The sequence below is a fragment of the Pseudomonas sp. AL10 genome (genome assembly GCF_029960685.1).
Lineage (GTDB): Bacteria > Pseudomonadota > Gammaproteobacteria > Pseudomonadales > Pseudomonadaceae > Aquipseudomonas > Aquipseudomonas lactis.
In genome coordinates, this window is record NZ_JASBQZ010000046.1 from 1 (window position 1) to 41,471 (window position 41,471).

Sequence of the window (41,471 nt, forward strand, 5' to 3'; positions counted from 1 at the left end):
TGAGATCAAAAGCAGATCAAGATCAAGAGCGGCTCGCTTCGCATCGTGGTTACCGGGGGCATGCCTGCCCCCACATATCTCACCGAGTTCACCTTCAAAAACCGGTCGGCTATAAGGCCGCCGCGCTCTGCTTTTGATCTGCAATCGCCCCGTTAAACCACGCTGGCCGAACGCAGGTTTTTCAGCGTGGGTAACCCGGCAGGACGCCGGGTTAGCCGCACTGGGCCATGGATGGCCCATTGCGGCGGCCCACGCTGCAAAACCTGCGTTCGGGCACACCGAGCCTAGGCGAGGTGCCGAGTGGTGGGGCGAAGGCCTTTTGGTTACTTTTGGGCCTTTCCAAAAGTGACCCGCTGTCAGAGCGGAACCATAAGTGGCCGTTACCGCAGGAATGGATATGTACACAGACAACCCCCTATTGCCCCCACATTTGGATCGGTGCCCCCCCCTCAAGACACCACCTCCCCAACCCTGACATCTTCCAACCACCACCTGGCCAATCCCAAAACATTCGGCGCCTTGAGCAACGTAAAGTGATTCCCCAAGCCATACCAAACCTGCAACCCACCCCCCTGCCCTCGCCACCCCTCAACCATCAACCCCTGCTCACGCTGGTTCCCCGCCGCATCCAGCGCCGGGTCCTGCGCCAACACCAGCCGCACCACCCCGTCATACCGCCCCTGCGGCTGATACACCGTGCGCAACGCCGCCGCGTAAGTACGCGCCGGCCCATTCATCGCCTCCACCGCCGCACGCCCTGGCAACAACCCCACACTCACCATCCCCCCATGCAACGCTTGCCGCTGCGCCACCTCATCGCGCCCGGCAAAGTCCACAGCATCAATCCCCAGCGACTTCCCAGCCGCCAACTGCATCGCCTCGATCAACCGCAACAACGCCGCCGTCGAGGTATAAGCCTTGCTCGCACGCCCCGGCGCCTCGCTGTCGATCACCGTCAAAGAGCCCACCTCACGCCCCATCGCCTGCAAGCGCAACGCCATTTCCAGCGCCACCCAGCCGCCGAACGAATGCCCCACCAGATGCACCGGCCCCTCGGGGCATTCCTGTTCCAGCGCGGCCAGGTAACACTGGGCCGCCGCTTCCACCTGGCTATGGGGCACCGCTTCGCCATCCAGCCCGCGTGGCTGCAAGCCATACAGCGGCCAGTCGCGCCCCAAAGCTTCGCTCAAGCCGACAAAGCCGGTGACGCTGTCTCCCGCGCCCGGCACGCAGAACACCGGTGCATAACCGGCGCGCCCGCTCTGGATGCGCAGCAAGGGTGAGTGCGCCGCGCAACTCACCGGGGTGCTCGCCGCCAGCGCTTGGCTCATGGCCTGGCCAAGGCTCTGGATATGCGGCGCCTGCATCATGCTCTGGTGATCCCCCGGCACCTGCACCTGGCGCAGTTGCCCAGGCGCCAGGGCGGTGTCCCAACCCAGCGCGGCACTGCGCCGCGACAGTTCGGTGGGCCGCTGCTCGGCGCTGAACAGGTGCACCGGGATCGGCAGCGGGAACAGGCTGTAGTGGGCCAGGGCATGCCCATGCCCGACTTCCCGTTGCAAAAAGCTCAACAGGTCGGCGTCCGTCGCCGCTGCCATTTGCGCGTATAGCAAACCTTGATCGCGACAGCGTTGCAGCAAAGCCGCAATGTCCAGCTGTCCAAGGCCTGCCTCCAGTTGGTCCAGGCTCGCCAGCTCATCCACACCTCCCTGTGCCTTCCAATAGGCCGTGCACTGCAACAACAAATGCCGCTTGAGGGCATCCGGCCCGCTCCAGCGCGCTTTGCCCTGGTCGGTCATGCGCGGCACGTAGCTGTCGATCAAGCCGAGAAACGCCACGGCCTCATCCTGCCCCAGCAACTGCATGGCAACTTCATAGGCCAGCACGCCACCAAAAGACCACCCCGCCAGCCGGTAAGGGCCGTGGGGCTGGATCTGGCGAATCAGCCCGACCATGCGCGCAGCCAGGCCTTCCATGCTGTCCAAGTGCGCCTCGCCCAGCGCCACGCCCGGCAGGCCATAAATCGGGTAATCGCCCGGCAGGTGCTGGCCAAGCGCCGGGAAGTACACGTCCATGCCGCTGAACTCATGCACCAGAAATAACGGTGCCTGCGACCCACGGCTGCGCACCGTGATCACCGCCGTCTCAGGCAGCACGTCGTCACCGCGCAGGCGCAGCAGCGCCGCGACCGAGGCCACGCTGGCATGCTCGAACAGCTCGGCCAGCGACACCGGCAACCCGGCCTCTTCCAGCCGATTGATCAGGCGAATCGCCAACAAGGAGTGCCCGCCCAGTTCGAAGAAACTGTCATGGCGCCCCACCTGCTCAAGCTTCAGTACCTCGGCCCACAGCTGGGCCAAGGTCTGCTCCAGTGCATCGACCGGTGCTTCAAATGTGCCGCTGGCCGCAGCGTCCCACGGGGGCACCGGCAAGGCTTTGCGATCGACCTTGCCATTGGCCGTCAACGGCAAATGCTCCAGTGCCACAAAGGCCGAGGGCACCATGTAGGCCGGCAAGTGCGCCTGCAGGTAAGCGCGCACCGACTCGATGCCGACCGGCTCGCCCGCCCAGGTGAAATAGGCCACCAGACGTTTGTCCCCCGGCACGTCTTCGCGGGCCAGCACCACCCCTTCGCGAATGCCGGCGAATGTCGCCATGCGTGCTTCGATCTCACCCAGCTCAATGCGAAATCCACGGATCTTCACTTGGTCATCATTGCGCCCGATGCACTCCAGCAGGCCGTCCGCGCTCCAGCGCCCGAGGTCGCCGGTGCGGTACAGCAAGGCGCCTGGGTTGAACGGGTTCTGCACGAACTTTTCCGCCGTCAATTCAGGGCGGTTCAGGTAGCCCTGGGCGACACCGTCGCCGCCGATGCAGATTTCACCGGTCGCCCCCACAGGCAGCAACTGCAACTGCGTATCCAGCACGTAGACCTGCGTGTTGGAAATGGGTCGTCCTACCGGCACGCTGTCGGCATCAGCGGTAAGCGCGTGCACCTCATAAGTGGTGGCGTAGGTGGTGGTTTCGGTCGGCCCGTAGCAATGCACCAGGCGCAGCCCCGGAGCCAATGCCAGCAGGTTGCGAAACGCCGCCGGGTCGGCACGTTCGCCGCCGCACAGCAAAATACGCAAGCCGGCCAGGGCCTGGGGAATCAGTTGCACATATTGGTTGAATAGCGCCGTGGTGACGAACAGCACCGTCACGCCCTGAAGTGCCGCGCCAAACGCCAGCGGGTCGAGCAAGGTGGCGTGGTCGATCACCTGCACCTGACCGCCGTTGAGCAATGCCCCCCACACATCCATGGTGCTGGCATCGAACGCCGGGTTCGAAGCGAAGGCCACGCGGTCATGGGGATTGAAATCGGCGTAGCCGTTGTTGAGCACCAGGCGCGTGATGCCACGGTGCGGCACCAATACGCCTTTAGGCATGCCGGTGGAGCCGGAGGTGTACATGATGTACGCCACGCTGTGCGAGGGCTGCGGCAGGCCCGGGTTGTGCTCGGGGTATGAGTCGAGGGCCAGGGTGTCCAGGTCCAGGCGTTGCACCGCGCTCTCCACGCTGCAGTCGCTGCCGGTCAACAGCCAGGCGGCGCCGCTGTCTTGCAGCATGAAGGCCTGGCGTTCGGCCGGCGCGTTGATGTCCAGCGGCACATAGGCGGCGGCGCATTTGAGAATCGCCAGTTGGCTGATCAACAACGCCACCGAGCGTGGCAGCAGGATCGCCACGTTATCGCCGGGGCACACACCCAGGCCGAGCAGGTGATGGGCCAGGCGGTTGGCGCGGCGGTTGAGTTCGCCATAGCTTATCCGTTGTTCGCCATGCAGCACCGCCACCGCATCGGGGCGCGCCTGGGCCTGGGCTTCGAACAGCTGTTGCACGCTGTGTTCACGGGGGAACGCGCGGGCCGTGACGTTGAAGCCCTCAAGCAGTTGCTGGCGTTCGGCCTGGGGCAGGATCGACAAGCCATTGAGCGCGATGTCGCTGCGCTCTTCCAACGCCTGCACCACCTGCGCCAAGGCGTTATGCAGGTAGTCGCCCAAGCGTCGGGCCCCCTGCCCCATGGCCGTGAGGCTGAAACCTTCACCCAGGTCATCCACGCTCACCGACACGCCGTAGTGGGTGTGCTCCTCGGTCTGGAGCACTTCGACCCCCTGCCACGCCTCGGCCACGCCCCCGGCCTGGGGCGCGCTGTGGCGGTAGTTGAACAGCACGCTGAACAACGGCGTAGCCATCGGTACGCCGCTGCAACGCTGGGCCAGCGCCAAAGGCGCGTGTTCATGGCTGAGCAGTTGGGTCAGGCGCCCATGGGTGGCACGCAGCGCGGTCAGTACCGAGTGTTCACCCAGGTCGACTCGCAACGGCAAGGTATTGATAAACACGCCCATGGCACGCTCGGCGCCTTCGCCACCTTGCAGGCGGCCGAGCATCACCGTGCCGAACACCACCTGTTCACGGGCGCAGACCGTGCCCAGCACATGGGCCCAGGCCAGGTGCATAAGGCTGGCGGCGCTGACGCCGGCTTGACGCGCCTGAGTGCGCAGGCGCCGACTCAACCCCAGGTCGAGACTCACCTTCACGCGCTCATCGGCGCCCAGGTGCGGTAGGTCGGTGGGTTCGTCGACCTCAGCGAGCATCTCGCAGAAAAACGTCTCGTGGTCCTCAGCGCCCAGACGAGTCTGGGCCACGTAGTTGCGGTACGGCACGGGCGCGGCCAAGGTGTCTTGGGTGCCCAACAGGAAGGCCTGCATTTCGTGTTGCAGGATGTCCAACGCGATGTGGTCCATCACCAGATGGTGGAACAGCAACGTCGCCACCACCCGTTGCGACTCCTCGGCATACACCAGGCGCATCAAGGGTGCCTTGGCGAGGTCCAGGCGTGGCGGCACCGGGCCGTTTTCAACCCGTAATGAGGCGGTGCGCCACACCACCTGCACCGGCTCCTCCAGCCCGTCCCAGTGGAAGGATGAACGCAGGATGTCATGGCGCTGGATCACCGCCTGCAAGGCGTGGGCGAAGGCGTCCAGGCGCAGGCGGCTGTCGAAGGCAAACTGCGCCTGCAGCACATAGGCGTCGTCTCCCTGCACGGCGCGATGCTGATACAGGATGCCGGCCTGCAAGGGTGCCAGCGGGTAGATGTCCTGCACATTGGCCGCGCCGCCGGGGATGCAGGCGACGATGCGCTCGATGGCAGCGGGGTCCAGGGTGATCAGCGTAAGCATGTCCGGCGTAATCCGGGTGCAATCGGCCGCGATACGATTGGCCGGCACCGCCACTTCACGCCCACCGCCCAAGGCCGCGGCCAGGGCGGACAAGGTCGGTTGGCCAAACAGTACTTTTACATCTGCCGACAAGCCCAGGCGGCGCATGCGCCCCATCAGGCTGACTGCCAGCAATGAGTGGCCACCCAATTCAAAGAAATTGTCATGCCGGCCCACGCGCTCCACGTTGAGCAATTCGGCCCACAGTGCGGCCATGGTGATTTCCGTATCACCCACGGGCGCTTCATAGTCGCGCACACTCAACGCGTCCAGGCCCGGCGCCGGCAGCGCCTTGCGGTCGAGCTTGCCGTTGGGGCTCAGCGGCAGCACCTGAAGATGCACAAAGCTCGCCGGCAGCATGAATTCCGGCAGGTGTTGCAGCAGGTGGGCGCGCAGGCTTTCGACCTCGCTCGGCACGCCGGTGTAATAGGCGATCAGGCGCTGCTCGCGGGCAATCACGGCAGCTTCCTGCACCGCTGGATGCTCGGTCAGGCGCGCCTGGATTTCCCCCAGTTCGATGCGCAGGCCACGAATCTTCACCTGGTCATCATTGCGCCCCAGGTACTCGAGAGTGCCGTCAGGCAAGTAGCGGCCCACGTCACCGGTGCGGTACATGCGCCCCGGGGTGAACGGGTCGTCGAGGAAGCGTTCGGCGGTCAGCTCGGGGCGGTTGAGGTAACCCCGCGCCACCTGCACGCCTGCGATGAACAATTCACCGACCACCCCCAATGGCACCGGCTGCAACTGCCCGTCCAGTACATACAGGCGCGTGTTGGCAATCGGCTTGCCGATGGGCGTGTTATCCGGCACCAAGGCACCCGCGCAGTCCCATGCGGTGACATCCACCGCCGCTTCGGTGGGGCCATACAGGTTGTACAAGCCAACCTCCGGCAATTGCTGCTTGAAGCGCCGCACCAGGCTGCCCGGCAGGGCTTCGCCGCTGCACATCACCCGCACCAGCCCGGCGGCCTGGCTGACATCGCCGTGGGCAAGGAACACGTCGAGCATCGACGGCACAAAATGCAGCGTTGTGACCCGCTCGGCCTCGATCACCTGGCACAAGTAGTCAGGGTCTTTATGCCCGCCAGCGCGCGCCATGACCAAGCGTGCGCCAGTGAACAGCGGCCAGAAGAACTCCCACACCGACACGTCGAAGCTGAACGGGGTTTTCTGCAAGACCGTATCGCTGGCGGTCAGCCCGTATTCGTCCTGCATCCACAGCAGGCGGTTGACCACCCCAGGGTGTTCGTTGATCACGCCCTTGGGCTGGCCGGTGGAACCGGAGGTGTAGATCACATAGGCCGCCACGCTGGCCGCCTGCGGGTTATGGGTGGGCTGGTGCTGCCAGGTGGGTGAATCGAGGTTGACCACCGGGACCTCGCCCAGCAACCCAAGGGTGCTGGCCTGGGCCAGCACCACCGTCGGCGCGCTGTCGTGCAGCATGTAGGTGATGCGTTCCAGCGGGTAGGCCGGGTCCAGCGGCACATAGGCGGCGCCGGCTTTGAGGATCGCGTACAGGCCAATGACCATGTCCAGGCCACGCTCCACGCAGATCGCCACCCGCGCCTGGGGCTGCACACCCTGGGCTTGGAGGTGATGGGCCAATTGGTTGGCACGCGTGTTCAGTTCGGCATAGCTCAGTTGCTGCGCGCCCGCCTTCAGGGCAATGGCCTGGGGCGTGCGCAGCACCTGGGCTTCAAACAGGCCGTGCAGGGTCTGGTCGAGGTTGTAGCTAACGGCAGTGGCGTTGAAATCCACCAGCAGTTGCCGACGCTCGCGCGCATCCACCAGCGGCACGTGCGCCAGCACTGCCTGGTCGTTATCGACCATGGCCTGCAACACGCGGGTGAAGTAGCCGACGTAACGCTGCATCGTCGATTCGTCAAACAGGGCCACGGCATATTCCAGCGCACCGAGGATGCTGCCCTGCACTTCGCCCAGGTTCAACGACAGGTCGAACTTGGCGAAATGGCTGTGCTCGACAATGCTCTCCAGGGCCAGGTCGCCCAGGGCCAGGGTCGGCGCGCTGCTGTCCTGCCAGCTCAGCAGGGTCTGGAACAGTGGGCTGTGGGCCAGGCTGCGCGGCGGCCGGGTAATTTCCACCACCTGCTCGAAGGGCAAGTCCTGATGGGCCTGGGCTTGCAGGATCAGCGCCTTGACCCGCGCCAGCAATGCCTCGGTGCTCAGCTCGCCCGAGGTGTCGATACGCAGCGCCAGGGTGTTGACGAACAGGCCAATCAGCCCTTCGACTTCGGTGCGCATGCGGTTGGCCACCGGCGTGCCGATCACCAACTCGGGCTGCCCGGACAAGCGTGCCAACAGCGAAGCCCAAGCGCTCATCAAGGTCATGTACAAGGTGGTGCCATGGCGTTGGCTCAAGGCCTTGAGCCCGGCGGTGAGGCGCTCATCCAGGCGCACTTCGACACTGCTGCCAGCGTAGTCCTGCTGCGCCGGGCGCGGGCGGTCGGTGGGCAAGGTCAGCAACGCCGGCGCACCGGCCAACGCCTGTTGCCAGTAGCTGCTTTGGCGCTGCAGCACCTCGCCGCTCAGCCACAGGCGTTGCCACACGGCAAAGTCGGCGTACTGGATCGGCAAGGGCGGCAGCGGGTCGGCGTGGCCGTGGCTGAAAGCCTGGTACAGCGCCATCAGCTCGCGGGTCAGCACGCCCATGGACCAGCCGTCGGAGACGATATGGTGCAGGGTCAGCAACAGCACATGGTGATCATCGGCCATCACCACCAGGCGCCCGCGCAGCAACGGGCCGCGCTCAAGGTCGAACGGTGCCGAGGCTTCGCCGTGGATCAGCGCGTCCAGGGCCTGTTGCGGCTGCGGGTGGCGACGCAGGTCCTGCACTTGCAGCGCCAACACCTCTTCGGCCGGCACGACCAGCACCTGGGCCTGGTCACCCTGCTGGGCGAAGCGGCTGCGCAGGGTTTCATGCCGCGCCACAATGCGCGCCAGGGCCCGTTGCAGCGCCTGTACATGCAACTGCCCGCGCAACCGCAGGCCGATGGGAATGTTGTAGGCGGTGTTGGCCCCTTCCATCAACGCCAGGAACCACAGGCGTTGCTGGGCGAAGGACAGCGGCACATCGTCATCACGGTTGGCCGGCAAGATATCCGGCAAGGTGCTGCGACCGGCCTGGGCCAGCACCTCGGCGACCGCCGCCAGTTCAGCGTTGGCAAACAGGTCGCCCAGCGCCAATTCGACGCCCAGCCGCTGGCGCACCTGAGACACCATGCGCATGGCCAGCAGCGAATGCCCGCCCAGCTCAAAGAAATGTTCGTAACGCCCCACGCGTGGCACCTGCAACACGTCGGCCCAGATCTGCGCCAGCACGGTTTCGATTTCGCCCTGGGGCACGGCGTACTCGCGGGTAAATACCGCGGCCATGTCCGGCGCCGGCAGGGCCTTGCGGTCGAGCTTGCCATTGGCCGTCAGTGGCAGTGCGTCGAGCTTCATGAACGCGACAGGCATCATGTAGTCGGGCAGATGCGCCACCAGGTGGGCGCGAATCTCGGCCAGCGTCAGCGGGTCCAGTTGTGGGTTTTCGGTGAAGTAGGCCACCAGCCGTTCCTCACGCACCACCGCCACTGCTTCCAGGATGCCGGGCAATTGGTTGAGCTGGGTTTCGATTTCGCCCAGTTCGATGCGCACGCCACGGTTTTTCACTTGGTCATCGTTGCGCCCCAGGTAGTCGAGCGTGCCGTCCGGCAACCAGCGCACCAGGTCACCGGTGCGGTACATGCGCCCTGCATTGAACGGGTCGCGCACAAAACGCTCGGCGGTCAGTTCCGGGCGGTTGAGGTAACCGCGTGCCACGCCTTTGCCGCCCACGTACAACTCCCCCGCCACCCCCAGCGGCACCGGGCGCTGGTGTGGGTCGAGCACGTAGACCTTGGCATTGGCGATCGGCTTGCCGATATGCAACGGCTGGCCCGCCTCGACCTTGCCGGAAGTGGCCACCACCGTGGCTTCGGTGGGCCCGTAGTTGTTGATCAGCTCAAAGCGCTGCGCCCGCCCGAACTGGCGCAGGCGGTCGCCACCGACCAGCAAGGTGCGCAAGGTCGGGTGCTCGATGTTCTGGCTGAAGGCGTATTCCGCCACCGGCGTCGGCAGAAAGCTCACGTCCAATGGCTGCGCGCACCACCAGGCCAGCAGTGCGTCGATATCTTCGCCGCCCTCATGGGCCGGTGGCAGGTGCAAGGTGGCGCCCACACACAGCGCCGGCCACACTTCCCAGGCCATCGCGTCAAAGCCGAAACCGGCAACACTGGCGGTGTGCCGGCCGGCGCGCAGGTCGAAGGCGCTGCAATGCCAGTCCACCAGGTTGGCGACAGTGTGGTGTTCCACCATCACCCCTTTGGGCAAGCCGGTGGAGCCGGAGGTGTAGATCACATAGGCCAGGTTCGTCGGGCCGACGGCGATTGTGGGGTTGCTCGCCGAATGGTGCTGCCAGGTGAAGCGGTCGAGGTTGATCACCGGCACATCCAGCGCCGGCAAGCGCTCCAGCAACGCGTGTTGGGTGAGTACGGCTACCGGCGCACTGTCGCTGAGCAGATAGTGGAGACGCTCGGCCGGGTGGGACGGGTCCACCGGCACATAACCGGCACCGGCCTTGAGAATCGCCAGCAACCCGGCCAGGGTATCGAGGCCGCGCCGCGCCACAATCGCCACGCGGTCGTCGGGCTTGACCCCCAGTGCCAACAGATGATGGGCCAGCAGGTTGGCTTGCTGGTTCAGTTCGGCATAGGTCAGTTGCCGGCCCTGATGCACCGCGGCGATGGCGTGCGGCGTGAGCGCGGCCTGGGCTTCGACCCTGCCGTGCAGGGTGGTGCCTTGGGGGAAGACGGTCTGGGTGGTGTTGAACTGTTCCAGCAGCAAACGCTGTTCGGCAGCGGGCACCACCGACAGTTGGTCAAGCGCGGTATGGGGGGCCTGTTCCAGTGCGCTCACCAGGTTTTCCAGCGCGGTGTGCAGGTAGGCGCAGACGCGTTGAGGGTCGACCAGGGTGCTGGCCAGCAAACTCAGGCCGAAGCCCTCGCCCAGGTCGTCCACGCTCAGGGTCAGCGGGTAGTTGGTGCGTTCCTCGGCGCGCAGTGCGGTGATGCCGTGCCACGCCGACACGGCCTCGGCGCTGGCGGCGGACGCGCTGTGGCGATAGTTGAGCAGCGCGCTGAACAGCGGCGTCGGCGCGAGCACGCCACTGCAACGCTGGGCCAGGGCCAACGCCGCGTGTTCATGGCGCAGCAACGTGGTCAGCCGTGAGTGGGTGGCCTTGACGGCGGTGCGCACGTCCTGGGCGTCCACGTCCACGCGAAACGGCAAGGTATTGATGAAAATGCCCAGGGCGCGGTCGATGGCATGGCTGCCCTGCATGCGCCCCATCAATACGGTGCCGAACACCACCTGGGCCTTGCCGGCCAACACCGCCAGCACTTGAGCCCAGCCCAGATGAAACAGGCTGGCAGCGCTCACGCCCTGTTGGCGCGCCTGTACGCGCAAACGCTGGGCCAATGCCGGCGCCAATGGCAGGCTGACTTCAGCGATACCGCGCGCATCGCCTTGCACATCCTGCAAACCGAACGGCAAGGTAGGCTCGCTGATATCGCCGAGCATCTGCCGGAAGAAACGTTCATGCTCTTGCTCACTGATCCCCAGCCGCGCCTGCGCCACATAGTTGCGAAACGGCACGGCCTGGCCCAGGGCCGCGCCTTGCCCCAACAGGCACGCCTGCATCTCGTGGCACACCACGTCCAGGGCGCTGTGGTCGAGCGCCATGTGATGGAACAACAGGGTGGCGACGATGCGCTGGTTGGCCGGGTCTTCAGCGCGCACCAGGCGCAGCAACGGCGCCTGGGTGACGTCGAGGCGATAGTGGCGGGCATCAAACAGGTCATGCAGTTGCGCGGCGATATCGCCGTCGGCCGGGTCCAGCATCAAGGCTTGCACCGGCAGGCGCGCCTGGCGCCACACCACTTGCGAGGGTTGCGCCAGGCCATCCCAGACCATCCCGGTACGCAAGATGTCGTGACGGTCCATCACCCGTTGCAGCGCCTGGGCAAAGGCATCGAAACGCGCAAGGCTGTCAAAGGCGAACTGCGACTGCATCACATAGGGGTCGCCCTGCTCGGCACTCACATGGTGGAACAGGATGCCTTCCTGCAACGGCGCCAGCGGGTAGATGTCCTGGATGTTCGCCACGCCGCCCTGCACCGTGGCGACAATGCGCTCAATCTCGTCCTGGCTCAGGGTCGACAGGGTCAGCATCGCGGGGGTGATGCGCTCGGCAGTGGCCGGGATGCCATTGGCCGGCACCTGTACCTCACCGGCCTTGGTCGCGGTGTATTCACCGGCCTTGATCAGTTCGATCAGCGCCGGCTTGTGTTCACGCAAGGCGGCCAATATCGCCGGGTCGCTCAAGGCGTGCTTGTTGCCGTTCACCGACAACTGCTCGCCCTTGAGCGCCAGTTGCACATCCTTGGTTTTCAGGGTTGCCAGCAGCTCGAGGATGTTCACAGGACGATCTCCATTCGTTCGGTCATTGCGGCGTAGCCGGCCAGGGTCGGTTGTTCGAACAACCCGCGCACATCGGCTTCCATGCCTTCCTGGCGCAGGCGCCCGATCAAGCTCACGGCCAGCAGCGAGTGCCCGCCCAGTTCAAAGAAGTTGTCGTGGCGCCCTACCCGCTCCACCTTGAGCAGCTCGGCCCAGAGCTGGGCCAGGAGGACCTCGGTGTCGCCTTCAGGCGCCGCGTACTCACGTACCTGCAAGGCGTCCATACTCGGTGCGGGCAGGGCCTTGCGGTCGAGCTTGCCGTTGGGGCTCAGGGGCCAGGCGTCCAGGTGCATGAACAGCGCCGGCACCATAAAGTCCGGCAGGTGCTGCAACAGCTGGGCGCGCAGGCTGTCGATGTCGGCGGGTGCGCCGGTGTAATACGCGACCAGGCGCTGATCACGGGCGACGACCACGGCGTCCTTGACCGCCGGATGCTCGATCAGCCGCGCCTGGATTTCGCCCAGCTCGATGCGCAGGCCACGGATCTTGACCTGATCATCATTGCGGCCCAGGTACTCAAGCGTGCCATCGGGCAAGTAGCGGCCCAGGTCACCGGTGCGGTACATGCGCCCCGGGGTGAACGGGTCGTCGAGGAAGCGTTCGGCGGTCAGCTCAGGGCGGTTCAGATAACCCCGCGCCACTTGCACGCCCGCGATGAACAGCTCACCGGCCACGCCCAACGGCACCGGCTGTAACTGCCCATCGAGGACATACAGGCGGGTGTTGGCAATCGGCTTGCCGATCGGGGTGTTGTCCGGCACCTCAGGGCGGGCGCAGTTCCAGGCCGTCACGTCCACTGCCGCTTCGGTGGGCCCGTACAGGTTGTACAAGCCAATCCCCGGCAACTGGTGCTTGAAACGCCGCACCAGGCTGCCCGGCAGCGCTTCGCCGCTGCACATTACCCGCACCAATCCCACCGCTTGGCTGATATCGCCGTGGGCCAGGAACACATCGAGCATCGACGGCACAAAGTGCAGGGTCGTGATGTGCTCCGCGGCGATCACCTCGCACAGGTACGCCGGGTCTTTGTGCCCTTCAGGGCGCGCCATCACCAGGCGTGCGCCGGTGAACAGCGGCCAGAAGAACTCCCACACCGACACATCGAAGCTGAACGGGGTTTTCTGCAACACCGCATCGTGGGCCTTGAGGCCATAGGCGTCCTGCATCCACAACAGGCGGTTGACCACCCCGGCATGTTCGTTGATCACGCCCTTGGGTTGGCCGGTGGAACCGGAGGTGTAGATCACATAGGCCGCGTGCCGGGCAGTGAGGCCCGGTACTGGCGGGTTGGTGACGGGTTGCTGCTGCCAGGTGCTGTGGTCGAGGTCGATCACCACCGCGTCACCCAGCAAAGCGCGGGTGGCGCTTTGGGCCAGCACCACCACCGGCGCGCTGTCGTGCAGCATGTAGGCGATGCGCTCTGGCGGGTACGCCGGGTCCAGCGGCACATAGGCACCGCCGGCCTTGAGGATGGCGAACAGGCCGATGACCATGTCCAGGCCGCGCTCGACGCAGATGCCCACCCGTGCATCCGGGCGCACACCGCTGTCACGCAGGTGATGGGCCAGGCAGTTGGCGCGTTCATTGAGTTGCTGGTAGCTCAAGGTGTGCTCGCCGGCCTTCACCGCCACGGCCTGCGGGGTGCGCATAACCTGGGCTTCAAACAGCCCGTGCAGGGTCTGGTCGAGGTTGTAGTTCACCTCGGTGGCGTTGAACTGCACCAGCAGTTGTTGCCGCTCTTGCAGTCCCAGCACCGGCAGGCGGTTCAGCGCCTGGTGCGGCGCCTGCTCAAGAGCCTCGACCAGGCCGCTCAACGCGTTATGCATATAGCCGCACACCCGCTGCGCATCCACCTGGGCCAGGGCAGTGAACGCGTAGCCGTCGCCCAGGTCGTCCACGTTCAGGGTCAGGGGGTAATTGGTGCGCCCGTCATTGACCAAAGTCTGCATGCCTTCCCACGCCAATTGCGCATCCGCCGAGCGGGTGGCGGCGCCGCGATGGCGATAGTTGAGCATCGAGCTGAACAACGGCGCCGGGGCCGCTACACCACTGCAACGCTGGGCCAAGGCCAGGGAGGCGTGTTCATGGCCGAGCAATTCGGTGAGACGCGCATGGGTGGCCCGCACGGCGGCGCGGGCGCCCTGGTCGTCGATATCCAGGCGCAGCGGCAAGGTGTTGATAAACACGCCCAGGGCGCGGTCGGCGCCCTCGCCGCCTTGCAAACGGCCCACCAGCACCGTGCCGAACACCACCGTATGGCGCGCCGATACTGCGGCCAGCACCTGTGCCCAGGCCAGGTGGAACAGGCTGGCAGCGCTGACCCCCAGCAACCGCGCCTGGCTGCGCAGGCGGCGGTTGAGCGGGCTGTCCAGTTGCAGGGTATGTTCGTCGATGGCATTGCCGTCGCCGCGCACGTCCTGCCAGCCGAACGGCAGCGTTGGCTCATCGACATCGTCCAGCATCTGGCGGAAGAATTGTTCATGCTCCTGTTCGCTGACACCCAGGCGCGCCTGGGCCACATAGTTGCGATACGGCATTGGCGCGGCGGTGGGCGCGGCGTGGCCCAACAGGTGGCCCTGCATTTCGCGCAACACCACGTCGAAGGCGGTGTGGTCCAACACGATATGGTGATAGAGCAACACCGCCACCACGCGCTGGTTGACCGGGTCCTGGGCGTACATCAGGCGGATCAGCGGCGCCTGGCTGATCTCCAGGCGATAGCGCCGCGCATCAAAGCGCTCGTGCAGGCCGGCGAGTACGTCGCCTTGCAGGTGCAGTTCCTGTACGCACAACTGCGCCTGGCGCCACACCACTTGCAGCGGTTGTGCCAGGCCCTCCCACACCACCCCGGTGCGCAGAATGTCGTGGCGGTCGATCACCTGTTGCAGGGCGCGCACAAAGGCGTGCAGGCGCTCGATGCTGTCAAACGCCAGATGCGATTGCAGCAGGTAAGGATCGCCCTGCGCCGCCGTGAGGTAGTGATAGAAAATCCCTTCCTGCAACGGCGCCAGCGGGTAAATGTCCTGCACGTTGGCAGCGCCGCCGGGCACCTGGGCCACCACCTGGTCGATCGCCGACTGGTCGAGGTCCACCAGGGCCAGCATGTCCGGGGTGATGCGCTGGCAACCGGCACTGATGCGATTGGCCGGCACCTGCACTTCGCGGCCACTGCCGACAGCGGCGGCCAGCGCGGCCAGGGTTGGCTGGCTGAACAGCACGCGCACATCAGCGCTGAGGCCGGCCTGGCGCATGCGCTCAATCAGGCTGACGGCCAGCAATGAATGGCCGCCCAGTTCGAAGAAGTGGTCATGGCGACCCACCTGCTCCACCTGCAACACCTCGGCCCACAGCCGCGCCAGGGTGGTTTCGACGTCACCTTGGGGGGCTTGGTATTCACGACTGAGCAAGGCGTACTGGTCTGGCTGCGGCAGTGCCTTGCGATCCAGTTTGCCATTGGCGGTCAGGGGCAACTGGTCAAGCTGCATATAGGCGACCGGCACCAGCGCCTCGGGAAGCTGGGCTTGCAGGTGCGCACGCAAGGTCTCGATCTGCAACGGGCGCTGTTCGGTGAACCAGGCCAGCAGGCGGCCTTCGCGCACCAGCACCACGGCCTCGCGGATGCCGTCCAGTGCCGCCAGGCGGCTTTCGATTTCACCCAGTTCCACCCGCACGCCGCGCAGTTTTACCTGGTCGTCGTTACGGCCCAGGTATTCAAGGTTGCCATCGGGCAGCCAACGCACCAGGTCACCGGTGCGGTACATGCGCCCAGCGTTGAACGGGTCTTGCAGGAAGCGTTCGGCCGTCAGCTCGGGACGGTTGAGGTAGCCCCGCGCCACGCCGCTGCCGCCTACATAGAGTTCACCGGCCACGCCCACCGGTACCGGCCGCAGGTGCGCGTCCAGCACATAGCTGGTGGCATTGGCGATGGGCCGGCCGATATGCAACACCTGCCCGGCCCGCACGCGACCGGAGGTAGCAACCACCGTGGCTTCGGTGGGGCCGTAGTTGTTGACCACCGCAAAGCGCCGCTCCTGGCTGAACTGACGCAAGCGATCACCGCCGATCAGCAGGATGCGCAACGTGGGGTGCTGCTGGGGCAGGCTGAAGGCGTATTCGGCCACCGGCGTCGGCAGGAAGCTCACGTCCAACGGCTGTGCCAGCCACCAGGCCAGCAGCTCATCGATGTTTTCGTTGCCAATCTCGGCGGGCGGCAGGTGCAGGGTCGCGCCGACACACAGGGCTGGCCAGACCTCCCAGGCCATGGCATCAAAGCCCATGCCAGCCACGCTGCTGGTGTGGCTTACCGCTGTCAGACCAAAGGCCTCACAGTGCCAATGCACCAGGTTTTCCACCGTACCGTGTTCCACCATCACGCCCTTGGGCTGGCCGGTGGAGCCGGAGGTGTAGATCACGTACGCCAGGTGCGCGGGCGTCAGGGCGGGCAATTGCGGGTTGCTGACGGCGTGGCGCTGCCAGGCGGGGTCATGCAGATCGACCAGGGCAACCGAACCGAGCAGCTCCCGGGTACTGGTCTCGGCCAACACCGCCACGGGCGCGCTGTCTTGCAGCAAGTAGGCGATACGCTCGGCGGGGTACGCAGGGTCGATCGGCACATAGCCCGCGCCAGCCTTGAGAATGCCCAACAGCCCCACCAGCATCTGCGGGCCGCGACGGCAGCACAGCGCCACGCGGTCGTCGGCTTGCACGCCGAGTTCCAGCAGGTGATGAGCCAACTGGTTGGCCCGTTGATTGAGCTGCTGATACGTCAGCGCCTCACTGCCTTGCTGCACGGCAATGCGATGGGGTTGGCGCTCGGCCTGCACTTCAAACGCACCGTGCAGGGTCTGGCCATGGGGGAAGTCGTGGGCGGTGGCGTTGAACTCGCGCAGTACCGTGTCGCGCTCTGCGGCGGGCAGAATCGGTAATGGGTGCAGCGCACTGTGGGGCGCCGTCTCCAGGGTGACAATCAGTTGCTGCACGGCACTGAGCATGTAGTCGCACAGGCGTTGCGCGCCAATCTGCGGCACCGCCAGCACGCTCAGGCCAAAGCCTGCGCCCAGGTCATCCACGCTCAGGGTCAGCGGGTAGTTGCTGCGCTCTTCGCCGCCCAGCAGTTGCACGCCTTCCCAGATGCCGTGGCCGTCACGGGCCATGTCGTCGGGGTTGCTGTGGCGGTAATTGAGCAAGGCGCTGAACAACGGCGTACTGGTCGGCACACCGCTGCAACGCTGGGCCAGCGCAAGTGACGCATGCTCGTGCCCGAGCAAGGCGCTCAAGCGCGCATGGGTGGCTTTGACCGCCTGCGTCGCACCGGCTGCAACGTCGACCCGCAGCGGCAAGGTGTTGATAAACATCCCCAGCGCACGGTCTGCGCCCTCGCCGGCTTGCATACGGCCCATCAGCACCGTACCGAACACCACCTCATCGCGGCCCGAGACCAGGCCCAACACCTGGGCCCAGGCCAGGTGCATCAGGCTGGCGGCGCTGACGCCCAGTTGGCGCGCCTGCTGGCGTACGCGCTGGGCCAGGCCTGCCTCCAGGTGCACCTTGGCTTCTTCGATTGCACGGCCATCGCCCTGCACATCCTGCAGGCCAAACGGCAAGGTCGGCTCGTCGACCTCGGCGAGCATGTCGCGGAAAAACTGCTCATGCTGCGCCACACTGACGCCCAGCCGCGCCTGGGCCACATAGTTGCGAAACGGCGCGGCGGCAGGCAAGTCCTGGGCCTGGTTGAACATAAAGGCACGCATTTCCTGGCCCACCACTTCCATGGCGGTGTGGTCCAGCGCCAGATGGTGGAACAGCAGGATCGCCGCGACCCGGTTGTGCGTGGGGTCCTGGGCGTAGACCATGCGCAGCAACGGCGCCTGGGTAATGTCCAGGCGGTAGTGACGCGCATCGAAACGCCCGTGCAGTTGCGCCATGACGTCGCCGCCGGCCGGGTCGAGCATCACCTCCTGCACCGCCAGTTGGGCGGCGCGCCACACCACTTGCACCGGGCTGTCGAGCCCTTCCCACACCACAGCGGTACGCAAAATATCGTGGCGCGCCACCACCTGTTGCAGCGCGCCCATAAAGGCGTGCAGGCGCTCGACAGTGTCAAAGGCCATGCGCGATTGCAGCAGGTACGGGTCGCCCTGCTCGGCACTGATGTGGTGGTAGAGAATGCCTTCCTGTAGCGGCGCTAGCGGGTAGATATCCTGGATATTCGCTGCACCACCCGGCACGTTGGCGACAATGCGCGCGATGGCCTGCGGGGTGAGCTGCACCAGGCTCAGCATCGACGGCGTGATTTGTGTGCAGCCGGCGGGGATGCCATTGGCGGGCACCACGATTTCTCTGCCGCTGCCCACGGCTGCCGCCAGCGCGGCCAGGCTTGGCTGGCTGAACAACACGCGCACATCGGCGCTCAGGCCCACTTGGCGCATGCGTTCAATCAGGCTGACCGCCAGCAACGAATGCCCGCCCAGTTCGAAGAAGTGATCATGACGCCCTACGCGTTCAAGCTTGAGCACGTCCTGCCAGATCTGCGCCAGCAGGCTTTCCACCTCGCCTTGGGGGGCCTCGTAGCCACGGCTGATAAAGGCGGCCTGGTCGGGTGCCGGCAATGCTTTGCGGTCCAGCTTGCCGTTGTTGGTCAACGGCAGGCTGGCCAGCGGCATATAGGCCGACGGCAGCATGTAGTCCGGCAGTTGGCCTTGCAGGTGCGCGTGTACCTGGTCAATGCCCAGGTCTGCGCCGGCCCAGGTGAAATAGGCCACCAGGCGCTTGTCCCCCGGCACGTCTTCACGGGCGAGCACGGCAACCTCCTGAATACCCGCACAACTGGCCAGGCGTGCCTCGATCTCGCCCAGTTCGATACGGAAACCGCGGATTTTGACTTGGTCGTCATTGCGCCCCAGGCACTCCAGCAGGCCCTCTTCCGACCAGCGTCCAAGGTCGCCAGTGCGATACATCAGCGCCCCAGGCTGATCGACAAAGGGGTTGTTCACGAACTTCTCGGCGGTCAACTGCGCACGGTTCAAGTAGCCCTTGGCAACGCCCTCCCCGCCAATGCAGATTTCACCGGTGATGCCCAGCGGGACCGGCTGCAACTGTGCATCCAGCACATAGATCTGCGTGTTGGAAATCGGCCGCCCCACCGGCACGCTGTCGGCATCTGAGGCCAGCGCGCGCACTTCATACGTGGTGGCGTAGGTGGTGGTTTCCGTCGGCCCATAGCAATGCACCAGACGCAACGCCGGAGCCTGCGCCAAAAGGCTGCGAAAGGCTGCCGGGTCGGCACGTTCGCCGCCGCACAGCAAAATGCGCAGGCCGGCCAGGGCCTGTGGAATCAGTTGCACATACTGGTTGAACAGCGCGGTGGTGACGAACAGTACCGTAGCGCCCTTGAGTTCAGCGCCAAATGCCAGCGGGTCGAGCAAGGTGGCGTGGTCGATCACTTGGACCTGGCCGCCGTTGAGCAGCGCGCCCCACACATCCATGGTGCTGGCGTCGAACGCCGGGTTGGACGCAAAGGCGATGCGGTCATGGGGGTTGAAGTCGGCATAGCCGTTATTGATCACCAGCCGGCTGATGCCGCGATGGGTCACCAACACGCCTTTGGGTGTTCCGGTGGAGCCGGAGGTGTACATGATGTATGCCACGCTGTCCGAGCTCTGGGCCACCGCGGGGTTGGTCGCAGGCATTACGTCCAGGTTCAGCTCGGCCAGGTTGTCCAGCCGCTGACGGGCGCCGCTGTCCTGCACCATGAAGGCTTGGCGTTCAGGCGGCGCATTGACGTCCAGCGGCACGTAGACCGAAGCGCATTTGAGTACCGCCAATTGGCTGACGATCAAGTCAATTGAGCGCGGCAGCGCCAGGGCGACCGGCTCACCCGGCTGCACGCCCTGGTTGAGCAAATAATGGGCGAGCCGGTTGGCACGGCGGTTGAGGTCGCGGTAGCTCAGGGAGTGTTCGCCATGCACCACCGCCGTGGCTTCCGGCCGGGCCAGCACCTGGGCTTCAAACAGTTGGGCGACGCTGAGGTGCGACGGAAATTCACGGGCGCTGGCATTGAAGTCCTGCAGCAGTTTGCGCCGCTCCGCCGGCGGCACGATCGACACGCTGTGCAACGCGGTGGTCGGCGCCTGTTGCAGCGCAGTCACCAGGTGGCGCAGTGTGGTGAGCATGTAGTTGCCCACCCGTTGCACATCCAGTTCGGCCACGCCTTGCACGGTCAAGCGCATGCCCGTGCCGAGGTCATCCACGTTGAGCACCAGCGGATAATTGCTGCGCTCTTCGGAGCTGAGAATCTCGATACCGGAAGCGGCAAAGGGGTTGTCCCCCGGCGCTTCATCGGCTGCGCTGTGCCGGTAGTTGAGCAAGGTGCTGAACAGCGGCAGCGAGCCCGGCACGCCGCTGCAGCGCTGGGCCAGGGACAACGAGGCATGTTCGTGCCCGAGCAGTTGCGCCAGGCGCGCATGGGTAGCGCGCACGCCGGCCTGCACGCCGACGCTGCCAAGGCTGACCCGCAGCGGCAAGGTATTGATGAACATCCCCAGCGCCCGGTCAGCGCCCTCGCCGCCCTGCATACGGCCCAGCAACACCGTGCCGAATACCACCTCCTGCTGGCCAGACACCTGCCCCAGCACCTGGGCCCAGGCCAGGTGCACCAGGCTCGCGGTGCTCACACCCAGTTGCCGCGCCTGTTCGCGCAAGCCCAGGTTAAGCGCCGGCTCCAGCGGCAGGCGCGCTTCATGGATGCCGCTGCCGTCACCATTCACGTCCTGCAAACCGAAGGCCAGGGTCGGCTCGTCGATGTCGCCCAGCATCTGGCTGAAGAAGGCTTCATGCTGGACCTGGGTGACACCGAGGCGGGCCTGGGCCACGTAGTTGCGGTACTGCACCGCGTCAGGCAATTGCGCGCTGTGGCCATGCAGGCTGGCGCTCATCTCTTCGACCAGTACCTGCAGGGCCGTATGGTCGAGGAGGACATGGTGCAGCAGCAAAATGCCGACCACGCCTTGGGTGTCCTGCGCATACGCCAGGCGCATCAGCGAGGCACGTGACAGGTCCAGGCGATAGTGGCGTGGGTCGAAACGCTGTTGCAGGTGCGTCAGTGCATCGCCGCCCAGGGCATCCAGGCGTTCGACCACCAAGGGCGCCTGGCGCAACACCACTTGCACCGGTTCCTCCAGGCCCTCCCAGAGGATGGCGGTGCGCAGGATATCGTTGCGTTCGATCACCGAGTGCAGCGCATTTACGAACCCATCGACAGCGCCTTGGTCGTGAAAGCGCAACTGCACCTGCAACACGTAAGGGTCGCCCTCGGTGGTCGCCAGGTGGTGGTAGAAAATGCCGGCCTGCAACGGCGCCAGGCCGTAGATGTCCTGCACGTTGGCAACGCCACCGGGCACGGCCTCAAGGATATGGTCGATAGCGGCCTGATCCAGCTCGACCAGGGGCAGCATGTCCGGGGTGATGGCCTGCGTGTCTGCTTGAATGGGGTTAGCCGGCACCTGCACGGTCTGCTGGCCGCCCACCGCCGCAGCGAGCGCCGCCAAGGTGGGTTGGCCGAACAGCACGCGCACATCGGCGCTGAGGTCGACCTGGCGCATGCGTTCGATCAGTTTGACCGCCAGCAGCGAATGGCCGCCGAGTTCGAAGAAATTGTCCTCACGACCGACACGGTCGACGTTGAGCAGGTCTTGCCAGAGCCTGGCGAGGGTGGTTTCCAACGCGCTCTGGGGCGCCGCATACGCGCGCCGGGCCACGGCGTCGGCATCGGGTGCGGGCAAGGCCTTGCGGTCGAGTTTGCCGTTGGTGGTCAGCGGCAGCGTGTCCAGGCGCACGAAGGCGCTGGGCACCATGTGTTCGGCCAGGCTGCGCAGCAGATGGTCACGCAGGGCGGCCACGTTGAGTTCGCCATCGCTGATCACATAGGCCACCAGGCGCTTGTCGCCCGGCTGATCTTCACGGGCGATCACCACCGCATCGCGCACGCCGTTGGCCGTGGCCAGATGCGCCTGGATTTCACCCAGTTCGATACGGAAACCCCGGACCTTGACCTGGTCATCGTTACGCCCCAGGTACTCGACACTGCCGTCGGCCAGCAGGCGGCCGAGGTCGCCGGTCTTGTACATGCGCAGGCCGGTGGCCGGGTCGGCGACGAAGCGTTCGGCATTCAGCGCCTCGCGGTTGAGGTAACCACGCGCCACCCCGGCGCCGCCCACGTACAACTCGCCCACCACACCCAGGGGCAAGGGCTCGCGGCGTGCATCCAGCACGTACAACTGCAAATCAGGAATACGCACGCCAATCGGGCTCACGCCGACCAAGTGCGCGTCGGCTGCTTCCAGCGCCCGGTAGGTCACATGCACGGTGGTCTCAGTGATGCCGTACATGTTCACCAGTTGCGTACCGGCATTCACCGCCCGTGCGTACCACGGCTTGAGCATGCCCGGTTCCAGGGCTTCGCCGCCGAAAATCACCTGGCGCAGGGAATGGGACTGGGCGCTGTTGCCCTGGGCCGCGATCAACTGGCGGAACGCACTCGGCGTCTGGTTGAGGATGCTCACCTGGGCATCGCACAACAGCGCGTAGCACTCATCCGGTGAGCGGCTGACCAGTTGCGGCACGATCAGCAACTGGCCGCCGTGCATCAGCGCGCCCCAGATTTCCCACACGGAAAAGTCGAACGCAAAGGAATGGAACAACGCCCACACATCATGATGATTGAAGCCGAACCACTGCTGAGTGGCGCCGAACAGGCGCGCGACCTGGCGATGCTCGATCATCACGCCCTTGGGCTGGCCGGTGGAGCCGGAGGTGTAGATCACATAGGCCAGGTTGGCCGGGCTCAGGTGCAGCCGGGGGTTGCTGATGGGCAACGGGCCCAGGTGGTCGAGGTCGATCCGGGCCAGTGCGCCGACCCGCTGCGCCGTGTCGGCCTGTACCAGCACCGCCACCGGCCGGCTGTCGGCCAGGGTATAGGCGATGCGTTCCTGGGGATAGGCCGGGTCGATGGGCACGTAGCCGGCGCCGGCCTTGAGGATGCCCAGCAGGCCGATGATCATCTGCGGGCCGCGCTCCACGCAGATCGCCACCCGCGCGTCGGGGCGCACGCCGTGAGCCAGCAGCGCGTGGGCGACCTGGTTGGCGCGTTCGTTGAGTTGGCGGTAGGTCAGGGCGTGTTGCTCGAAGGACAACGCAATGGCATCGGGCTGGGCGGCGGCGTGGGTTTCGACTTGCTGGTGGATCAGCTGGGTGTCGGCGTAGTGCGTGGGGCAGTCGTTCAAGGTGTGCAGCAAGTGATGGCGTTCAGCGTCAGGCAGGATGTTCAGGCCGCAGAGCGGCATCTCCGGTCGTTGTTCGAGGGCGCCGGCCAGGCTTTCCAAGGCCGCGTGCAGGTAACCGGCAACCCGTGGCGCGCCAATGGAGGCATCGACCATCACGGTCAGGGCGAAGTCTTCACCCAGGTCATCGACGTTCACCGTCAGCGGGTAGTTGGTGCGCTCCTCGGCGCCCAGCACCTGGATGCCGTCGGCCACTTCGATCACCGCCGCCATGTCAGTGGCGGTGCTGTGACGGTAGTTAAGTATCGCGCTGAACAGCGGCGTAGGCGCCGCCACGCCGCTGCACCGTTGTGCCAGCGCCAGGGACGCATGTTCGTGATCGAGCAAGCGCGTGAGGCGCTCATGGGTGACCTTGACCGCAGCGCGCACGCCCTGCTCACCCACATCCACGCGCAGTGGCAAGGTGTTGATGAACATGCCCAATGCCCGCTCACCGCCCTCGCCCGCCCCCATGCGCCCGAGCATCACAGTGCCAAATACCACCGCCTCCCGCCCGGAGACTGCGCCCAGCACCCGCGCCAAGGCCAGGTGCATCAGGCTCGCCACACTCACCCCCAGCGGGCGCGCCACGCTACGCAAGCGGCGGCTCAGAGCGCTGTCGACAGGGATGCGCACTTCGTCGATGCCCTGGCCATCGCCCTGCACATCTTGCAGGCCGAACGGCAGCGTCGGTTCATCGATATCCGCCAGCATGTCGCGGAAGAACGCCTCATGGGCCTGCTCGCTGACGCCATGGCGCACCTGGGCGATATAGCTGCGAAACGCTACCGGTGCAGGGGCCTGGGCTTGCTGCCCGGCCAGGTACAGCTGGATTTCATGCCGCACGCCATCCAGGGCCGTGTGATCGAGGATGGTGTGGTGGAACAACAGCATCGCCACCAGCCGCTGGTTGGCTGGGTCGTCAGCGAACACCAGGCGCAGCAGCGGCGCCTGGCCCAGGTCCATGCGATAAGCGCGGGCATCATAGCGAGCGAGCAATTGAGCCAGGCGGTCAGCACCGTCCAGCTGCGCCTCTTCGCAGGCCAGCACAGCCTTGCGCCACACCACCTGCAGCGGTTCGTCCAGGCGCTCCCAGACCATCGAAGTGCGCAAAATGTCGTGACGGTCGATGACCCATTGCAACGCCTCGGCAAAGGCCTCAAGGCGTGCGCGGCTGTCGAACACGAACTGCGCGTGCAGCACGTAAGGGTCACCCTTCTGCGCCGAGATGTGGTGATAGAGCATACCTTCCTGAAGCGGCGCCAGCGGGTAGATATCCTGCACATTCGCCGCACCGCCTGGGACCGCCGCGACGATGCGGTCGATGGCCGGCTGGTCGAGGTTGACCAGCGCCAGCATATCCGGGGTGATGCGGTAGGCCGGGCTCAGCCAGTCACCGCCATGTTCGGCGACCAACTCCAGCAGTTGGGATTTGTGTGCGATCAATTGATCCCAGAGCGCGTCGTCCAACGCTTGGTCATCGCCCAGGACGATCAGATCGCCTTCTTCCATTTGCAGACGGATCGCGTGGGTGGAGATCGCTGCCAGTAAGTCGCTGAACTGCATGGGGAACCTGCCTGATAATTCACGGTTGACGAGAATGTCCGTATTCAGTTTTGCCGCTTGGATCGGCAGTACCGCGCGCCTGTAAAAAACTGCGGGCGCAGCCGTAGGCCTGGAGGGGCTTCCGGCAGGCTTGAAAATTAAGGGATCTGTGGGCTGGGGGGTGACATGGGAAGCGGGGACAAGGAGCGGTACTGCTCGCGCGGGGGACTGTATCGGGTGCTGCGGGCCGATCAGATTTGTACGACGAAAAGCCCGGAAACGTCTGACTTTACCCTCAGGTAATCCCTCTCCAAAGTTTGGTTTGCCGCTGACTTTCTCACCTCGAAAAGTACGGCCAAACACTCGAATGGATAAAGGGCAAAACAATGAGCGTGGGTTATTTCATTGGCAAAGGTGACAAGACCACCTGCGGCGGCGAAGTGCTGGACGGTGATGACAGAGTCAACATGTATGGCCTGCTCCATGCCCGTGCAGGGGATCGGGTCAGTTGCGGGAAAGATGGGCAAATCTATCGGATCGTCGGAGGTATTCATTTCATTCACAGTCATGGCCGGCTTACTGCCGGTACGCTGGATAGCCACAGTGACTGCCCCTGTAAAGCTCGGCTGATCCCTTCGGTTCACAAGGCTACGTATAGGAGCCGAAACGCAGCCCTGCCAACCACCACCGCGGAAACGGCGAACAGCACCCCAGTGGCGCGTTCTCAGCCTACCTACACCCCTTCAAGCAATGGGGCTGCGAATGTCTTTAACGGTGTGATGGGCCAGGAGCCAGGTTTTTACATCGTGCCCAAAAGCATGAGTCGCGAAGCGCTGGAAGCCATACTTTTTCCAGCGCTCGACACGGCTGTAATGCGCAAGTTTCAAGCACTGAATCCCAATACGAGCCACGTCAAAGCCGGCTCGATGATCGTGCTCAGCGATCCGAACAACACCTCCTGCACCTATCAGGAAGCGCAACTGATGCAGGCTGCACAACACGTCAGCGCATCTCTGGAGGAGCTGACGCCGGACGAGGCTGACTTTCTCTATCGCCACGGTGCCGAGATCGCTGGATTTATCGGCCATACCTCAACCTGGCTCGGCGTCAGCGCTGTGGTGATGGAAACGCACCTGAACAACCTGCGCGACACCCTCCAAGCAATCGAACGTTTACATCAAGACAATTATCGCCAACACGGCCACCTCAAGTCGTCGCAGTTCTTCACCGATCGCCAGCGCCTCATGAGCCAGCTGGATGCCCACCTGCTCAACTCCACGCGCTTACGTGGCCAAACCACCCTGGGCGACCATCCCAAGTTAAAAACAGCCCTGGGCATTTCCAGTCGCAGCCTGGTGCATCACTGGGACAAAGCGGGTGGGCCTGGGCAGATTCCGGGGTATACCGCGCATGTGGAAGCGACGAGCCGGGCTGCCAAGTATATGAAGGCGGGTGGTTATATTGGGATTGGGCTGGGCGGTGTGTCGTCGTTGTTGGCTATTCAACAGGTCTGTAATGGGGATTCTGGTGCAGCTTGCGAGAAGATCAAGTTCACTGAATTAGGGAAGCTCGGCCTATCCAGTGCTCTTGGCGCATTTAGTGGATGGGCGGCTGGAGCTGCCAGTGGCTCAGTCTGCATGGCGATCGGCGTGGCTACAGGTGGTATCGGAGGTGTTGTCTGTGTTGCGGCCTTAGTCGGCGCCGGAGCATGGGTGGGGACTACTGCCGGTGGCATGGGTGGCGAGTACATAGGCGAGCTGATTTACGAGGCAACACAACCATGACCAGCATCGATACCTGGCCAAGATGGCTGGCGATTATTGTCGCGGGAGGTCCCGGCTTTCTCTCCGTAGTCGGTCTTGGCTACAGCCTGTATATGACCCATCGTCATTTGGATGCCATCAAGGAAGCCTTAAAAAACAGTCGCTATATTTACATCTGGGGAAGTAGTTTGGGGAAACGCGGGTTGATTTGGTCCCTGCTGGAAATGTCAAAAATAGCCGGAATGGTGATGTGGCCGAAGGCTTCTATTCTAAATGGGGAGTTGAGCCCAATTGATCTTCAAAACTTCCCCCCTTACTTGAAACGACATCTGACCACCCTTACGGCGATGGCCTTCACGGCCCTCACATGGGGAATAGCTGCAGCTATTCTGGTGAAGTTCAGGTAACCCCAACGGACCTCCCCCGAGGCCCCACATCAACACAGCCAAGTGCAATCTCCCGTAGGAGCGAGCTTGCTCGCGAAAAACTCACAGGCGCCGCGTTTAATCAGGATGCCGGCGTTATCGTTGAGGTTTTTCGCGAGCGAGCTCGCTCCTACATGGGGCAAAAAAAACCGCCCTTGCGGGCGGTTCAAAAAAACTCGGCCTTGATCAGAAACCGAGGGAGAAACTCACCGTCACGGCGTGGTCCTTGTCGTTGCGCGAGAGCTGGCCCGAATAGCCCAGGCCCAGTCTGCCGTTCTGGCTGATCTGGTAGTCCAGGCCCGCTTCCACCACCGCGCTGTCTTTGGCAATCGGCACGCCCTGGGTGCTGAACGAGCCACCGCCATTGATAAAGCTCAGGTCGGCGTCGGGCTTGGTGTCACCGAAGGCATGGCGCCACCCGATGCTGCCCCGTGGGGTGATTTTCGAGCCGTTGCCCAGGGTGATGGTCTGGCCAATGCGCACGCCCAAGGTCGAGTAGGTGATGTCCTGGTCGGCATCGCCGCGCAGGGCTGCCGAGCCGCCTTTCTCCTTAATGGTGTCACTGTCGTAGTTGACGTAGGCCAGGCCGGCGAACGGTTCCAGGGCCACGGTAGGGGTTTGAATGGTGTAGCCGACTTCACCGAATACTTGCGCACTGCGTGCCTTGTAGTCGGCTTTGAGGCGTTGGCCCTCGCCGCCGACGGCCACGTTGCGTTTGCTTTCGACGTCATGCCAGCTGTACGCCACGCCCATGCGTGCGGCGAAGGCTTCTTGCTGGTAGGCGGTGTAGGCCATCAGGTGGTAGCTGTCCACATCGGCGCTGGAATTGCGGCGCTTGGCGTCCAGGTCGCTGCGGGTGTAGCCGGCGGCCACGCCCACGCGCCAGGCGTCGTCCACTTGCTTGTCGGTACCAAGCAGGAAGCCGCTGAGGTTGCGGTCCAGCTTGGCGCTGTTGCTGTCACCGCCCATATGGCCCCAGGTGCCGAGCACGCGCATCCAACCGACCATCTCGCCGTGGCAACCGGCGCTGCTCAGGTGGTTTTCGCTAGGTGCCAGGGCATTGCGCGGGTCGTCCTCGCGGTAGCAACCCGGTTGGCGCAGGCGCTCGTTGACGGCATCACGCACGTAACGCGAGTCTTCAAGCATGGCGCTGGCGGTGCTGGCGTGGATTTCACCGGACAAGCTGTCGAAGGCCGCACGGGCTGCCGCTGCATCACCGTTAAGCAGTGCATTTTGCACCGCTGCGCCACCGACTGCGGTGCCTGTGCCCAACGCCGCCGCCACGCCGCGTTGGTTACCGGTGGCCGCCACGCTGGCGTAGCTGACGTTGTTGCGGCTGACCGCCAGGGCCACTTGGGTTGGGCTGTAGTTCAACGCGGTCGTGAGGAACGCCAGGTTCTCCAGGTTGGTGGTGGCAAAGGTGCCGTTGACCGCGCCGGCTGTCAGCAGGGTGTAGGTGGTGGCGCCGGCATAGGGAGCCAGGTTGACCACATTCAAGGTACCGCCCAGGTTGGCGGTGCCGCCCACGGCCAGGGAGCCGGTGGTGGATGGGGTGATCACCAGGTTCAGCGCACCGGTGCTGGCGTTGGTGAAGTTGCCGGCCACGGTCAGCTTGCCACCGTCGGGCGTCACCGAGCCGTTGTTGACCAGCGAACCGACACTGCCGTTACCGGTCAGCCCCGCACCGTTGGCCACAGTGACTTGGCCGCCAAGCACCGCGCCTGGGTTGGCCGCGTTACCCACTTGCAACACGCCCTCTTCCACTGCCACGGTGCCGCTGAACGGCTGGTTGCCGGTCAGCAACAGCGCGCCTGCGCCTTGCTTGATCAGCGCACCCGTGCCGCTCAAGGTACCGCTGAACTGGCCATTGGTGCGTTGGGCGAACAACAACCGCGCGTTGTTGAGGATCCTGCCACGCAGGCTGGTGGTGGTGCCCGCCAGCGTACCGCCACTGACGGTGGTGCCGCCGGTGTAGGTATTGGCGCCAGTCAGCAGCAAGGTGCCCGCATCCAGCTTGTTGATGCCGCCGGTTCCCACCAGCGGTGCATCAATCTGAGCGGTCACGCCGGAATTGACCCGCACCGGCGCCAGGCTGCCATCCGCCGCATTGGTCGGGCTCAAGCTGCCGCCTGCGCCGGCGACCAGCGTGTAGCCGGCGTCCAGCACTTGCAGGCCAGTGAAGCCTTGGTTGCCGACCACGGTCACGGTGCCGCCCTGCCCGCCAAATACCGCGAACTGATTGGTGGACGCCTGCCCTTGGGTGCCGGTGGGGTCGGTCCAGTTGGTGCCTGGGCCCCAGGTACCGCTGCCGCCGCTGATGCTGCCATCAGGGTTGGTGGTGCCGCCGTTCCAGAACTGGATCTGCCCTGGGGTGGTTTGCACCACCAGGTTGAGCTGGTTGGCCAGCGCCGTTTGCAGGCTCAGGTTACCCAGTGCCACCGGCAAGGTGCCAAAGGTGAGGCCGTTATCGGTCAAGCTGCCGCCGTAGCGGAACAGTTGATACACGCCGACGCCGAAGCCGCCGGTATCGCTGACGTTGAGGGTGCCGTCCAGGGTCAGGTTGCCCGCCACGTTCACCGCTGTACTGGAGGCACCCGGCGCACCGAGGGCGAAGTCCAGGGTGGTGCCCGATGACAAGGCCAGCGAACCCACCGACAGCGGCGTCGCGGCACCGGCCTGGAGCACCGAGCCGTCAGCCATGTTCACCGCACCGCCCAGGGTACCGCTGCCGCCGAGGGTCGCGCCGCTGGCAACTTGCACCGCGGCGCTGTTCAAGGTGCCGTTGACCAGCAGGCTGCCGGTGTTGACGTTGGTGTTGCCGGTAAAGGTGTTGTTGCCGCTGAGCAACAACGCGCCGGTGCCGGTTTTGTTCAACACGCCGGTACCGGTGAGGTTGCCGGTGTAGGTGCCGTCGCTGGCTTGCTCAAAGGTCAATGCCGCGTTGTTGGCGATAGCGCCTTGCAGGCTGGTGGTGTTGCCGGTGGTGCTGCCGCCGTTGAGCGTGGTACCGCCGCTGTAGGTGTTGGCAGCGGTCAGCAACAAGGCGCCGTTGCCATTTTTCACCAGGCTGCCGCTGCCGCTGACCACGCCGTTGAGGGCCAGGTCGTGGCTGCCGGCCAGGGTCAGCGGGCCGCCCAGGTTGAGGGCATTGGTCAGTTGCAGATCGGTGCTGCCATCCAGTTGCGCCGCGCCGCCCACCGTCAATGCTCCACTGCCCAGGGCAGCTTTATTGCCGAGGATCAATTGACCGGCGTTCAGGCCAGTGCCGCCGCTGTAGCTGTTGACGCCATTAAGCGTCAGCGCGGCGGCACCGTTTTTCACCAGGCTGCCGCTGCCGCTGACGCCACCATTGAGGGTCAGCGCGTTGCTGCCACCCACCGTCAACGCACCGTTGAGCACGGCCGCATTGGCCAGGCTGACCGCCGCGTTGCTGTCCAGGGTGGTACCACCGGCCGCCGTCAGGACGCCTGTGCCCAGGGCACTGTTATTGCCCACCACCAGGGTGCCGCCATTGAGCGCGGTACCGCCGGTGTAGCCATTGCTGCCGTTGAGCACCAGGGTGCCGCTGTCGAGCTTGGCCAGGGTGCCGGCGCCGTTGAGGGTTACGCCCAGGGTCGCGGTAGCGTTCGGGTCGACGCGCACCGCGGTGTTGCCGGTGCCGCCATTGACCAGGTTGAGCACCCCCGCCGTGCCGGCGCCCAGGGTGTAGCCGTCGGTGACGAACTGCATGCCGGTGATGTTCTGCGTGCCGTCCACCGTCACGCTACCCGCCGCGCCTTGGAACACCGCGAAGCTGTTGACCCAGCCCTGGTTGAGGGTGCCGTCGACATTGGTCCAGTTGGTATTGCCGGCGTTCCAGGTGCCGTTGCCGCCGTCAATCGCGCCGTTGCCGATCAGGCTGTTGCCATCCCAGAACTGCACGGTGGTGTTGGGCGCAGTCACCAGCAGGTTGACCTTGTTGGTGATCGCGGTCTGCACTTGCAGGTCGCCCGGCACCACGCTGCCTGGCAGTGTGCCCAGAACCAGGCCGTTATCGGTCAAGGCCCCGGTGTAGTTGATAAGGTTGTAGACGCCGCTGCCAAAACCACCGATATCGGTGACATTGAGGTTGCCGTCCAGGGTCAGATTGCCGCCGACATTCAGCAGGCCCGTGCCGCCACCCAGCACCGGAGTGCCGAGACCGACATCCAGGTTCGAGTTGCCGCCCAGTACCAACGAGCCCACCGACAGCGTGCTGCCGGAGGCCAGGCCGATGTGCCCACCGTCGGCCACGGTCACCGCGCCGGCCAATGAACCGCTGCCGGCCAGGGTCGCGCCGCTGTTGACTGCCACCGTGCCGCTGGCCAGTGAGCCTGTGACATTCAAGGTGCCGCCGTTGACGGTGGCCGCGCCGCTGAGGGCATTGGTGCCGCTCAGGTTGAGCACCCCGCTGCCGTTTTTATCCAGGTTGCCGGCACCGTTCAGCGCGCCGCCAAAGCTGTTATCCAGGTTGCTGCCACCCACCGCCAGCGTGTTGCCGCCAGCCACCTGTACCACGCCGTCGCCGGCCAGGCTGTTGAGGTTGGCATTGCCACCCAGGTTGAGGCTGGCGCCGCTGCCGACTGTGACGCCGGAGGTGGTGCCCAGTGCACCATTACCCGTCGTGGTCACGCTGCCCGCCGCCACGGTCAGCGGGCCGCTGAAGCTGTTGTTGCCGGTCAGCAGCAGGTCCGCCGCGCCATTTTTGATCAGCGCCGCATTGCCAGCGAGCACACCGGCCAGGGTCAGGTTGTTGCTACCAGCGATAGTGAGGTCGCCATTGAGATTGACCGCATTGGCCAGCACCAGCGGCGTGCTGTTGGCCAGGGTCGCCGTACCGCCGACGGTCAACGCGCCCGAGCCCAGGGCTGTGGTGCTGCCGAGGGTCAGCGTGCCGGCACTGAGCGCCGTGCCGCCGCTGTAGGTGTTGGCGCCGTTGAGCGTCAGGTTGGCGCCACCGGCCTTGATCAACGAACCACTGCCGTCCACTACACCGTTGAGGCTCAGATCGTTGCTGCCGCCGACGGTGAGCGCGGCATTCAGGCTGGTGTTATTGGCCAGGGCCAACGCCGTGTTGGTGTCCAGGGTAGTTGCCCCATTGACCGCCAAGGCACCGCTGCCCAAGGCCGACGCATTGCCCAGGGTCAGGGAGCCGGCATTCAATTGCGTGCCGCCCAGGTAGGCGTTGGCGCCGTTGAGCGTGAGGTTGCCCGCGCCGGTTTTGGTCAGCCCACCGCTACCGCTGACCAGGCCGTTCAGGCTCAGGTCGGCGGTGCCCAGAATGCCCAGGTTGCCGGCCAGATTGACCGTGTTGGCCAGGGCGACCGCCGTGCTGCTGTCGAGGGTGGTGCCAGCGGCCGCGTTCAGAGCGCCACTGCCCAGGGCCGTGTTGGAGGCCAGGATCAGGCCGCCTGCGTTGAGTGCGGTTGGGCCGGCATAGGTGTTGTTGCCACTGAGGGTCAGGTTGGCGATGCCATTCTTGATCAGGCTGCCCGTGCCCGCCACGGTGCCGGCCAGGGTCAGGGCGTTGCTGCCGCCGAGGGTGAGGCTGCCGTTGACGTTGAGCGCATTGGCCAGACTGACCGCGGTGTTGCTGTCCAGGGTGGTGCCGTTGGCGGTGGTCAAGAGGCCGCTGCCCAGGGCACTGTTATTGCCGACCACCAGGGTGCCGCCATCCAGGGCGGTGCCGCCGGTGTAGCTGTTGGCACCGTTAAGCACCAGGGTACCGGTGTCGAGCTTGGCCAGAGTGCCGCCGCCGTTAAGCGCGACGCCCAGGGTGGCGGTGACGCCGGGATCGACACGTACGGCGGTGTTGCCACCCACACCATTGAACAGGGTCAAGGCGCCCGCTGCGCCGCCCGCCAGGGTGTAGCCATCCGTGACGAACTGCAAACCGGTGACGGCTTGCGCGCCGTCAACCGTGACGGTGCCTGCCGAGCCTTGGAACACGGCAAAGCTGTTCGGGGTCCAGGCGGTGTTGAATGCGCCGTTGACGCCGGTCCATTGGCTGCCGCCTGCACTCCAGGTACCGTTGCCGCCGTCGATGGTGCCATTGCCCGTGGTTTGGCTGCCGTCCCAGAACTGCACGTTGGTGCTGCCGTTGACCAGCAGGTTAACCTGGTTGCCAACGGCGGTTTGCAGGTCCAGGTCGCTGGCCGGGATGTTCACCGGCAGGCTGCCCAGCAGCAGGCCGTTGTTGGTCAGGCCACCGGTGTAGTCGATCAGGCGGTAGATGCCCGCACCGAAGCCGCCGATATCCGTGACGTTCAACGTGCCATCCAGGGTCAGGTTGCCGTTGACCTGTACCAGCGCCGTGCCGCCAGTGGCGGGCGCGCCGAGGCCTGCATCCAGGTTGGAGTTGGCATTGAGCAGCAGCGAACCGGTGGTGAGGGTCGCGCCGGAATTGACGGCCAGGTGGCCGCCGTCGGCGATGGTCACGTTGCCCAACAAAGTACCGGTACCACCGAGGGTGGCACCACTGCCCACCGCCACATTGGCGCTGGCCAGGGAGCCATTGACGAGCAAGCTGCCGGCGTTGACCTGGGCGTCCCCGGTCACCACGCTGAGGCCACCGAGGGTCAAGGCGCCTGTGCCGTCTTTGGCCAGGTTACCGAGGCCTGCCACGACGCCGTTGAAGGTGCTATCCAGATTATTGTTGCCGACGCTCAAGGTGCTGCCGGCCCCTACGGTTGCAAGCCCGGTACCCGTGAGGGCGCCCAGGCTGGCGCTACCGCCCAGGTTGAGGGAAGTACCGCTCGCCAGGTTGACCCCGGCGCCGACACCCAGTGCTCCGTTGCCCAGCGTGGTGAGGCTGCCCGATTGCACATCGAACAGGCCGTTGAAGGTGTTAGTGCCGGTCAGGCTCACATCCGCCGTACCGGTTTTGACCAGGCTACCGCTGCCGGCCAGCACGCCGGCCAGGGTCAGGTTGTTGTTGAGAGCGCCCACGGTCAGGCCAGCGTTGAGGTTGACCGCATTGGCCAATACCAGCGGTGTGCTGTTGGCCAGAGTGGCCGCGCCGTTTACGTTCAAGGCGCCGGTACCCAGGGCCGCTGCCGTACCCAGGGTTAATGTACCGGCGTTGAGCGTGGTGCCGCCTTGAAAGGTGTTGACGCCATTGAGGGTCAGGTTGGCCGCGCCGTCTTTGCTCAGGCCAGCCGTGCCGGTGACCAGGCCACCCAGGGTCAGGTCGTTGCTGCCGGTGACGGCGAGGTTGGCGTCAAGCACGACGCCATTGCCCACACTCAGCGCTGCCGAGTTATCCAGGGTCGCCGCGCCGCCAACGGTGAGGTTGCCCAGGCCAAGGGCGGTGGCGCTGCCCAAGGTCAGCGTACCGGCGTTCAGGGTGGTGCCACCCAGGTAGGCGTTGGCGCCGCTGAGGATCAGATTGGCCGTGCCCTCCTTGGTCAGGCTGCCTGCACCGTTGATTGCGCCGCCGAGGGTCAGGTCAGCGGTGCCGCCGATGCCCAGGTTGCCCGCCAGATTGATCGCGTTGGTAGTGGTGACCGCCGTGCTGGCGTCCAATGTTGTACCGCCTGCGGCGTTCAACACGCCCGCGCCCAGCGCCGTATTGCTGGCCAGGATCAGCCCGCCTGCGTTCAAGGCCACAGGGCCCAGGAAGGTATTGGTGCCGCCGAGTGTCAGGCCTGCCGTGCCATTCTTGACCAGGCCACCGGTGCCGCTGATGGCGCCATTGAGCGCCAATGCGTTGCTGCCGCCGACCGTCAGGCTGCCGTTGAGTACCGCATCATTGCCCAGGGTTACAGAGGCGTTGCTGTCCAGGGTGGTGCCCGCCGCAGCGGTCAGCGTGCCAGTGCCCAGCGCGGTGTTGCTGCCGACCACCACCGTACCGCCATTGAGCAAGGTGCCGCCGGTGTAGCTGTTGGCGCCATTGAGCACCAGCGTGCCGGTATCGAGTTTGTTCAGCACGCCCGCGCCGGTGATATCGACGCCGAGGGTGGCAGTCGCCAGTGGGTCGACGCGCACGGCGAAGTTGCCGCTGCCGGTGCTCAACTGCCCACCGGTGCCATTGACCAGGCTGTAGCCATCGGTGACGAATTGCAGACCGGTGATGGTTTGTACGCCATCCACGCTGACAGTGCCCGCAGCACCTTGGAACACCGCAAAGCCACCGCCCCAGGTCTGGTTGGAAAGGCCGTCGGCCGAGGTCCAGTTGGTGCCCCCCGCTGTCCAGGTGCCGCTGCCACCGTCAACAGTGCCGTTGGCAAGGGTGTTGCTGCCGTCCCAGAAACGAATATTCGGCGCCGCTACCACCAGGTTGACCTGGCTGCCCACTGAGGTCTGTACCAGCAGATCACCCAGGCCATAACCCAGCGGCACCGTGTTGACGTTCAATGCACCGGTCAAGCCGCCGGTGTAGTTGATCAAGCGATACACACCAGCGCCGAAGCCACCGGCATCGCTCACATTGAGGTCGCCGGCCAGGTTCACGTTGCCACCGACATTCATCAGCGAGGTCAGCGACGGTGCGCCAAGGGCCACATCCAGACTGGCCCCGGCACTCATGTTCAGGCCGCCAGCCGACAAGGTCGTGCCACTGCCCAGCGCCAGGTGCCCGCCGCTATTGATATTCGCCGTACCCAATAGCGAGCCACTGCCGGTGAGAGTGCCGCCGCTATTCACGTTGACCAACGCGCTGCCCAGAGAACCATCGACATCCAGGGTACCCGCGTTGATCGCCGTGTTACCGGTGATGCCATTGATTCCGTTGAGCGTGAGGGTGCCGGTACCCACTTTGATCAAGCTGCCCGCGCCGCTGAGGTCACCGTCAAAAGTACTGCTGGTGTTCACCCCTCCCACGGTGAGATTCAAACCGCCGCCGACTGCCACGCCACCCGCACCGCTGAGGCCGGCCAGGCTGGAATCGACGCCCAGGTTCAGTGCGGCGCCGGTGCTGACATCGACACCGGAGGTGTTGCCCAATGCACCGGCGCTGCCGGTGGTGACGCTGCCGGAGACAATATTCAATGGCCCGGTAAACGTGTTGTTGCCGCTCAAGGTCAGGTCAGCCAAGCCATTTTTGATCAGCGCACTGGCGCCGCTGATCACGCCGCTGAGGTTCAGGTCATTGTTACCCGCCAGCGTCAGGTCGCCATTCAAGGCAATCCCGTTGCCCAGGGTGAAGGTCGCGCTGGTATCCAGGGTTGCCGCACCGCCGACCGTCAAGGGGCCTGCGCCCAATGCGCCTGCCGTGCCCAAGGTCAACGTACCGGCGTTGAGGCTGGTGCCACCGGTGAAAGTGTTGGTGCCGTTAAGGGTCAGGTTGGCCAGGCCATCCTTGATCAGCGCACCCGCACCGCTGACCACACCGCCCAGGGTCAGCCCATTGGCGCCGCCGACGGTCAACCCGGCGTTGAGGACAATGTTATTGCCCAGCGCCACCGACGAGGTGCTGTTAAGGGTGGCGGCGCCGCCGACGGTCAAGTTGCCCAGGCCAAGCGCCGTGTTGCTGCCGACGGTCAGGCTGCCCGCATTCAGCGTGGTGCCGCCCAGGAAGTTATTGCTGCCGCTGAGTGTCAGGCCAGCCGTGCCGTTTTTGGTCAGGCTGCCTGCACCGTTGACCGTGCCGCCCAGGGTCAGGTTGGCGCTGCCGCCGATTCCAAGGTTACCGGCCAGGTTGACCGCGTTAGTCAGCGTGGCAGTGGTGCTGGCGTCCAGGGTCGTGCCTGCGGCTGCATTCAACGTACCCGCACCCAAGGCACCGGTAGCGCCAATCACCAGCTTGCCGCTGTTGAGTGCCGTGTTGCCCAGGTAAGTGTTCGCTTGATTGAGGATCAGATCCGCCGGGCCGTTCTTGATCAACCCACCAAGGCCCGCCACCACACCGCCAAGGGTCAGCGCGTTGCTGCCGCCAAGGGTCAGGTTACCGCCCAGGTTGAGGTTATTGCCCAGGCTCACTGCTGCACTGGCATCCAACGTGGTACCCGCCGAGGCGTTCAACACACTGGCGCCGAGCGCAGTATTGGAGCCAACCACCAGCGAACCGGCGTTGAGGGCCGTGGCGCCGGTGTAAGTATTGTTGCCCGTAAGCGCAAGGCTCGATACGCCCTCCTTGATCAACCCGGAACCACCGCTGACAACCCCGCCAAGGGTCAGCGGGTTCACGCCGTCTACGGTCAGATTGGCGTTCAAGGTAATCGCATTGCTGGTTGTCAGCGCAGCATTGCTCTGCAAAGTACCTGCACCCGCCACGGTCAAGGCACCGGAACCTAGCGCTGCGGCATTGCCCAATGTAAGCGTGCCGGCATTCAAGGTGGTGCCGCCCTGAAAGGTGTTGGCGCTGCTAAGGATCAACTCGCCGGTACCGGCTTTGTTCAGGCCAGCAGTGCCCGAGATCAGGCCACTCAAAGTCAGCCCGGTAGCAGCCCCCTGCACCGTCAGGCCACCGGTTCCGAGGGTCATCAAGTTAGCCAGCGTCAAGCCGTTGCCGGTGGCCTCGATAGCGCCGCCGTTAGACGTGAGCACACCGCTGCCAAATGTCGCGTTGTTATTGAATTGCGCCACACCGCCATTGAGCGTAGTGCTGCCGCTGACCAACGGCCCCTGCAACGTCCAGGTGCCACTATTGATGGCCAGGTTGTTGAAGTTGACATAGTTGGCGCTTGAAGCCGTGCCGGTGCCTGTACTGCCACCACCCACGCCCGTCGTGTTTTCAAGGATAAGCGAGTTGCTGCCGCCTGCGCCGCCGTCCACCTGGCCGGTGGGCGCGAACGTCAGGTTCACGCCGATCAGTCCGCCAAGGCTTAAGCCGAGGCCGCCGCCGTTGGTCACTTGCGAGCCCGTGACTGCCGTAAAGGTGTTGGTACTGGCGGCCCCCATCGACACACCGCCAGAGATAGTGCCGGTGTTGCGGAACGTGTTCCCTGTAGTGGAGCTCTCGAACGCCACGCGCCCGGTCAGGGTGCCGTTATTCGTCATATTGACCTGCCCGCCACCCTGTACCGCCACCACCGGGGTGTCGGAGGAAAGCAGCGAAAGGCCGAGCAAGAAAGACGAACCAATGGTGCCGTCGTTGACAATCGTGGTGGTGCCGCCTACGCCGTTGGTGGCATTGAGTGCCATGCCGCCCAGCGAGGCCAGGTTCAACCCAAGCAGCGCGCCGGTACCGTTAATAACGCCGGTGGCCGCGTTGGTGATGTTCAGCGCATTGGCTGTCGAGTTGCCGATCACCACACCACCGCTCAGGGCTGAAACCAACCCAAGTACTGCCGGGTCAATGGTGCCGGCGTTGTTCAATGTCGTGTTGTTGCCCGTCAGGCTCAGCGCGACACCACCCACCAATGTATTGAGCTTCGTCCCGGCGGTGACGTTGACCGTGAGGGTGTTGACAGCGCTGTTGAAGGTGTTGGGAATCAGCAGCAATGTCGGCACACCCGTACAGGTCACCGTCGCTCCAGCGGTGGGACTCGCCGGGCTACAGGCGGCGAACACATCCGGGCTCGCCAGCCCCATCACCAGCCCGGCCACGCCCAGGCGGATCGCAAGAGAAAGCGCAGAAATACGAGGTAAAGCGGCAGTCGCAAGTCTTCTATCCACGTTCTACTCCTTGTGGTCCAAGCCTTTCATCCGTGACTGCGTGCACGCCTTGTTTCAACGATCCACACGCATCGAATTCGAAACACCTGACCGTGGTGACTACTGGTTCAGTTTTTCGAAACGTTAGTAGACCTGCGCGAAAGCCATTGAATTAAATGGTATTAATACTTTCGTAAAACCGGCGTAAAAATGGGATGAGCGCCAACATCCATTGACTGTCGCGACAAAAATACAAGTTTCAAAATGTGAAAAAGCGCTCTAATAGCGCCCTATCCTCCCCACCGTAGGAGCGAGCCTGCTCGCGAAAATCCTCAACGATGACGCGACAAACCGGATATAACGCGGTGCCCTTGCGTTTTTCGCGAGCAAGCTCGCTCCTACCGTTGATCGATGCAAATGCTGGAGTTCGTAATGCCCCATGAAGGCAACCTGTTACAAGCAGCCGTGGTGTTCCTGTTCGCCGCGGTGCTCACCGTGCCCCTGGCCAAGCGCCTGCAATTGGGCGCGGTGCTGGGCTATCTGTTTGCCGGTGTGATCATCGGCCCATCGGTACTTGGCCTGATCGGCAACCCGCAAAGCGTGGCGCAGTTTTCTGAACTGGGCGTGGTGCTGTTGCTGTTCATCATCGGCCTGGAGCTGTCGCCCAAACGTTTATGGGTGATGCGCAAGGCGGTGTTCGGCGTCGGCCTGGCCCAGGTCCTGCTCACTGGCGTGGTGATGGGCGCGGTCGCGCTGTGGCTGTTTGGCCAGCCGTGGAACAGCGCCATCGTGCTGGGCCTGGGTCTGGCACTATCCTCCACGGCGTTTGGCCTGCAAAGCCTGGCCGAACGCAAGGAGCTCAACCAACCCCACGGGCGCCTGGCCTTTGCCATCCTGTTGTTCCAGGACATCGCCGCCATCCCGCTGATCGCCATGGTGCCGTTGCTGGCCGGCAGCGATCATCCGACCACCGAGGCCCAAGGCCTGCAACATGTGCTGCAGATCCTGGGCAGCATCGCCGTGGTGATCATCGGCGGGCGCTACCTGTTGCGCCCGGTGTTTCGCATTGTCGCCAAGACCGGCCTGCGCGAAGTGTCCACCGCCACCGCGCTGCTGGTGGTGATCGGCACCGCCTGGCTGATGGAATTGGTGGGCGTGTCCATGGCCCTGGGCGCCTTCCTCGCCGGCCTGCTGCTGGCGGATTCGGAATACCGCCACGAACTGGAATCCCAGATCGAGCCGTTTAAGGGCCTGCTGCTGGGGCTGTTTTTCATCAGCGTAGGCATGGGCGCCAACCTCAGCCTGCTGCTCAGCACACCGCTGGTGGTGATCGGCCTGACCCTGCTGCTGATCGGCTTGAAGCTGCCGCTGCTGTATGCCGTCGGGCGAATGGTGGGCGACCTCAACCGCGAAAGCGCTTTACGCCTGGGCGTGGTGCTGGCGGCGGGGGGTGAGTTCGCCTTTGTGGTGTTCAAGATCGGCCGCGACCAGGGCCTGTTCGAACCGCAGCTGTACGACGTGCTGGTGCTCACCATCACCCTGTCCATGGCCGTGACCCCGCTGCTGTTGCTGGTGTGCCCGAAGCTGTTCAAGCCCAAGGCCAAGCCGGTGGAAGTGCCCGAGGAATACCGCGCCATCGAAAGCGATGCGCCCCGCGTGGTCATCGCCGGCATGGGCCGCATGGGCCAGATCGTGGCGCGCATCCTGCGCGCCCAGAACATCTCGTTCATCGCCCTCGACACCTCGGTGGAAACCATCGAGCTGACCCGCAGTTTCGGTGGCATGCCGGTGTTCTACGGCGACCCCCAACGCCCGGAAATCCTCCACGCGGCCAAAGTCGATCAAGCGGAATTCTTCGTGATCGCCATGGACGACCCGGAGATCAACATCAAGACCGCCGAGTTGGTGCGCAACCTCTACCCGCACATGAAGATCATCGCCCGTGCGCGCAACCGCCAGCACGTACACCGCTTGGTGGACCTGGACGCTTCACCGGTGCGTGAAACCTTCTACTCCAGCCTGGAAATGAGCCGCCGTACCCTGGTCGGCCTCGGTTTGAGCCAGGCCCAGGCCGATGCGCGCATCAACCGCTTCAAGACCCACGACCAGCAGGTACTCGCCGCCCAACACGCGGTGTACGACGACGCGGCCAAGGTCATGCAAACCGCCCAGGAAGCCCGTGCGGAACTGGCGCGCCTGTTTGAAATGGACAGGCTTGAGGAAGAGTCTTCCGACAAAGTGTGACGGGGCCGATGAACGAGATTGCGAATTTTCTGACAGAATACGCCGCAATTTCGTTCATCCCCGGAGTGCTTCATGGCCACGTTCACCAAGACCGCAATGCTGCTGGCCCTCGCGCTCACCGCCAGCAGCGTGTTCGCTGCTGCCAAGCCCACCACCCAGACCATCTCCACCTTGGGTGGCAAGTTCACCTTCAAACTGCCCAAGGCCTACAGCGCCGACACCCTGCCATCCGGCACGGCGCAAGACGGCACCGCCGACACCCAAGGCACCCTGTACGCCAACTCAACGACGAAAAGTGTGGTGATCGTCGCCGAAACCGTGCGCAACGATGGGACAAAGATCCAGGATAACGACCCGCAGTTCCTCGACGGCGCCGTGGCCGATTTCGTCAAGGACCAGAGTGCTGCCCTGCCCGACTTCAAGAAACTGGGCGAGAAGAAACTCACCTACAAGGGCCTGGGCCTGCGCCAAGTGGACAGCAGCGCTACCCAAGGTGGTGGCAAGACCTTGAACTCCACATTCCTGGGTGGTTCGGGCAACCATTTGCTGGTGATCCAGGCGATTTCCCGGGCGGATGATGTGAAGGGGCATGCACAGTTGGTGAAGCAGATTACAGGCGGCAAATAACCCACCTCTTCCAGCCAACACAAAACCCACGTGGGAGCGGGCTTGCCTGCGATGGCCATAGGTATCTACACAACTTTATAGGCTGTAGCAACCGACGGTAACCACGATGCGAAGCGAGTCGCTCTTGATCTTGATCTTGATCTGCTTTTGATCTCAAGCGCCCCGTTAAACCACGCTGGCCGG

General features: G+C 64.6%; 7 protein-coding genes. 4 read left to right on the forward strand and 3 right to left on the reverse strand.

Annotation, left to right across the window (positions count from 1 at the left end; translation table 11 throughout):
• Positions 1-449: 449 nt before the first annotated feature.
• Together QK296_RS25485 and QK296_RS25490 are read right to left on the reverse strand one after the other, a co-directional pair.
• Entirely contained in the window at positions 450-11,777 is an 11,328-nt protein-coding gene (locus QK296_RS25485; protein ID WP_282391727.1) for a non-ribosomal peptide synthetase, read from the reverse strand.
• Complete coding sequence (locus QK296_RS25490) at positions 11,774-24,697, reverse strand: non-ribosomal peptide synthetase (protein WP_282391729.1); 12,924 nt, start codon at positions 24,695-24,697, stop codon at positions 11,774-11,776. Before QK296_RS25490 ends, QK296_RS25485 begins: the two co-directional genes overlap by 4 nt.
• A gap of 365 nt (positions 24,698-25,062) precedes the next feature.
• Between QK296_RS25490 and QK296_RS25495 the strand changes: the two genes are divergently transcribed.
• A complete protein-coding gene (locus QK296_RS25495; RefSeq protein ID WP_057710033.1) occupies positions 25,063-26,460 on the forward strand; it encodes a PAAR domain-containing protein in 1,398 nt (465 codons plus the stop codon).
• Complete coding sequence (locus QK296_RS25500; protein ID WP_057710034.1) at positions 26,457-26,846, forward strand: hypothetical protein; 390 nt, start codon at positions 26,457-26,459, stop codon at positions 26,844-26,846. The genes QK296_RS25495 and QK296_RS25500 overlap by 4 nt, the downstream gene beginning before the upstream one ends.
• A gap of 204 nt (positions 26,847-27,050) precedes the next feature.
• Here the strand turns inward: QK296_RS25500 and QK296_RS25505 are convergent, their stop codons facing one another.
• On the reverse strand, positions 27,051-38,438 hold the full coding sequence (locus QK296_RS25505) for an autotransporter-associated beta strand repeat-containing protein (RefSeq protein WP_282391734.1): 11,388 nt from the start codon (positions 38,436-38,438) through the stop codon (positions 27,051-27,053).
• 411 nt (positions 38,439-38,849) lie between these two features.
• Here QK296_RS25505 and QK296_RS25510 point away from each other — a divergent pair, with 411 nt between their 5' ends.
• Positions 38,850-40,661 (forward strand): monovalent cation:proton antiporter-2 (CPA2) family protein, encoded by a 1,812-nt coding sequence (locus QK296_RS25510; RefSeq protein WP_169912187.1) that lies wholly within the window; start codon positions 38,850-38,852, stop codon positions 40,659-40,661.
• A gap of 72 nt (positions 40,662-40,733) precedes the next feature.
• The gene (locus QK296_RS25515) at positions 40,734-41,288 is read left to right on the forward strand and encodes a hypothetical protein (protein ID WP_057710036.1); all 555 of its coding nucleotides are present in this window, start codon (positions 40,734-40,736) and stop codon (positions 41,286-41,288) included.
• The last annotated feature ends 183 nt before the right edge of the window (positions 41,289-41,471 follow it).

Coding starts and splice junctions, on each gene's coding strand:
- QK296_RS25490 (WP_282391729.1), bottom strand. CDS start 24,697: ATGCAGTTCAGCGACTTACTGGCAGCGATCTCCACCCACGCGATCCGT.
- QK296_RS25495 (WP_057710033.1), top strand. CDS start 25,063: ATGAGCGTGGGTTATTTCATTGGCAAAGGTGACAAGACCACCTGCGGC.
- QK296_RS25500 (WP_057710034.1), top strand. CDS start 26,457: ATGACCAGCATCGATACCTGGCCAAGATGGCTGGCGATTATTGTCGCG.
- QK296_RS25510 (WP_169912187.1), top strand. CDS start 38,850: ATGCCCCATGAAGGCAACCTGTTACAAGCAGCCGTGGTGTTCCTGTTC.
- QK296_RS25515 (WP_057710036.1), top strand. CDS start 40,734: ATGGCCACGTTCACCAAGACCGCAATGCTGCTGGCCCTCGCGCTCACC.